Genomic DNA, 46317 nt, shown 5'->3' with positions numbered 1-46317 from the left:
AACGACTTAAAGCCTTCGGCGACTTCTTCCTAGGTGGAGGCTGACCGCCTCCACCTAGGAAGAAGTGGTGTTGACACAGTTCGCTTTACACTCCCAGATTTTGGAAGGGGTTTAAAAAATTGCCTGCTGTTTTTCTCCTCAACACTTTGCGAAAAGCAAAATCTTGCATGTCGAAAAATAGCAGGCAATTTTTTTAAACATCTTCCGTAATTGCTCCCTGTCCTGGTGCAAACCTATCCAAAGCCAATCCTCTTCCAGTCCTGGAGCAAATTATTGCATGACAATCTTCTTCCCTTGGTGATATTTTCCCTGATACGAGCCACAACACCTGCCAAATCTTTTGTAGCAGCTGATTTCCTTTCTGATTGTTAGCCTGACATCTGCCAGATCGTTTGCATCAGCTGATTTCCTTTCTGATTGCTAGCCCACCACCTGCCAGACCGTTTGCAGCAGCTGATTCCCTTTCTGATTGTTAGCCTGCCATCTGCCAGATCGTTTGCAGCAACTGATTTCCTTTCTGATTGTTAGCCCACCACTTGCCAGACCGTTTGCAGCAGCTGATTTCCTTCCTGATTGTTAACCTGCCATCTGCCAAACCGTTTGCATCAACTGATATCTTTTCTGAATTGCTAGCCCACTATCTGCCAGATCGTTTGCAGCAACTGATTTCCTTTCTGATTGTTAGCCTGCCACGTGCCAGATCGTTTTGCAGCAACTGATTCCCTTTCTGATTGTTAGCCTGCCATTTGCCAGATCGTTTGCAGCAGCTGATTTCCTTTCTGATTGTTAGCCCACCACTTGCCAGACCGTTTGCAGCAGCTGATTTCATTTCTGATTGTTAGCCTGCCAGCTTCCAGACGGCTTCCATCAGCTGATATCTTTTGTGATTGATTAGCCTACTACCATCTGCCAGATCGTTTGCAGCCGCTGATTTCCTTCCTGATTGTTAGCCTGCCATCTTCCAAGCTGTTTGAAGCAGCCAAATTCCTTCTGATAACAAGCCCCAGCATTTGCCAGACCGTTTGAACTAAGGGAATACTGTAACAAATTCATGTGATTTTTCATGAAAAACTCTGTTTTTGACGTTGTAAAGGAGTGTAATAAATTAATTCTATTAAAATAGTAGTATTAATAATATTATTACGTTACATTTGAATCGTTAAGACAATAACTTAAGATTTTATCAGCAGATTTCTATGAACTCAACTTTACTTTTTAATATCTCTAATCAGGAGATCGGGGCAGGAATGGTAAACGTTCTTCGTCATCGGTTCCGTTGTTGTTGATCCTCTTCTAATTACCGAAACTCTTCCTGTTGGTTAGCCGCTCTTGCATAAGCGTTGCAGATCTTTTTTACATGTGGCCTTTTGGCAGGGTTCGGTGCGACTAAATTTTAGATTAAAGTAAAAAGCAATTCATGACCTCATTTAATAAAATACCACATATGACATCGATTTTTAACAGTATAGTGCTGTACTTGCTGGTGGCCACTTCCACTTCCTCTCTTGCGCAGCAGCCTGTTCATATAGATACAGCCTCCGTTACAAGGCATGGCCCGGAAAACGGATCACTGCTAATTATTGGCGGCAACGTAGGCAATACTCCGGCGGTATGGAACAAGTTTGTGGAACTTGCCGGGGGAAAGGATAAAGCAAAGATCGTGGTGGTGACTGCCGCCGTGGGCGATTCTGCTGCCTTCGATCAAAAAGATATCAACGAGATTAAGAAAATCACTGGGATTAAAAGTGTTACGCTGCTGCACACGGGAAGTTTAGCTGAAGCCAACTCTGAGCGTTTTATCAAACCTATACAGGAAGCCACAGGCGTATACTTCCTGGGCGGACGCCAGTGGAGGATTGCAGATGCTTACCTGAATACGCTGACGCACCAGGCATTTTTTGATGTACTTAAACGTGGCGGCGTGATCGCGGGAAGTTCTGCAGGAGCAACAATTCAAGGGTCTTTTTTATGGAGAGGGGATACCAGCGGGGCAGATGTGCTTGTCGGGGACCACTTGCAGGGACTGGGTTTCCTGAAGAATGCAGCGATCGATCAGCATTTGCTGAAACGCAACAGGCAGTTCGACCTGGTGGATTTTATACGTTTTTCTCCGAAACTGATCGGTATCGGACTGGATGAGGCAACGGCAATTGTGGTGCAGAAAGATACGCTGCAGGTTGTAGGTAAATCTTATGTCGCCATTTATGATCACGATACTATAGTGAAGAAGAATATACCTTTTGTATTGCTTCAGAGCGGACAAAGCTATGACCTGAAAAACAGGAAGATCATTAATCCGGTAAGGGCGGCGCGTGCTACCAACTAATACCGGTATAGATATGAAATTATTAAATTGATATGTTTAAAGATCAAATTAACTCCGAAAATAAGATATGGAAAGGATATGAAAAGATACTTTTCAGGCTTTCCTTTATTTATTTTTTTCTGCAGGTATTTCCGCTCGACTGGAAATACTACCGCCATTTGTTTAGTATCAACTGGTTCCATATCAGCTTTGCAGAGCTTTTTCAGGTCGCAAAATATACACCTCAGTTTGTGTCTGCGGGTTATGATCCGCAGGACTGGGGATTGGCCAGCTTTGCCGACTGGGGTTTTATTTTCATCCTTGCGGCAGTGGGCACAGTGATCTGGTCGCTGCTTGATAAAAAGAGCACAAACTACGACCGCTTCTATGCCTGGCTGAGGATACTGGTGCGCTACCGTTTGGGGATCGCTGTGATCGCCTATGGCTTTTTAAAATTATTTGCGATTCAGGCTCCCTATCCGTCATTGAGTAGTCTGAATACGCCTTATGGCGATTTCACGACATGGAAGTTGTTTTCACTGAGCCTGGGCATTGTGCCCGGCTACCAGGCCTTTCTTGGGGCGGTTGAGTTGATTGCGGGAATCCTGCTGCTGTTCAGGCGTACAACAGTCATTGGGGCTACAATTATTATCTTTTTTATCGGTAATGTATTTATGTCTAACCTCGCTTACGAGGGTGGGGAAGTGGTGTACAGCTTTTACCTGGTTACCCTGGCCTTGTTCCTGATCGTTTATGATTTACAAAGAATTATCAGCCTGATCATTTTACATATTCCAGTAGCACCTGCAAAACCAGCTATTATCTGGACAAATCAGCTGAAGACTGCACGGCTGGTGCTTAAATCCGTACTGATCCTTGTATTTGTAGTGATCTATGGGTTTAGTGCACATGGTTCTGCGGTTAAAGGAGGATATCATTTTACACATCTTCCGGGTATCAAAGCATTAAGAGGGTTATACACGGTCGAGTCGTTCAAACTGAATGGGCTGGACAGGCCATATTCACTGACAGATTCTCTGCGCTGGCAGGATGTGGTGTTTGAGAAATGGGCAACGCTCAGTATCAGGATCAACCGTAACGGGCAGGTATTAAATGATAATGTGGAAAGTATACCTGCAGGCAATTCGCAGAGTTCGTTTGAGCCGGCAGGCACAAGAGGCAGGGTATATTACAATTTTAAAGCCGACACGGTGAGTCATACTTTAAGTCTCAGCAATATCGCTGCACATGAAAAAACTTCGGCGCAAAATGATTCCCCGGTACCAAAAAATGCGACTTCAGCTATAACTCCGGGATCAGCGGCAAAGGGACAGCTGACGTATCAGCTGCAGCCGGATTCTACAGTTGTTATCAGCGGAACCCTAAATGGCGACCGGATCGAGGCTGTGCTGGAAAAGGACCCTAAAAAGTATCTGCTAAAAGCAGCGGAAAAAGGACGGTCCAAAGGTTTGAAATTATAAAGATAAATTTAAAGATATGTCTGTTAGCAATACCATCTCTGAATCCGGAGCAGCGCAGTTTACTGAAGACCCGAGAGCTGTTCACCATGACGAAAGCCGGAAGCGCCAGGACAATACCGCTGGCTACTCTGCAAGCGAATTAACTGCGGCGGCACAGCCTCCGCTGGTATGGAAGCCTTATCAAAAGATTGCTTTCCGTATCGCTTTTATCTTTTTCATCCTGATGACCATCCCGGAAAGCCCTTCATGGTATACGCAGTGGTTTCAGTTCGACTGGACGAGCCTGCACTACCGTGATCTGTATGATATCGCACGTTATCAGCCTTCGTTTATCCGGGGCGCAGGGTTTTACGGATATGCAGAATGGTTGGTGCTGCTTGCGGTTTCTATCGGCGGCGGACTGATGTGGACTGTGCTTGATAAAAAGAGGACGGAATATAACGTATTGTACTACTGGCTAACTGTGATCGTTCGTTACCGCGCGGCCATCGGGATCATCGGCTTTGCCTTTACCAAGGTGCTGCCCGTGCAGATGCCATATCCTTCTACGGGAATTTTAAACACAAACTTTGGTGATCTTACCGCACAAAAGATTTACTGGTTATCTATCAGTATCGTACCCTGGTACCAGGTATTTGCCGGCGTGGTAGAGCTAACCGCTGGAGTGCTGCTGTTCTTCAGGAAAACGGCTGTGCTCGGTGCGATCATTCTTTTTGGTGCCCTGGGCGATATCGTATATGTGAACTTTGCCTATGACGGCGGGGTGCATGTGTACAGCAGTTATTTCGTGCTCTTTGCAGCCTTTATTATCGCCAAGGAGATCCCTAAAATTTACAATCTCTTCATCCTGGAACGCTATACCGTTCCCGTTAATTTTAATCTTCAGTTCACAGCGCCCTGGCTTAAAACAACAAGGATCGTATTGAAAGCAGGGGTGATCTTCCTTTTCCTGTTTGTATTTTTTTATATCCAGCTGAATAACTTTTTGTATGATCCTTACAAGCAGCCAGCCGCAAAGGGAGTATCAAAATTAAGAGGATATTATCAGGTTGCTGAGTTTAAGCTCAATAATCAGGTGATCCCTTATTCTCCGCAGGACTCGCTGGCCTGGCAGGACGTAACCTTCGAAAACTGGACTACACTGACCTTTAAGCAAAACCGGCCTGTGCCGCTGGATCTTTCCAATGGCGGGGGATCGCCAATGAGGGATATCAACCGCACTTTCGAAATCGCGGGTGTGGGCGGTGGCAGAAGGGTATTCTATTATGAAGCCGATACGGTCAACCATGTGCTGTATCTGCAGGATAAATACAGGGATCTTTCTGCATTGCGTGCCGGCGGGAAAAAGAAAAAGCATGCAAAACATGATGCGGATAAAACACAAAAGAACTTCCTTACCGATGCACAGGAATATGCCCAGGTAGATCCCGCGGGACTGACCGGCAGAAGGCTGAAAGGGATCAGCGCAGAGCGGGCACTGGAATCCGGCAGAAAAAGAATGGTACTTCATTACAGCACTACGGATGGAAAAGAGGTGATCTTAAACGGTATCAACGAAAATAAAGATTCTGTTTCCGTGATTTTACACCGGGTGGATAGAAAATATGCCTTAAAACCTAGTACCTTGAGTGCAGGAAAATATTAAATGGATTTAAAAAATACAGCATACGATGCCATAGTTGTGGGCTCCGGGCCCAATGGCCTGGCTGCGGCGATCACCATGCAGCAGCAGGGCTTAAGTGTCCTGCTGATCGAAGGCAAGGATACGATCGGCGGGGGACTGCGGACGGCAGAACTGACGCTGCCGGGATTTCATCACGATATCTGCTCGGCGATCCACCCGATGGCAATCGCATCACCCTTTTTCGCTTCGCTGCCGCTGCGGCAGCATGGCCTGGAGTTTATCCAGCCCGGACTTCCGGCGGCACATCCTTTTGATGATGGAACCGCGGCTTTTTTATCCAGATCGCTGGAAGAAACAGCGGAAGCCCTGGGGCCCGACCTTCAGGCCTATTTTGACCTGATCGGCCCGCTGGTGCGCGACTGGGAGAAGCTGGTCGGCAATATCCTCTCGCCGCTGAAATTTCCGGAACATCCATTGTTACTGGCCGGATTCGGGTTCAAAGCACTGCAGTCGGCCGAAATGATTTCCAAAAGGTTCTCCACTGAAAAGGCCAGAGGGCTCTGGGCAGGGATGACCGCACATTCGATCCAGCCGCTGAGTAATCTGGCTACAGCAGCAATCGGGATGGTCTTATCTGCGGTTGGCCATGTTCATGGCTGGCCGGTTCCCAAAGGAGGATCACAAAACGTTGCCGATGCCCTGGCCGCGCATTTTGTTTCCCTTGGTGGAGAAATCCAGACGGGATGGATGCTGAAATCGCTGGACGAGTTACCGAAAGCTAAATCTGTACTCCTGGATCTTACGCCAAAGCAATTGCTGAAGCTGGCACCGGATAAATTTTCTGCTTTGTATAAGTGGCAGCTTGGCCGTTACAGATATGGTATGGGCGTTTTTAAGGTCGACTGGGCCTTATCTTCCCCAATACCTTTTACAGCAGAAGAATGCCGCAGGGCGGGAACGGTACATCTTGGGAATACCTTTGGCGAAACTGCCCGTACAGAACAGCAGACAGCGCGAAATATCCATGCAGAAAAACCATTTGTTCTGCTTGCGCAATCAAGTGTGTTTGATGACAGCCGCGCTCCAGAGGGCAAACATACCGCCTGGGCGTACTGCCATGTGCCCAATGGCTCTGTAAAGGATATGACCGAAGCGATAGAAAAGCAGGTGGAGCGTTTTGCTCCCGGTTTCAGGGACACGATCCTCGCGAAGCATACGATGAACACTGCTGAGATCGAAAGCTACAATCCCAATTATATTGGCGGTGATATCAACGGCGGCATCATCGATCTTGGCCAGTTATATACCCGCCCCGCGCTGAGGATCTCCCCATACCGGACATCCGCAAAGGGCATTTACATCTGTTCTTCATCCACTCCTCCGGGCGGAGGCGTTCATGGCATGTGCGGTTATTATGCTGCAAAGCAGGCACTGTCTGATATTTTTAATCTTAAAACCCCTAACCTTAATTCTAATGACAGCTAAAACTACCCGTTTTACATTACATGAAGACTGGACCGTAGTTATTCTCGGTTCCCTGGTCATCCTTTCTGCTCTTTTCTTTTATGTGGTGCCCGTTCCGGTTTACAAATGGAGCAGCCCGGCAGAGCTGACCAGCAATGTCCTCAACGCGCGTAATCTGGCGGTGCTGCTCATCCAACTGGTTTTTGTGCTCATCATAGGAAGTATCGGTGCGCTGATCACCGGCAAAGAAGTGAAGAATTTCCTTATTGGCTTTCCCGCGGTATATCTTTTAACTATCCTCGCACTGATCATTGCCGGGAATACTTTTATCAAATCTATCAATCTCGAAGCCGTGATTTTCAGCCTCGTGATCGGCCTGCTCATCGGTAATTTTTTCAAGCTGCCGCAGTGGTTCCGCGATACCTTGTCGACCGAGCTTTTTGTGAAAATCGGACTGGTGCTCCTGGGGACAACGGTTATTTTTTCAGATATCCTTAAAGCAGGTTCCCTTGGTTTAATCCAGGCGCTGGTAGTGGTGCTTTCGGTTTGGTATTTCGCCTTCTGGCTGTGCAAGAAACTGAAGGTAGATGAAGAGCTGACCATGATGATCTCCAGCGCAGTTTCCATCTGCGGGGTGTCTGCTGCGATTGCTACTTCGGGAGCGATCAAGGGAGATCCTAAAAAACTTTCCTATGTAATTTCGATGGTACTCATTACGGCAATACCGATGATGATCTTTATGCCCTACATCGCTGCGTTTTTCCATTTTCCGCAACAGGTAACTGGTGCATGGCTGGGCGGAAGTATTGATACCACCGGGGCTGTGGTGGCTTCAGGAACGCTCGTTGGGGAGGAAGCACTGAAGATCAGTACCATTGTGAAGTTTTCGCAGAATGTGCTGCTGGGGATTGCCGCTTTTGCAATCAGTATCTACTGGTCTTACAATAAGACTGCTAAGGGAGCAGAGTCGACTGAGAAACCAACCTTAAAAGTGATCTGGGACAGGTTCCCTAAGTTTGTGCTTGCTTTCATCGGGGCTTCGCTGCTGTTCTCTTTCTTTTTATCACCAGAACTTGCTTCATCCGTAAAGGACAGTCTTAAAAACCTGCAGAATGCCTGGTTTACACTGGCTTTCACCAGTATCGGACTGGAGACTAATTTCAAGGATCTGTTTAAGAACGAAAATAAGAAACCGTTGTATGCTTTTTTGATTGCGCAGCTGTTTAATGTATTTGTGACGCTTGCTATTGCCTGGTTTTTATTTGGTAATGCAGCCGCGATTTGATGAACTTTAACAATGAATAACCGGGCACTCATTAATCGTTACGTGATCACCCTGCTGTTTTTTGTCATTTCAGCAGTGGTGATCGTCGTCACTTCTTTAAAAAGAACAAAGGCAAGTTATCCTGAGAAATTTGGGATTGGCCGTGCTGCAAGTGCGGCTGAGATCAGCGCGCTTGATATTGATGTCCGCCCAGACGGCAAAGGTTTACCTGTAGGCTCCGGGGATATCGCAGCCGGTAAGCTCATCTACAATACCAAGTGCCTGGCCTGTCACGGCGACGGAAAAAAGACGGAAGTTAAGCTTCCCGGAGAACCTTTGTTTGTTGATTATGCTGAATTTAAGAATAATACTGCCGGACAAAAAGCTGATCAATCACCCAAAACAATCGGGACATACTGGCCGTATGCCACTACGATCTTCGATTATGTCAGAAGAGCAATGCCATATAACGCACCCGGATCGCTGAGCAATCAGGAGGTGTACCATCTTACCGCTTATCTTTTATACCGTAACCATATCATTTCTTCAGGTACTGTAATCACTGAAAAATCATTACCGAAGATTGTGATGCCGGCGAAAGAGAAATATGTTGAGGACGATCGCGAAGGCGGGACAGCGTTAAAATAAGATGTGCCTGTAGTTTCAGCTAACAGGAGATGAGATTGAGCAGGCTTCTGCTGAAAAGGCTTAAAATAAATGTATAGCGATGAAGGAAGAGAATTCAGAAAATAAGTTATTTACCGACCGCAAGATCAGTCGCAGGTTATTGCTGGGCGGAGCAGCAACTGCTGCCGTGGTGCTTGTACAAACTTCTGTGGGCAAAATGGTGCAGGCTGCTGTTCCGGAATCGGTTGTTCCTCCATTGCTTACCGATTCCACGTCATTGACTGCTGCAGATTTAATTGCTGATCCTACCAGGATACCGGGCAGAGGCCCAAGTGTTTCGGGAATGCCTTCTTCTTTTGAAAATCCTCAGCGTATACCTTCGCTTACCTCTTCCCGGACACCGCTGCAGGATCTTTACGGGACAATTACGCCATCTGCATTGCATTTTGAGCGGCATCATGGTGGCATTCCTGTGATCGATCCTCAGAAATATGAACTGGTGATTCATGGAATGGTGGACAAACCCCTGGTTTTCAGCTTGGCAGATCTGAAAAGATTTCCTTCGGTTACCCGTACCTGTTTTATCGAATGTTCGGGGAACTTCCGCTCCGGGAAAGAAGAGATGAGCCCGCAGGAAATCTGTGGTTTAACCAGTCAGAGCGAATGGACAGGAGTGATGCTGTCTACCTTATTCAGGGAAGTGGGTGTCCGCGAAAAAGCCAGCTGGTTTCTTGCCGAGGGCGGCGATGCTGCGGTAATGACCAGAAGTATACCGGTGAGCAAGGGCTGGGACGATGCCATGATCGCCTATGCGCAAAATGGCGAGGCCGTACGGCCCGAACAGGGTTATCCTGCACGGTTACTATTGCCGGGATGGGAAGGGAATACATCTGTGAAATGGCTGCGGAGAATTGAGTTGTCAGATCAGCCGTATATGACGCGTGAGGAGACCTCAAAATATACAGAAACCGTCAAAGGCGGTAAGATCCGCCAGTTTAGCTTTGTGATGGATGCACGGTCAATCATCACGTTTCCATCTTTTCCCGTACAGCTGGAAAGAGGTTACGTTGAGATCAGGGGCATCGCCTGGACTGGCAGGGGGAAGATCGTAAAAGTTGAGATCAGTGTGGATGCAGGAAGATCCTGGGCGCCTGCTGAACTACAAGGCCCGGTTCTGGATAAAGCACATACGGCTTTCCGCTACCTATGGAAATGGGAAGGCCGCGAAACCGAAATCATGAGCCGCGCAGTGGATGAAACCGGATATGTACAACCCTCTTACCAGGAGTTATCCGCTGCACGTGAAAGCAAAGGAGGGTACCACTTTAACCCAATTACCAAATGGCGGGTTGAAAGAAGTGGTAAGGTTCTGCTTGGCGCTTAATGGAATAATTACTCAAACTCCTGCTGCTCAAACACTCCACCTGCAGGAGCAATAAACTCGTTTTCGCTCTTGGCAATTACAATGGTAGCAACACCATTTCCAATGATATTAGTGATTGCACGCGCTTCGCTCATAAACTTATCTACACCCAATAAAAACGCCAGACCTTCAATAGGAATCTTATGTATTGCAGTCAGCGTAGAGGCAAGAATAATAAAGCCGCTGCCCGTAACACCAGCCGCACCTTTAGAGGTAATCATCAGAATCCCGATGATTCTCGCCATTTCAGCTAATGAAAGATGCACATTGTACAGTTGCGCTAAAAAGATCACCGCCATGCTCAAATAGATCGAAGTACCATCAAGGTTAAAAGAATAACCCGTAGGCACTACTAATCCAACAACGGACTTGCTGCAACCCATTTTCTCCAGTTTCAACATCAGCGTCGGCAATGCCGATTCAGAAGATGAAGTTCCCAGAACAAGCAGCAGTTCTTCTTTGATATATTTCAGAAACTTGAAAATACTCAATTTATAATAACGGAGAATAGCCCCCAGGATCAGGAATACAAAAAGGAACATCGTCAGATAAACCGTTCCCATTAGTTTTGCCAGCGGGATCAGCGTCTCCAGTCCAAACTTGCCTATGGTATAAGCCATACCTCCGAAAGCGCCAAGAGGAGCCAGGTACATCACGTACTTCAATCCTTTGAATACCAGCTTTGACAGCACACTCAGTTTAACCACAGCAGTTTCGCGATGTTTAGAGAAGTTCAGAACGATACCTACAATAATCGCTACCAATAATACCTGCAGCGTAAAGTTCGAAAGAAAAAACTGTCCCCAGTCGAAGCCTGCTGCGCCCTGCGCATGCGTATATTTTGAAGGATCCTGTTCCTGCAAACCTGTCTTGCTGATCTTACCAGGCTGAATGATCACAGCTACTACAATCCCTATGGCAAGCGCAAAAGTCGTCAGCACTTCAAAATAAACCAATGATTTCAGGCCAATGCGCCCAACCTTTTTTAAGTCGCCCATGCCACTGATGCCCAATACGATCGTCAGGAAGATGATCGGGCCAATGAACAATTTGATAATGTCTACGAAGGTCTTGCCCACGATTTCCATTTTTACTGCTGCTGCAGGGGCGTAGTGGCCTAATAAAATACCTGCGATAATAGCTATCAGTACCCAGAAAGTGAGGTTCCTAAAAATGATCTTCATGCGTTAACGTTAATTAGATGGGTAATAATAACGATTTTTTTAAATTAAAGAGGGCAAAGAGCGTTGTAACTGACCATAAATCCTGTAATAAACCTGATAGTTTTAGGTTAACTCCTGGAAGGAATGAAAATTTTCAATGATATAATATTTTATTGTTGTTGGAGATGAAATATTAGCTTTGAATTATGAACCGCTTAGACCGCCTGTCTGCCATTCTCATTCAGCTGCAATCCCGCAGGACTGTCAGGGCACAGGATATTGCCGACCGCTTCGATATCAGCCTGCGTACCGTTTACAGAGATATACGGTCGCTAGAACAGGGAGGGATTCCAATTATTGGAGAAGCAGGTATAGGTTACTCCATCATGGAGGGCTACAGGCTTCCGCCAGTGATGTTCAGCCGGGAAGAAGCCACCGCGTTCATCACTGCAGAAAAGCTGGTCACTAACCTGACAGATGCCAAAAACGGAAATTCATACAGTCTTGCCCTGGATAAGATCAGGGCGGTGCTGAAAACGAGCGACAAGGATTACCTCGAAAATATTGATCATCGGATCGAGGTTGTAACTAATAACCGCGGACCTGAGATCAGCCTGCAGCAAAACCGCCTGCAGATTATACTTAATGCCATCGCAGAAAAGAAGTTGATGCGGCTGGACTACTTCGCGTATTACCGTCAGGAACATACGCAAAGAATGATCGAACCCGCAGGTGTCTTTTACCTCGAAAACCATTGGCACCTCATTGCCTGGTGCCGGCTGCGAAAACGTTATCGGGATTTCCGTTTCGACAGGATCAGGGATATCAGCATTACTGAAGAACATTATGATGATGTCCATCCTTCGATTAAGCAATATCTCAGTGAGCAGTTTAAGGATATGAAACTGCATGATGTTACCATTCTGGTGGATAAAGAAGCTTCGCTGCATCTGGGCGAACAGAAATATTATCAGGGATATGTTTCGGAAAAAGAAAGCGACAAAGGCATAGAAATGCAGTTTTTGAGTACACATCTGGAAGGTTTCGCAAGATGGTATATGAGTTTCGCCGACTATGCGGTTATCCTCAAACCCGAGGCCTTGCAGCAACGCGTCAAATCTTTATTTGCAGCGATTTCTAAAAACATCAATAGCTACTGACATATAGCTGTCACCAGGCCTTGGTTTCTTTGCGCTATAAACCAAAGAAAAAACAATTATGTCAACTCCAAAAGAATTTCTGAAAGAACTTACAGAAGAATCTGTAGTTACCCGTAAAATGCTGGAACGCGTTCCCGAAGACAAATATGACTGGCAGCCGCATCAGAAAAGTATGTCGGTTAAACAGCTTGCCGGACATGTGGCCGAACTTCCTTCCTGGGTCAGTATGGCATTCACTACAGATGAACTTGATTTCCAGGGAAACGAATACACGCCACCTGCATTAGAAAACAACCATGACCTGCTTGGCTTGTTCGATCAATCTTTAGCAGGGGCGAAGGAGAAACTGGAAATTGCAAAAGAAGAAGATCTGACACCAACCTGGCTGTTGAAAAATGGCGATCAGGTACTGATGTCGCTCACTAAAGGCGGGCTGGTCCGCCATGCTTTAAGCCAGACCATCCATCACCGTGCGCAACTGGGCGTTTATCTGCGATTACTGGATATTCCGATTCCGGGCACTTACGGACCAAGCGCAGACGAGCCAAACTTTAGTTAACGTTTTCAAAATTGAATTTCATCCGGCGGAGCAAAGCACTAATTATCCCGCCGGATTTATCTATTTATATTTCTCGCGGGACAATTTTTCTTTAACTTAGCGGCATGTCAAGCGAAGAATTAGAAGCATATTTTGCAGGGATTGAATTACCAGAGAAAGTAGAGCTGGTACAGGGAGTAGTGATCGAAGATATTCCGCTTTTTCTTGAGTCGCACTTCAGCTATTTAAAGCGTAATGGCACGCTCAAATCGGCAGATGTTTTTCTCATGCGCCTCAATCAGCTGCATGACAAAATTGAAGAACTTAAAACACAGGAGTAGCAGCTTCCTTCCGCCCGGATATAAAGGATAATCTGCATAAAGCCCATCCGCAGGTAAAGGAATTTCTAATTTGGATTAAAAGGAATAAATTTCGAGTGCGCGCTGATCTTCAGTTCAATGATATGCCTCAGTATATCCGCGATCTCCAGCTGTACCAATACAGCTTCGCGCCCAAGCGGATGCGTAATCAGGTCAACCGGAGTCATATACTTCAGGTCGATCTGTTCCCTGGTAAGACCAAACTCTACCAGTTCAGAAGCAGAGATTTTGTAAAACCTCAGTAACTTCCTGAAGAGCATCAGTGTGATCTCCGTCTGTTCAGTTTCCACGTTGAGATAGGAGCGTGGAGTTGTTCCCAGTTCCCTGGCTAATTCTTCGATAGACAATCCAGCAGTCTCACGAAGCACTTTTATGTTATAAATAAGCTTTCTCATAATACCAGATAACAATTAATAAAAGTAATATCTAATTTATCATTTTATTCTATAATAACTGCATTGTTGTTAGAATAAATTATACAATTCAATTATAGATTATGATTTATAGCTTTTACCTCTAACATGTGCCCGTTAACCAAGGTGATACGCGCATTGGTCAAGTATATCCTTCTGCCAAAAAATATATTTTTACTTTACATAGGAGATAGTCAGGTAATTACAAACTCTATATTAAACAAAACAACATGGACAGATCAGAATTTTCAGAAGCTGTTGATGCATATTTAGGCCAGACAGCGAACTCCTGGCAGGAATTTATTGTCGAAGATTATTACGAAAGTTATAGTCATTGTTTCGATATCCTGGACCTCCTGGATGAAGCCCAGATCAAAGAGATCAGCGACCGGGTGTTCAAGGCGATCATGAAAAGGATCAGGGAATCTGACGGGAACTAAAAAAATACTTTCCGCTTGGGACATTGTGATCAATACATATACTGTATGGATATAGGCTATGAACACACCCAATCAAAAAGAATTTTTACGACTTGTTGAACTTTATCTGGACGGAAATGCAACTGCTAAACAGGCTGCTACGGTAGAACAGTATTTTGACCTGTTTTCATCTGAACCAGATATTTTGGACAGCATTGATAAGCTGGAGGTCAGGGTTATCCACGACCGCCTCAAATCTGCAATCGACACAAGAATTGACCAGGAAGATAAATTTCACTCCGTTGTACCCTGGAAATACCTTTCTGTAGCAGCCAGTATATTGCTGGCAGCTACGATAGGGATCTATTTTTATCATTCCCGGCAGCCACAGTTAAAACAGTTTAGTCAACAGAAGATGGTAGCCGATGTGGCCCCGGGCGGGAATAACGCTATTCTGACCTTGTCTGATGGGCAAAAGATCTCCCTCAATGACGCCCGTACAGGCAGCATCGCCAATCAGTATGGTACCAGTATCAGCAAAAGCAAGGAAGGTCACCTGATCTATAATTCTTCTGCTTCTGCAAAAAATACGGTGGCATACAATAGTGTGGAAACCCCAAAAGGCGGACAGTACCAGTTACTGCTTGCAGACGGCACAAAGGTCTGGCTCAACGCCGCTTCATCTCTCAGGTATCCATTAGCTTTCGACGGTAAGGATCGTCAGGTAGAACTCAGCGGAGAAGCTTATTTTGAAGTTGCCCATAACAAATCAAAACCTTTCAGGGTACTCAGCAATCATCAGGTTGTAGAAGTGCTTGGGACGCATTTCGATATCAATTCCTATGCAGACGAACCTGCAACCAAAACAAGCCTGATCGAGGGCAGTGTAAGGGTAACCAGTCTCGGCTCAAAAGCGAAAATCGTCATCAGGCCGGGCCAGCAGTCTGTTCTCAATTCAGCGCTTCCTTCATCGGATATAACGGTCAAAAATATTGACATCGATGAAGCTGTTGCCTGGAAAAACGGATACTTTATGTTTGATGAAGAATCACTGGAAAGCATACTCAGGAAAATCGCCAGATGGTATGATGTAGATATTCAATACAAAGGAATGGATGCTAAGAATAAACTGTTCTTTAGCGGCACGCTCTCCAGGTATAGTAATGTTTCTAAAGTGCTGAAGAAATTAGAACTGACAGAATCGGTTCATTTTAAAATAGAAGGCAGAACTATCTACGTGATGCCCTAGAGGAATCTCTTCAATAGATAGTACCTAAATAACGTCTCGTTTTTTTATATGGAATAGTTGACAGGGTCAATTGTTCCATATATGTATGTTAAATAATTGATCATTCCTTGTTATATTGATTGTAGATGCTTAAATCTCCGTTACCGATCATTTCCTCTTATCTGTGTTACCTCCCTAAACAAGAAAGACTATGATTTATAAATTATCCACCTATAGTACTTATACAGATGTAAAGCTGGTTTCCCTGCTTGTAGAGGGTGACAGGTTAGCTTTTGATGAAATCTATGAAAGATACTGGAAGAGGCTTTACAACGACACCTATAAGCGCTTAAAAAGCATCGAGAAGATCGAAGAGATTGTCCAAGATGTATTTTCAAATCTGTGGACTTCCAGGGGCAAAAGAAATATACAGAATATCTATCCTTATCTGCTTACCGCAGTGCGTTACCAGGTATTTATGTTATATAAAAAAGGGAAATCTACACCGGAGTTTGAAGAACCTTTAGAGCATATGATCTTGTCCAGCCTGCAGGCAGATTCGCTCTTTAATGAGAAAGAACTGAAAGGCATCATTACGTTTTGGATGGCACTCCAGCCGGATAAGCGCAGGGCGATCTTTCAGATGAAATATGTAGATGAAAAATCTACCCGCGAGATCAGCGAAGTTCTGGGGATTTCTCAGAAAACTGTGCAGAACCAGTTGCTGACTTCTTTTTCGAGTTTACGGGATTTCCTGAGCAAAGCAATGATTATTCTCAGTTTCTGCCCGCTGAAATAAAATGCGGTTTCGAAAAAAATATTTAGACATGTTTTTACTGATAAAATTAAAATATTTTTAATCACTTGGTAAAACCATTTATATATGTCTTTTTTGAGGTTTTTGAATCGGAATTGAATGTGTCTCACTACTTTTACTAAATTGTGGGATAGGAATGGATAAAAATAATTTCTATTTTGCATAGGAGATTGTATCAAAACATACGACTTATAATGAAACATCTTATATGAAAAAGACAGAATTTTCAGATGCTGTGGATGCATATTTGGCAGATACAGCAAACCCATTGCAAGAATTTGTGATAGAAGACTATTGCTATACCTGCAGGCATAATTATGACATCGAGGAGATGTATAATGATGCAGTTGAAAAAGGGATCGGCGACAGGGTATTTCAGCTGGTCGCGAAGATGTGGGATAAGTATAAGTAATTCTACAAAGTATTCCTGCTTGCATAAAATGATTGTGAGCAGGAATTTTTTTTGTGTAGAGTGCTAGCGTATTCATCCCGATAATAAAGTCTTTGGTCAAGGAAATGGCGTTTTCTTGAGTTAAAATATTTGCGAACTGAAAAAATTATTCCTAATTGGTGTAGGAGATTTGTCTTTCATTACATACATATGTATAAAAGGCTATTTATCTAAACAAACCAACCTATGGAAAAATTAGAATTTTCAGAAGCTGTAGATGCCTACCTTGCATATACAGCAACTTCCTGGCAAGAGTTTATTGTCGAGGATTATTACGACAGTTTCAGATATGGGGATAATATTCTGGATTTCTTTCAGGAAGCAAAAGTCAAAGAGATAAAGGAACGGCTCTATGCGTCTATTATCAGTCGGATAAGTGAAATTGAATAATGTTGGTTATTCCTTCAGTAATGTATTATATTCTTATTTTTTGAAAATGATTCTATACTGCTCGGGAGAAATATCCATTATGATTTTGAATGTTTTTGAGAAGTGATAGGGGTCAGTGTATCCAACCTGCAGTGCCACTTCATAAATTCTCAAATCGGTATGATGAAGTAATCTGCAAGCCTCCTGGATCTTCAACTGTATGAAGTAGTCGATTGGAGAGTATCCCGTTTCCTTCTTAAAAATATTTGAAAACTGAGATGTAGAATAGGAGAACTGATCAGCCAGCTCAGCCAGTGCAAACTTTTCTGCAATATTATCCCTCAACAGCTTAATCACATTGTTAGACAGCTTTTTAGTTTCTTTAGATGTTTCCTCAGAACTATAAAGCAGTATGGCTAAGATGCGTTGGACAGTCATGTTGGCGTACAATATCCTGTCTATGCTGTAACCGTTTTCGAGCATTGTAATCAGATCCTCAAATAACCTTCGTATCTCTACCAGTTCTTTGGCATATACCGGTCTATTATAGTTATTTATTATGGCTTTCTTGCAAAAACCAGATATAAAAGCTCCTCCAATTTTGAACCAATAGATACTCCAGGGATCTATAATGTCTGCCTCATACTCATGCGGTTCATCCGGGAACAATATAAAATATTGACCGGGCAAAATGGTATGTTTTTCAGAGCTTACGGTAAAGCTGCCCCGCCCTTTGGTGCATAGCATAACAACCATTTCCGGGCAGCCATTTTTTCGGTTTGTATAATGTTTATCAGCCGCTGGATAATGGCCCAACTCTTTAATATACAGATTAGTCAGTAATGGGTTAGCAGCTGCTGTCTGGCGGATTACTTTCGGTGGTATCACTAATAGTTTTCGTCCTTCTCCCTTCCAGTAATGTTCTGGATCAATATCATTTTTCCCGTAGCTCATGAGTAGGCATTTGTTGTTGAAATTTTTAAAGAATCGTAAAATAATACATGTAATTGATAAGCATTTCCATTGTCAATACTTTTTTTGAGCGCGATATTTACTTTTAATATTACTTAACCAAATATTATCAATAGTTCAATTATGCTTCATATCACAAAGTCAGAGGATATATTAACAGGCAGGCTTGAGCTGTGTTATACCGGTGCGGTTTATGACGTGATGAGGAATATGGGATATCCAGACCAGTTATTGCCCAATCACATCAGGCCAATGAACCTGCAACATAAAATTGCAGGGCCTGTCTTTACTGTAACGGGGGCAATTGATCAGAGTCTTGATAAAGATACCTCGTTGCTGAAGTGGTGCGAAATGTTGTCTGTTGCACCTGCAGGACATGTATTGATCTGCCAGCCCAATGATGATACCTTGGCTCATATGGGCGAATTATCTGCTGAAACTCTTACCTATAAAGGGATTAAAGGATATATTGTTGATGGAGGCTGCAGAGACAGTTCTTTCATCGAAAGCATTGGCTTTCCTGTATTCTGTACCTATTTTACACCTCGTGATGTTGTTGCTACCTGGTCTGCAACTGAAATGGGAGCAAGTATCATGATCGGTGGTGTTTATATACGAACAGGGGATTTTGTTCTGGCGGACCGCGACGGAATTATTATTATTCCCAAAGCAAAAGCTGAGGAAGTGGTTACAAAAACAGAAGAGATTATGCGAACCGAAAATCTGGTGCGCAAAGCAATATTATCCGGAACGGATCCGGTAGATGCTTATCTGAAATTTAAGAAATTCTGATAGATGGATAAACTGATCAAAATACATTCACTGGATAACGTTATGATTGTCACGGCGGACATCCAGGCAGGGGAACACCTGCATATCCGCAGGACTGAATATTATTTTGATAAGCCTGTCGGAATTGGTCATAAGGTTGCTGCTCAATTTATTGAATCCGGTGGAAAAATCATCAAATACGGTGTTCCAATTGGCTCGGCAACTGAAGATATTCAGATGGGCGGGCACGTGCACCTGCATAACATGAAAAGTGATTATATTCCTACTTATACCTATGAAAAACAGTACCCTGGGGATGCCAACCCCAGCCTAACCAACCAATCAATCAACCAGGTCTTGTAGCGAGACCTGGTTTTAACCGTCCAAATTCAGAAACATGTCGCACATGCAATGGCAGGGCTATCTCAGAAAAGATGGTCGTAAAGGTATTCGAAATTATATCACCGTGGTCTACCTTGTAGAGTGCGCACACCATGTAGCCCGTGAGATCACTTCAAGGTTCAAAGAACATCCTGTGCAGTTGATTGGATTTGCCGGATGTTATCCCAATGCATATGCAGACAGGGTAATGAATTCATTATGCACCCATCCAAATGTAGGTGCTGTGCTTCTGATTTCATTGGGATGTGAAAGCTTTGACCGTAAAAAGCTGGAAGAAAATATCAGGCAGTCAGGGCGGCCTGTAAATTCAATTGTTATTCAGGAGGCAGGCGGAACACGCAAGGCCATTAATGACGGTGTCCGCTGGGTAGACTGGTGTTCGGGAATCATTGGAAATACAATGATGGTGCCAATGACAGTCAATGACCTCGTTGTAGGTACAGTATGCGGAGGCAGTGATGCCACAAGTGGCATTACTGCAAATCCAGCTGTAGGGCTGGCATTCAATAAGCTGGTTGCCAACAAAGGGATTGCAATTTTTGAAGAAACAGGTGAAATGATTGGGCTTGAAGAGGTGATGAGCAGCCGGGCGGTTAACCCTCAGCTTGCAATAGAATTAAAAAAGTCTGTAGAAAAAGCTGCCAGATATTATTCTGCAATGGGCCATGGCAGTTTTGCGCCCGGCAATGCCGATGGAGGTTTAACTACGATTGAAGAAAAATCAATGGGCGCCTATTGTAAAAGCGGGGATTGCCAAATCAGCGGATTAATTAAACCTGGTGACCGACCCGTGCAACCTGGTTTATATCTGATGGATGTAGTTCCTGATGGGGAGCCGAAATTTGGCTTTCCAAATATCAATGACACTGTCGAAATCGTTGAGATGATTTCCAGCGGATGCCATATTATACTTTTTACTACGGGTAGGGGGTCAGTTGTTGGTTCTGCGATTTCCCCGGTGATTAAGATCTGTGCTAATCCGCAAACATATAGGCGAATGGAAGAAGATATGGATATCAATGCAGGCGGTATACTAACAGGAGAGACCACCCTCAGGGATACAGGCGAGAAAATTTTTGAAGGAATTCTTGCTGTTGCTTCCGGGATACCAACCTGCTCTGAGGGATTGGGACACCAAGAGTTTATGCTCAGCTATAAAACATTTACACCGCTTGGGCCAGGCTGTTTGCCAGTATAAAAACAATATCAAAATTAATTCATAAAAATTCATGGAAAAAGTAAGTTCAGGCCAGATCTCCCCGCCCGCGACAACCAGCGCATTTCTTTCCGGAACCTCTCTGGTGATCAGTCTATTCTTCTTGTGGTCGATCACGGCCAATCTGCTGCCGATCTTGATACCACACCTTAAAAAGGCCTGCCATTTAAGCGTATTTCAATCATCCCTGATAGATTCTGCTTATTGGATTGCATATTTCGTCATCGCTATACCTGCAGGAATATTTATGAAGCGTTTTGGTTATAAAAGAGCCATCATAACAGGATTGCTTCTGGCTGCAACGGGCGCTTTTCTTTTCTATCCGGCAGCCGAATCGAGATCATTTGCGTTTTTTCTTTTTGCACTGTTTATCATCGCAGCAGGAATGACTTTTCTCGAAACCTCGGCCAATCCTTTCATGACGATATTGGGCGATCCTGCTTCGGCTGCTCAAAGGCTTAATTTTGCCCAAGCTTTTAATGGGCTTGGCGCTTTTATTTCTTCCATGTTTATCAGTAAGCTGATCATCGGGAAGAATATGAAATCACAGTCTGATCTTGACCTGCTTTCGCCTGTTGCTATTGATAACTATTATACCATGCTCTTTCATAAAGTAAAGCTTCCTTATCTGCTGATCGGGCTGGTACTGGTGATTGTAGCGGTTCTGTTTTTACTGACCAGATTTGTTCAGGACGATACCGGCGTTCAGAAAAATGCACAAAATCCTGAGGCCCCTGTAGAGATAATTGACGAAAAGATCAGGATCAGTTTGCATCCACGACTGATTTCCGGGATCATTACGCAATTCTTTTATGTGGGGGCCCAGGTTTGTGTGTCCAGTTTTTTTATTCTTTATGCTACTTCCGTAGCTGGTCTGAATGAATATGAAGCAACCAACTATCTGGGTTTACTGCTTCTTGGCTTTATGTTAGGCCGTTACTTTGGCTCATTTATTATGAGATATATCAAGCCCGCAAAACTTCTTTTGATGTATGGATCAGTGAATATACTGTTGATGCTATACATCGTATCAGTAGGAGGGAAAGATGCTTTATTTGCATTTATCGGGGTCGAATTCTTTATGTCAATCATGTACCCAACAATCTTTTCTTTATCAATCAGGAATTTGGGAAGAAATACTCCAATGGGTTCATCGTACATGGTTATGGCGATCATCGGCGGTGCAGTGTTTCCACCATTGCTGGGATATTTGTCTGATGCTACCGGGAGTATCCAAACAGCATACCTGGTCCCTTTACTTTGCTTCATACCTGTGATTTTCTTCGGATGGAAGCAAACATAAAAAAAGGAACTGCCGGTAAACCAACAATCCCTTTTTTCTTCCTGGGCAGGTGCTTGTTTTTTATGAAATATTTTGCTTATCCGACATGGTTCACCTGGAAGGTCCCAAATGCCGTAGTGCCGGTACCAGTCACCATTAATCCTCGTATAACAATGGTTATTGTTTTATAACGGTTGTTGGTTGCATTAAAATTGAGCGTAGATTGCACTACGTTTGTTGCTGCGTCCCTAATCTCAAAAGTGTAAGTCGTCGAGGAGGTTTTTGCTGCATATTTTTTTAATTCTGAGATCCCTTTATAGGCCAGGCCTGTAACCTCATTTGTTGTAGCCAACCTCACGTTAATATTTAAAGGTGTACTATTTGGAGACAAATTTACAAACCGGATATAAACAGAGCTATCTGGTTTCAGTACCGCGTTGTTAATCACCGGAATCGATTTTTCAACTCTAAACACTGTATCAATGGTCGGGGAAAGACCTGCAATGTATAAAGTGCTGATCGGTTGCAGATCAACAGTCCTGCTAAATAGCACCTTTGTTGTGTCTGTCGAACTCACTACTGTTATGGGCGTGCTGCCGGTAAAGGCACCGTAAATTGCGTTGCCGCCAAAGGCAACGTCAGAGGCTTTTGCATAAGCAAATCCATTTCCGGCGCCAGCATTCACTTTAATGGACCCAGCGTTCAAAGCAGCATTGATTACAGTGATATTTGCCGTTCCCTTGATGGTGTAGTTCTCTTTTTCACAGGACGCAATCAAAAATAGCAAGGCCACGGGAATGATGAATAGTAATGTTTTTTTCATATTTTTTCTTGGTTTTGGTTTCGTGTTCACTCAGGAACAGTTAGGATATGTTTGTACCATTATAGTATAAACAAGCCGGCTTTTCTCCCATTAAAACCTGAAATTATTATTTGAACTAAAAGGGTGTCAGTAGTATACCATATTAAAGTAGCTTTGGACTGCATAACCACTTTTCCTCTATATTCGCAGTATGGAAAATCAATTGTTTCAAAAGCTGATTCAAATCCGGCAAGATTTGCACCAACATCCTGAACTGGGTTTTAAGGAATTTCGGACGTCGTCACTCGTACAAAGACATTTAGAGGGACTGCATATACCTTTTGAGATGGTAGCTGAGACGGGCGTGCTTGCTACACTAAGCAAAGGAACCGGCCCTATAGTTGTGCTCAGAGCTGATATGGATGCATTACCAATAAAGGAGGATACCGGTTTATCCTTTAGCTCTGTCTATGAAAATAAGATGCATGCCTGTGGCCATGATCTTCACACGACGATGCTTTTGGGTGCTGCATACCTGTTGCAGCAGCGTGACTTTAACGGAACAGTGAAGTTCTTGTTTCAGCCCTCGGAAGAGGGAAATTTACGCAGCCCGGAATCGGGAAAGTCCGGCGGGCAGATTATTGCAGAAAGCGGCAAACTCAAAAATGCGAAAGCGGTAATCGGTCTCCATGTTAATCCATTGATGAGACTTGGCACCCTGGGTTTCACTCATGGGGAAGCACTTTCAAATGTTTGTAATTTCATTATCACTGTTAAAGGTGTCTCCGGTCATGCAGGAGCTTTGGAACATGTGATTGATCCTGTGCTGATCAGCAGCCAATTGATTGTTTCAGCTCAATCCATTATTTCACATACTGCGCCCACCCAGCCTGCAGTCCTTGCGTTTACCACAACAGAAATTGTTGGCGAGCCAGCTTATAATATCATTCCTGAAACAGTTATCCTAAAAGGAAGTTTGCGGGTATTAAACTTAGAGACTTACAATACCATTGTGGAGAGGCTTAAGGCTTTGCTTACTGGTATGGAGATTTCCTATGCCTGTAAAATCGATCTGGAATTTACTGCTTATTATCCGAGCCTGTTAAACGACTCAAAAATTGATGCAGAATTAGGGACAGTAAAGGAGGAAATCTTTGGTGCTAACATTATCCAGCAGGGCGGGCAGCTGATTGCTGAAGACTTTGCGTTTTATTCGAGACAGGTTTCTTCTGTATTTTACTTTTTAGGAGCTGCGGTAGAGGAGCAGGAAACATACTTTCTTCATCATCCTAAAGTGATGTTTAATGAGAACTGTATCCCTAAAGGATCTACCTTTCTTTCGGAATCAGCGGTGAGATTGATGTCTTAACCAAAGGAGGCGGGACATCCATCCCGCCTTACCCTCATGCTCATCATTCAAAAAAACAATATATAATCAACCATTCGTGGTTAATGTCTTAGATCTCCATTAGAATTACACCTGCAAGTGCAATCAGTGTGAGCATAATATTTACTTTAAAATGTTTGTGCCATCCCAGGCGGCCAAATAGTCCACCGCAAGCACATGGGTGCCGGTCATAAATATGAAATACCGCACCACCCACATACAATGTGAATAAAGCCATCAAAAACATTGATGAGTACATTCCGATCAGTCGTGTCTCAGGAATCAGCAGCAGCACAATCAAAGCGATCTCGCTTATAGGAAGTGCGAACAATAAAATCTTTCCCAACCAACGCGGGAATACCTGGATCATCAGTGCATGATTGAACTGCTTCAGATCAAATAATTTGGAGAAAGATGCATAGGCCCATAATAAAATTAGAAGTCCCGTAATTAAGATGATAAAAGGATGCGGATTCATAGTGTTGTTTATTTAAGAGGTTAGATCCATTTAAAATTTTCTCTGATTCTATACTACCAAGTTAAGGGAGAAAGGTCAAAAAAAAAGGGACAGATGACCCAATCGAATGGCCTTCTGTCCCTAATGGGGGCTGTTTTTACCTGCTTAAGATTACATCCTTCGTGTCCGGTTTCTAATGCGGTTGAGCGTTTTACGTGAGATGCCGAGGTATGCGGCGATACTTTCTACTGATGCTTTCCTGAAGATTGCAGGACAGTCTTTCATCAGGTGGAGATAGTGTTCTTCAGGAGAGTAGGCCGCAAATTCCAGAATTCTCTTTTCACTCATTTTTTGGTACTCATGCATCACTTTTCGGATATATTCATTTGACTCTGGATACAGCCGGGTAATCTCGCTTACATGCTCATAGGATATCGAGAGCAGTACACTGGGTTCCAGCAATTCGATATACGTTTCCGACGGTACCTGGTTAAAGAAACTATTTAAGGAGATCATCAACTGACCTTCGTTCCAAAACCAAAAGGGCACCTTTTTCTCTTCTCTGAAAATCACACCCATGGCGGCACCTTTTTCAATGAACCAGGCCCTGTTGGATATCTGGCCAGGTTTCAGGATGACCTGACTTTTTGCATAATATTCCCTCTTAATCATCTCATTGAGTTTTTCCTTTAACTCAGGACGTAAAGGATATTTTCCAGCTAACAACTTGAACAATTCCTCATTTTCCATTTCATACGATAGTTTAAATGTGATACGAACAATTAATTATAGGCTGATTTGCATGAGCATGGCCTTGCCTTACTCCAAATCATGATAAAATAAATCAATATTTTATTTGTTATGTGGGGGGCATCACAACGTAATTCATAGGCTATTAAATAATTAATGATCAACAAAATACGAAAAATATCATTTACTTAAATTATTCCTGGCGCAAAATATACTAACATTTTATTGTCAACTTATGCCTGTATCTTATCATTAATATTAATTTATTGCTTCAAACCCTCTAATTATGCAAAATATAGGATTTCTGACCTTTTTAGATGGAAATATTTATCTTAACAATTACATCTATAACTGAAGGGAATTTTGGGGCAATCTAAACTTGACCGGTCATATAATTGATTTCGTAACCTTTGACGCTAACAGGTCCGCCCTAAATAACTAGTAAACAATAGTCTGAGTGCCACTATGAAGTTTTGAGGTTTTATTCTTCCATGCAAATGTTCCTGTTAATCCTTCTGGCAATTTAATTTCCGCTCTGACCCCGGATTCACCTGTGCGCTGAAGCTTTACAGCAATCTGTCCAGATGGATGTGGCATGGTACATTCTGCCTGGGTTAGCTCCCCCAGAAAAGGCCTGATCAGCACTCTTTCAAATCCCGGCGCATCAGAGGTGATCCCGCAAATCGTTGCCAGAAAATCATAGTTAGGACTTGCACTCCATGCATGGCAATCAGACCTTGTAGGTTCGGGTTTTTCTGCGAAAGTACTTAAACCAAGCTTCAGCATGTCGCGCCATGGAGTAAGCTCACTGTAATAAACATCAGCCAGCTCTGCTTTTCGCAATGCCTGGGTTAGATAAAAACGGTAAAAGAAAGTGACCTGGCCTATTGACTTGTCCTGCAGTAATTTCTGCATGATTCTGGGAACTTCATTTTGTGGTACCGCTCCACTAAGGACTGCCCAAATTCCGGCGTGCTGACTGTAAGTTTGCTGATCGGGCGTATCAGCTATTAATCCCTTCTCAGCATTAAAGCATGCCATGAACGTATTTTGATTCAATTCTGCAGCCAGTAACTTCATTTCGTCCGACTGGCTGACATGACCGAATGATTTGAAAAGATCGGCGGCCTGATTAAGAGTATATGCATATTGAAGCGTAATAATTGATGAATTACCATTATCAGCTCCGGGGGCCGTTCCCCAATCATTGAAATTGTCCCAGTCTATAAAATTCCACCAGGTAAGCGGCCCGAGCATCTTTTTATCCTTATCAATCCGCACACTGTACCACTCCGTGATCTCGTTGATAGCCGGCAAAAATTGTTTTACAAATGCATCGTCATGCCTGTACATCCAGTAGTCATGAATCATTGATATCCAAAATAGCGAAAACGTTGGAATGATTTGCAGACGGTTACTTGGATAGCGGCCCTGCGTTAAGCCTTCCGGTGTTCGGGAGTGGTAAAAATCAAGAATCGCTTTTCGCATCAGCCGGACGTCACCACTTATGTACAGCGAGATCAGCGCCTGTATCCGGCTATCGCCGGTGTATTGCAGCTGCTCATAGTATGGAGTATCATAATATTGCTCTCCCGCACACAACTGCGCTGTGCGCCATCCAACATTCCAAATTTCACGCAGCGTAGGGTCACTGCTGGAGAAGGATGCATTCATTTCCAGGGGGTAACCAGTTTTCATACAATAGATATCTCTGATCTCAAGGGGCTCATCCTTTGTAGTAATATCTAGCTGCAGATAACGGAAAGACCGGATCCACAAGGGCCGGAATTTCCTGTCATCGCCTCCGTCTGGTAAATATATATCGTAATTTCCTTTGATCTCTTTCTGATCAATGTCATTCCTGTTGCCTTTGACACCTTTCGCATCAAACAATGATTCCGCATAAGTGAGCCTGATTGTGGCTCCAGTTCCGTGCGCGGTAAGAATTTCCGGATATCCTGATATATTTACAGAATTATCAATAAGAATACTCACTGTTTGCTGCGCCGGGATTTTCAAAGCGCTCTTCCCCAGCAAAAAATCACTGTTCGCTTCCATGCCTGATGACCTTCGAAGAAAGGCAAACCTTGTCAATTGTTCCTCAAATAATGGTATGCTGCGTGGGGTCACTGTCCATTGATTGTCAGTACCGTAGCCAACAGGCTCTGGATGTGTGATTTCCAGGGCATTGTCCCATTTGCTATCATCATATGATAAATTCTCCCAACCCCAGGCATATTTTTTTCCATCAACCTGATCTCCAGGCCCAACTACCATGTATGCCTGTAAACGTTTCATGTTATCTTTTGAGCATGGAGAAAAGGCCTTGCTCATGCTTACTTTCCAATCCTTGCCCGTATTCACTATTTTTTCCGGATCACCATTGCCCTGCAGCATAAAAGCTGTTTGATTGGATATCTGACCAACAGCTGCCAATTCTCCCATATTCCAGACTAATGCGGCGATTGTGTTTGAACCTCTCTTTAAATATGATGAGATGTCTATAGACTCGTAATACCAATTGAAGAGATCTCCACGAGCGGGACCTGAGCATACCGGTTTTCCATTTACGAATAAGCGGTATCTATTGTCAGCACTTACGTGAACGATAAAATTTGCGGGAGCTGCAGATAAGTTAAATGTTCTGCGGAAATGGTACACACCATACTCCCTTTGCATGGCATTAGGGGAGGTGACCCAATATGCAGGCCATGAGCTTTTTAATAATTTAGGATTTACAGGTGTAGTTTGTCCTTTGGCTACACACATCCCAAGGATCATGCAGAGCATAAACACGTTAAATTTTAATTTCATAGCTCCTATGTTTAGGTATAGGTTAATGTTTTGGTTTACATATTTGGTTAAGCGTTACCTACAACTTATATGTGTAAATAGGCGCGGCTAATCTACATAAATATTTAACATTTAGCTATTTAGGTTTCAGTATTTTTTCTCGTTTTTCACTTGATCTTTTGATTTCTGCTACATAAATACATGTAATGAGCTTGTAAAAGCATTTAGCTTGATTAAGATTTTTTTGATGATTCATGCAGGAAAATTAAAATTCTTTTAGCCTCGCATTTGTTGCATGCACAATTGCCAGAAAACCTTTGAAATAGTCGTGTGCAAAAACCTTGGCGTTCTTGTTTCTTACAAATAAAATATCTTCCCCGATATGTATATTTTTAAAGGGGTGCTTGTTCCAAAATGCTTTTCGGTAGGCAAGCGTAGCACCAGTCAGCCAGTTTTTTTTTGCGTTGACATTTTTGGAGATGTAGAATTTGTTTTCCCTTACAGAAAAAAACTGAACGTGGCTTAATCCACAGATATCGACCTCTTTTTCTATGATGCTGTTGACCTGGTAGGAGATCCAGTTATTCGCATACCAGTCGTCATCATCCCAGTGCATGATTATACTTCCAGCGGCCTTTTCACAGGCGATATTTCTCTTTGTGCCAATGCATTGCTTCTCTTTGAGATAGAAGTACCTGATACTGTACAGATTGGGGATCATGCGTGCTATTGATTCATATCCATCATCGATGATCACCAATTCCTTGTAAGGATAATCCTGTTGTAAAAAGTATTTTATGGCTTTTGGAATAAAGTCCTCTCTATTGGCAGTTGGCATAATGCAGGTTACCAGCGGAAAACTCGTGTCAACCTCAGTAAAATTTTTTGGCCATGAAAATATGGGCATTAAGCTTGATCCGGCATCTAAATACATATATTCTTTTTTACTTAAGTTATGCTTGAAGTGTTGGTACAGCGAGGGACATTTGTTACAATTTGCTGGTAGAACAATTATGATTCTGGAATCCACAGATCTGTACATCTGTTCGCGTATTCAACTAAAATCTCATCAGCGTACTCTTTGATCAGTGAATCATATTCATTTGCCTGTGGCATGTCAAAATGGTTCAGGATGAGGTTCTGCAGGCTACCAACAATATGGTCGGCCCGGTACTCTTTCCAAACTTTTCTTTTTGATGCTATGGCAAAATCCTTTCTGATCTTTTCATTTTGGTATAAATACAACAGGGCGGAAGCAATGCTGTCTGCGCTGCGTTCTACAACCAGGCCTGTTTGATTGTTGTCCACCAGCTCTATTTGCGCATTGTCCTTACGGGGCAGGCTTACCGTGACTACCGGAATGCCGGCAGCCATTGCCTCGGCGATAACAAGGCCAAAGCTTTCTCCGATTCTGCTGGCTGCAAGGAAGATATCCAAAGCCTGATAGTACATTAATAATTGTTTGAGATCTAATGTATTTTCAAACACAATCAGTTTATCAGTGATGCCCAAATATCTTGCGTATTCCAGCATATTTGGAGTTGCTCCGACAAGTAAAAAACGAGCATTGCCGACCTGACTTGAAAATGCTGCGAATCCATCCAGTGTTATCAGATCAAACTTTGCATCGCTTGCCCTGCCAATCCTCCCGACGATAAAATAGTCTTCCATCTTGTTATTCATCTTGAAATCAAGCAGTTCGGATTCAGATGATAGTGTATTTGTTATCTGCGAAACGTCAACGGGATTAGCCAATGCTTTTCTTCTGGCAGCAAAGTTGTCTGCAAGATCCTGGTCCAATATCATTCTTCTGATGAGGATCATTTTGGATACATACATATCATAGTCTATGCAATCATATAATGGGGAACGGTCATGTAAGCCAAAAATATTTGTTTGAATGACCAGCCTGGGTTTATTTGCTTTTACAATTTCGAACAACTCAGGATTCAAAGAACCATCACCGTGCCAGTGGAACACGTCGGCCTCCTGTAAGAGTGCTTTCAGCGCATTCAAATCTCCCTTTAATACAATGACCTTAATGCCCAGGTTCTCAATTATTTCCGCTCTTGCTCCGCCAGTCCTGATACCCACAACAGTAACATCGAAATAATTTTTATCCAGAAACTTACTGTACAACTGGATTACGTTTTCTGTTCCTCCCAATCCCAATTCATTCCCTGCTTCAATTATTCTTATCTTATTCATCAGACGGTTTTTTGGTTCTCTTACATCAGCAAATTAGGATAAGACATCCCGAAAACATAGGGGCAAATGTCCCAAACTCTGGAATTGGAGCCTACTTATTCTTTAGGAGCAACTGGGATATTGCCCTTAAACCACATACAGTAATGAGTAGATAAGTTATTTATAATTCTTCACACAAAACCAGAATGAGATTTAGAAACATTTTACTTGCTGCCACTTTGGTACTCGGCAGTATCCATACTATTTACGCCCAGGTCGCAGAACTTCCCTTTGAATTTAGAGGCAAGCATTTATTCGTAAAAGCACAGACAGGTACCAGCGATACACTTAATTTTATTTTTGATACCGGTGCCACCGGTGCGATGATCGACTCTGCTACGGCAGAAAGAGCTGGCATCAGTAAAGAAAGCAGGCTACCAGCTTCGGTGGCAGGTTCCGGGGGTAGTCAAAGCTATATCATGGCTTTGAACCAAAGTATTAAAGTCGGAAACACGGAGTTTAAACATATCAATCTCACGATGGTCAATTTTGCTTCCTTATCATCTGGCTTAGGTACAAAGCTCGATGGAATCATCGGATATGAAGTGATGAACCGCTATATCACAAAAATAGATTTTGACCGCAAGAAGATATCTCTCTATGATCAAAATCAACCGGCTGATACGACCGGTTATACCGCGATTCCCTTCGAATTTAATAAAAGCGTTATGATTCCAAGATTTCCTATATCCATCACTTTAGCTAATGGCGAGACTTTCAACGGAAAAGTAATGTTTGATACAGGCAACGCTTTTCCCTTACTAATCAGTACTCCCTTCAGCAAGTTTCACAATTTTGACAGTAAACTGGGTGAAACGAGCAGAACGATAGGAAGAGGGATGAATGCTGTCACACAAGATCAGGTAGCGGATATTAAATCTATGTCTTTTAATGGATTTAACTTCGGTCCGATGAGTGTCCGCCTGACATTAAATGAAAAGGCAGAGGCCAAAGATGGCTACCTGGGAATTCTCGGAATTGAGATCATTAAGCGTTTCAATGTGATTATGGATTACGGTCGTAAAAGAATTTATCTCAAGCCAAATGATTCTTTTGGTAATGTCTTTGAGCGGGAAATGGAGAAAAAGAGATTCAAAGCTGAAAATGCTGCCTTTTTGATGAAGAACAAACTTAAGCCCGGTATCAAAACTACCAGTTCTGGTTTGCAATATAGAATCATAAAGACTGGCAAGGGTTCAGTACCTAAATTATCTGACAGAGTGAGCCTGCATTTTAAAACCACATTAATTAACGGAAAGAAATTATGGAGCACTTATGATGATGGGAAGCCCTGGGTGCACCATCTGGATAAGGCATTGGAGGGTGTAAAAGAAGCTGCTCTGCTCATGCCTGCAGGATCAAAATGGGTTGTTTATATTCCTTCTGATCTGGCATGCGGTGATGATGGTGATGAGGATGTACCAGGCGGTGCGACATTGATTTATGAAATGGAGGTCCTGAAAGCGGAAAAGGATTGATTTTTAAACAGCCCAATAGCACATATGATTTGTATCATTGGGCTGTTTAGATTTACAATTGCCCCTTTAAGTAGACATATTTTTTCTGACCCTCACGATCGGGCTGTGCCCTTGAAGTCACGAGTGCGTTGAAAATATACTGCCTTACGTTCGCTGAAATATTTGTTGGGTTGGGCTTCCCATCCTGTACATAGATTGCACATAAGGACAAGCCATCGAAACAACTCGGTTTTACATTTACTCTATAATAACTCGATGAAATATTGATGTCCCCTCGTCCATCATATGCATACCAATCTCTTGCCATAAATGCGAATGCTTTTATCCATCAAAAAGCAAACAAAAAACTTTAATTTTTGCCTACTCTGTTCAGGTTTTCAGCATCGCCTCATTGCATGGTCGCTTTTTGATGCCTTCTAAATACCAAAAAAAATTGTGATCATGTACTAATTTACTCTATTAATAGTTTCTTGCTGAGGCCATCTGTCTCAGAAGAGTATCTTATGTGTAACCAAATGATTCTGTTCTATTTCGGCATATTCATAAACTTGACGTTTGTATTGTCCTGATGTGAAGTTGCGATAAATCCCTGGAAATAGTCATGCGCGAAGATCCTTGCGCCATTGCTTCTGACATATTCATTATCTTCCCCAACCTGTAAATCCTTAAAAGGATGTTGTTGCCAGTAGGATCTTCTATAGATCAAAGTTGCACCTGTTAGCCAGGGGGATTTGGAATTGTAGTTATGTGTCATCCAGTATTTGTTACTTGAAGGTGAAAAGAACTGTACCTGATTAATGCCAGAGATATCTGCGCCTGATTCTGTAAGTGCATTGACCTGGTGTGAAATCCAGTCCCCGGCATACCAATCATCATCATCCCAGTGCACAATATATTCTCCCGAAGCTTTTGAACAGGCAATGTTTCTCTTTTCCCCAACACTTTTCGCCGATCCCGAATAATAATATTTTATCCGGGGATCATCAGGAATTAATCTCCGAATAGATTTTACACCATCGTCGATAATAATCAGTTCGATATTGGGATAATCCTGCTTCTGGAAATTTTGAATTGCAGCAGGAATAAAGTCCTGGCGGTTGGCTGTAGGCATTATACAACTTACCAGAGGAGCGTTGACAGGATAAATGATTTTTTCTTTATCATGATAAATCTGAGGTCCCTCTATCATCGCTACCCATTTCGATTGTTCCAGTTTTTCTTTCGGATTTTCGTATAATCTTATACTTTTATTTTGTTCATGAATAATGCCCAGATAGCCTTTTACATAGCGGTGAGGATATATAACAGCACCCGGACTCTTTACGAAATGCAGATCTTCTCCAGCGTTCATTATTCGAAAGGGGTTCTGTTCCCAAAATGATTTCCAATATGCGAGAGTTGCACCGTATACCCAGGGATTATCATCATCCGTATCGTTAAATTCCCAACGTTCATTTGTTAGCGCAGAAAAGAAGTCGATGTTCCTCAATCCCGTGATCTCAACCCCGGGATGAGATACCAGCGCTTTTACCTGATTAGCTATCCAGTCTTCAGCATACCAGTCGTCGTCGTCCCAGTGTACAATAATGTGTCCCCTCGCTTCGCCACAGCACAGATTCCTCTTGTCTCCCAGTGCCATAAGCGTATTGGTATATTGATAGCGTATACGCGAATCTACCGGCACTAAGTCAGCACAGGAAGTCTTTCCCGTATCCAGAATAATCAGTTCAGTATTGGGGTAATTCTGATGCAGAAAATAATCTATGGCATAGGGAATGAACTGGTGCCTGTCTGCCGTGGGCATGATACAGGAAACAAGTGGCTGCTCCATGCCCGGATTATATAATAGGTGATTTTAGGTATAGATATTTCTTTGAACCATCAGGAAGGTCTGGCTCTGCAACAAGGTTAACCAATCCGTTGACAATATATTCCTGAATGTTTCTGGTTAGCGGGGATAACGGTGCAGTTCCAACTGCTGGTGAATCACCTATGTAATAGACATATATTGCACATATTCCAGTGCCATTGATACAAGACGGAGTATTCGTCACCCTTTTATAACTTGAAGCGAGTAGGGGATCTGCGCTGATATTAGTAAATGCATACCATGCTCTAGCCATAATCTACGCTGCTTTTGTCGATCAAAAAGCAGTCAAAAACTTTAGTTTACACCTACTCTGTTGAAGGGTTTTCGGTCTGGCCCTGATACTCTAATTTACCAATACCACAGAGCCGTATCGAGGTCAACTGTCCCTGAATATCAATTCATAACCTGCGTATGAAAATAAATGAAATTGTGACTTAGGACATGTTACCAGTTTGCTATACATTTAAGTTAATAGCCTATGGAATCACTGTACAAAGAAACATTCAGAAATAATCCGGTTGGATTGGTGGAAGGAGGATTATGGCCGTTCCCTGAACAATAATAATCGTGAATCGGAAGAAAACCAGGAATGCTGCGAACACTCCTGGCTATTGCGGTTTAGCGGAATTGATTTAAACACAACCAATTGACCCAGCAAAGAAAAAGAACCTAGCAGAAAATTTTCTTTGCGACTAAAACAAGCAAACAAATGTATGAAATTTTATACTAAACCCTCAGGGCGCCCTAAAGGTGGCCTGTATAAATTTTTATTGATCATGCGGCTGATAACCATTTTGATTCTTGCAGGAATGATGCAAGTAAGTGCGGGCACTTACGGGCAGAAACTTACATTAAATCAAAAAGGGATTACGCTGAGACAAGTTTTTAAAGAAATTAAACGACAGACGGGATATGATGTTCTCTGGCAAAAAGAGAAGTTAAATGGAGATCAGGTAATCGATGCTCATTTCAATGCTACTCCGATAGCTGAAGTAATGGTCACTTGCTTAAATAAACAGAATCTGGATTTCAAAATGCAGGACGAGAGTATTATTGTGCGTGCCAAAGATGTTCCAATTACTTTGACAGATCTGATTTCGAGACAGGATTCTATAGTTTACAAAGGAACAATCACCGATGAAAATGGGAAGGCTATGGCTGGAGCCACGGTAAGAGTGAAGGACAGTAGGAAGGTTACTTATACTACACCTAAAGGGACATTTGCAATCTACGGACCTAAGAAGGGAGGATCATTACTGGTTTCTTATATAGGATATTTAACTAAAGAAATTACACTAAGTGGAGTTGATCCTAATCAGGTTGGTGTTAAGATGGTGCCTGGTAGTAATAACCTAGGGGAAGTGAATGTAGTAAGTACAGGATATCAGGATTTACCTAAAGAACGAGCTACTGGATCATTTGAAGTGATCACTAAGGAGCAATTACAACATAGTACTGATCCGAATCTTTTGAGGCGGTTGGAGGGAATCACGACCAGCATGAATTTTAATAATCAACTTAGTGCGACGAACTCCAGTGATAACGTATCCACTAACGCACCATCGCCACTTGTTAATCTTACTATACGAGGGAAAACGACTTTGCCGAGCGCTATTAATGGAGAAACAGGAGTTCCTCTTGTAATTATAGATGGTATCGCTAGCCCCTATTCTATTGACTTTGTAAACCCTAACGAAGTTGAAAGCATAACTATATTAAAAGATGCAGCAGCAGCATCCATCTGGGGTTCGAGAGCAGCTAATGGAGTCATAGTTGTTAAAACTAAAAGAGGAAATTTCGAAAAACCGGTAAGTGTATCATTTAACACTAATACTAATATAACCAATAAATTTGACATCTTTTATAATAAAATGATGAGTGTTTCTGATTTTATAGATGCTCAAGCCATACGTTTTAGGCAAAATAATATTAATGTAACAAATCCCACAGTGGCAACGCTGCGATTACCACAAAAGAGAATCTCACCAGTTGATGAAATTTTGAGTAAACAAAAACGCGGAGAAACCACCCAAAGTCAAACTGATGCAGCTCTAGATGCATTACGAGGCAATGATATTAGAAGGGATTACTCGGAGTATTTTCTTAGAAACTCTTTGCGACAGAGTTATTCGATAGGTGTAGATGGTGGAAGTAAATACGTAGCATATCGGTTAGCTGGATCATATGACAAAATATCGAACAATACAAAAAAATCAACAGGAGATCGCATTGTCTTAAGTTATACAACCAGTATTCGACCTCTAAAAAAACTTGAATTACAAACCACTATCAATTATAGTTTACAACATACGAATAATCAAGCACCAAATAACAAAATTACAGGGGTAACAAATGAAGTCTTTTATCCCTATTCCGAATTAGTGGATGATGCTGGAAATCCTTTGAGCTTGGCAAGGATTTATCGACCTGCATGGGTGGATTTGTTTCAATCTACTTATGGAAACAAAGTTTTGAATCTCAATTATGTTCCCCTCGAAGACATTAATGAAGGTTATGCCAAAACAAGTTCTCAAAACATCAACTTAGGTATTAGTGCAAGATATAACATCAATTCAATTTTTTCTGCAAACGTAGCTTATAATTATAATAAGGGCAGAGATCAGGGAAATACTCTGTATAGACAAAATTCTTTTTACATGAGGGATTTGATAAATCTTTTTACAAGTCCAACGACTTTTGTAAGAAATCTTCCACTTGGCGGGCTTTTGAGAACCTATATGGGCGATCCACAAAATCAAACACTCCGTGGTCAATTAAATATAAATAAAATATGGAATGAGAAACATGTACTTTCAGGGATTTCAGGTATTGATATTAGTAAATATTTTTCAACAACAACCGCAAATGATTATTACGGCTACGATGAGGAATTTTTAAGTAACAACAATTATTTACCATTTAATACTTTTTTCTCAACTTTGTACACTAACTCAATAGGTGCAGTGTCCTCGAAGCTCCCTGTTCTACCCAATGCTTTCACCAGTATTCAGTCAAGAACAATTAGTGAATACGCAAACGCTGCTTATACATATGACCGAAAATATTCAATATCAGGAAGTTTACGAAAAGATGCATCTAGTGATTTTGGAATGGGTAGCAACAAAGGAGGCACTCCCTTCTGGTCGACTGGACTGAGTTGGAATATTAGCAATGAAGGCTTTTATCATCTGAATTTATTGCCTAAATTACAATTAAGGACAACCTATGGATATAATGGTAATGTGAATCCAGCTGTTAGCGCATACCCAATAATATTTTATAGTCAAATTCCTGGAGGAAATGGGTTGTATTACGCAGGTACACAGGCTGATGCCACAAATTTGCGACTGCGTCCTGAAAAAACAGGTATCTTGAACTTAGGACTGGATTTTGGATTTAGGAATAACAGAATATCTGGAAGTTTAGAGTATTATGATAAGAGAACTAAGGATTTACTATCTCCAGCTCCTGTAGATCCCACGACAGGATATAGCCAGCAAACACTTAATATCGGAAGTATTCATGGGTGGGGGATGGATTTGAATTTAAGTTCCATTAATTTACAATATGGTCGCTTTAGCTGGAGTAGTAATTTCTTACTTAGCTATAACAGGGTTAAAGTATCTAAGCTTTTTATTGCAAATGCCACCTCTGCTGGACAAGTCCTTTTAAGTAGTAGTTATAGGGAAGGATATGATCTTTCTTCGATGTTCGCATTTAAGTGGGCTGGACTAAATCCAATTACTGGTGATCCCCGTGGGATTGTAGATGGCCATGTAGTTGATATTTCCAGCAGTGCCGCTGGTAACAATGCATTAACTGAAATCCGAAATGCTCCGGTATCATCATTGCGATTCTTTGGTTCAGCTGTGCCAACTTATTATGGCTCTTTAAGAAATACAATAAGTTATGGTGAATTGTCCATGTCTTTCAACATTTTATATAAATTAGGATATTATTTCAGAAAACAGAATCCTCTTAATTATAGCTTGCTTTTTGGTAATACCCCAAGTCTGCAGAGAGAGGAGTATTCAAGAAGATGGCAAAAACCTGGTGATGAATTACTGACTAATGTGCCTTCATTGACCTTTCCAGTAAGCTCCCTTCGCGATGATTTTTATGCATTGTCTGAAATAAATGTCCTGAGAGGAGACCATTTGCGGTTGCAAGAAATAAATTTTTCATACGGTTTACATTCGCAGAAGTCATTACTGAAAAATCTTCGCATATATCTGAATATGAATAATTTCGGGGTTATTTGGAGAGCAAACAAATTAGGTATCGATCCTGATACCTATGATTACCCAAATCCGCGCACATATAGTTTTGGTTTAAGTGGTAACTTTTAATAATAATATAATGAAAATCAAATTTTTTAAAATATTACTAATGATACTATGGATAGGATCTAGTTCATGTGAAAAATATTTAGACATAAAACGAACTAACACTCAATCACCGATTTCTAACGCCAATGATTTGCAACTATTATTAGATAATGGATTGATGAATGCTGGATCTCCAAGCGATATGAATCTTTCGATGGATGATTTCTATGTGGATAGCTCAGCATATTTTTCAGATAATGTTTCAGGAGAAGACAGGGATTTTTACGGTTGGTCAGGCACAGCAATACGCAGTTCCGCTGGTTTGCAATGGCAGAATACCTACAACGTTATTTACAATGCTAATTTAATTGTTGAATATGCTGAAAAATTCATCAAAGATGGCCAATCTAATACTCAACTTCTAAATGAGGAGAGAGGTGCAGGTCTGTTCTACCGTGCTTGGGGGCATTGGCAGATTGCTCAACTTTTTGCAAAACCTTTTAGTTCTGCAAACGCCAACACGGAACTTGGAATACCTCTCAAACTTAATTCAGATATAAATGATAAAGTCTCGAGAGGTACATTGCAGCAAACTTATAATCAGATAGTGAATGATCTAAAGGAGGCTATTTCATTATTGCCAATTAAAGTGACAATATCTAGCCGACCATCTAAAGTAGCTGGATATGGGATGTTGGCGAGAGTTCTTCAATCCATGGAAGACTATGAACAAGCCCTTTCGAATGCAAATTCCGCTCTTCAAATTTATAATCAATTACTTGATTTCAATACATTGGATACTTTGTCGGTTGCCCCTTTTGCTATTTATAATAACGAGGTAATTTTCCATAACATCACTACAAATAGTTCCTTGCTCGAACCTGGTACAGATAGTGATCCGATCGCACAAATTAATCCCGAATTAACTGCCATGTATTCGTCTAATGATCTGAGAAAGAAACTATTTTTGAAGAGAAATACAAATGCATCAAAATCTTACCGATTTTCAGGAAATTATAATGAGTCAGCATCCTCCTTCTTATTCAATGGATTAGCGGTTGATGAATTATATCTAATACGTGCAGAAAGTTATGCTCGAAACGGAAATATAAGCTCAGCTATGGCTGATCTTAATATATTGTTACGAACACGTTGGGCGAGTGGAAAATATATTGACATGACAGCAACAAGTGCTGAAGATGCGCTTACCAAAATACTAGTGGAAAGACGAAAAGAGTTATTAATGAGAGGTTTGAGATGGACAGACTTACGTAGACTTAACAAAGATCCAAGGTTTGCGACAACTTTGAGAAGGACCTTAGCTGGAAGTATTTTTACTTTACCACCAAACGATTCAAGGTATGTTCTATTGATACCAAATACTGTTATCCAATTTGGAACAGTCCAAAATAGCCGCTAGATTAATCTAAATATAGCAGATATTGTAATGATAAGCTAAAAAGGGGGCAGTAATGCCCCCTTTTTAGCTGCGATATTAAAGGGTTTTTTTGTATAAATAGGGTTTTGCAGCTTGCGGTATTCCGTTTACTCCCAATGTACGAGATGTTACAATGTAATTTTGTACGTGCGGGGTTAAAGGTGCTCTTGGATTTGTTGTTGGACCTAATATGGTACCTGCATTATAATATGCATAGATAGCACAAATTGCACTAGTTCCATTACATTCAAATGGCACACCTTCCAAATAGTTGTAATTTCCAGCAGCTAAATCGGCGTTGCTACCAGTCGCCCCGTTGTATGAAAACCATCCTCTTGGCATAATAAATAACGCTTTTATAAATCAAAAAGCGATTAGAAAAACTTTAAGTTAAGCCTACTATATTACAGGGTTTTCGGCACATCCCTTTGCTTCACCTAATTTGAAAATAAATGCCTGGTGAAGAATTGCAATACTAATTTAGCACTATTAGAATTTGTTTAGTAGGGCATATGGCACAAAGAAAAAAATAGAATATTTAGGATATTATCAGCCATTGTTATACTATATATACATCAAACAAATATGTTATATGACATCTTCCCTGAAATTCATCATTATCTTAATAGTACTTTCAATACAATTATTGGCACAAGACCGTAGTAGAACATTTTCTAAATCTGTATCCCCTGTAAATAACCAATTGGATCTAGGTTTTGAATTAAAAAAAGAACAAATCTTAAATAAAAATGGTTTTCTGCGTTATTCCTTAATCAGTGGTTTTTTAGCACGCAAGAATGTGATACATGAAAGTTGTGGTAGAAATTATACTATACAAGTTGATACAACTTCGGGGATAAGAATTTTAAGTATGTGGAATTTATCAATTGTAGATATGTTTACGCATGGGTATTTATTTCCGACACAAGTGATTTTGAAGGTTAAAAATCCTTCGAAATTTGTATACGATTCACAAAAGGAAAGTGAAGTTGATTGGCTTAAAAAAAACGCTCACTGCTACCAATTAGTTATACCTGATGCAGGATTTGATATAATTTCTATTGCAGAAAGAGATATGGAATTTCTCCTTAATCTTAAAGTAACCAAGGAGGTAAGAAAAATGAATGTTATTACATTAATGAGCATCAATCGTCGAAGTAATAAACTGAAAAACTTTCCAAAAGTTGACAAGTCCCACATTCCCAGATCTGAGAATATTTCTTTAGAAGATTTAATTTATAAAGTAAATAGGTTGGCGATTGCTCCTGTTATCAATGGAACAAATTATAAAGGCAAAGTCAAAATAGATGCAAAACTGCTTTCTTGTAAAGATTACTCTCAGCTAAAAACATGCTTTAGTAATTGGGGCTTCGAAATAGTTGAGGATTATAGAGATATGGAAGTGATAGTAATAAGCGACAAAATTTGATATGAAAACAAAAATTAATCTGAATAAATGTAGTTTGTTAATAGCATTAATACTATCAACAAATATCTGCTCATTGGCGGTCGAGTTGAAACCTTTGACGGTTGGAGACACTTTGCCTAATTTCATGGTAAAAAGAATATATAATTCTGATGAAAAAAATCTGTGGACTAAAGAATTCAATAATAAATTGTTAATTGTTGACTTTTGGTCTACGTATTGCAGCGGATGTATTGCGGCATTTCCACGAATGGAACAACTTCAGAATAGATTTGGAGATAGAATAAAGATATTACCTGTCACATATGAAAAATTCGAGAAAATCGCTTCATTTTGGACAACAAATAAATATACAAAATCTCTCAAGCTTTCAACTGTCGTCGAAGATAAGCTTTTTAATACGTATTTTCCCCATGTCGGAGTTCCCCACGAAGTATGGATTTATCAAGGGAAAATTGTGGCTATTACTTCTACAGAATATGTTGATGTTCCAAATATAGAAAGAATTTTAAGAGGGGATAAGATTGATTGGGCGGTCAAATATGATTTTTTCAAGTATGATAAATCTCAAAAATTGTTTAATCTGAAAGGCAGCTATAATCCTAAAATTGGTCCAATTTCTTATGTTGGTATTAGTGATTATAAGCCGGGTGTCAATTCCATGGGATTTAGTGGTGGATATGGCATTGACAAGGATACTTCGGCGAAAACAATTAGAACATGGTTTTTGAATCAACCTATTCACGTAGCATATGTAATAAATTGGTTAAACATTTATCCATTAGGTAAATTGGTAAAGCCCTCAATGGGTGTCGACTCAAATCAAACAGTTTGGGAGGTGAGAGATCGATCAAAATATAGGCATAACTATTCAGAAAATCCTTATCCACAGGAATGGGTTACAAAAAATGCGATCTGCTTTGAGTCAATATATCCTGAAACAGGGCAAAACGATACAGCTCTTTACAAACGAACTATTTTAGATTTAGATAGATTACTCGGTTTAAATGTGCGCTGGGAGAAGCGCGAAGAAAATGTGTGGGTATTGAGATGTCTTAAGAATTCTAATAATTTTGGAAGTTATAAGGTAGATAAGGTCGGAATAACAGCAGATGGAATGGTTTCAATGTTAAACAACAAGGAGGATCATCCTTACGTCTTTGACGAAACTCCTATAGTGGAATCTGATTTTAAAGCTTCAGCCAATTTATGGATGCAAATAAATATTAAAGATCCTATGGACATTTCATCAATTAATGAAGTCATTGGTAAGTATGATTTGAAACTTTATATCGAAAAAAGATTAGTGGATAAATTAATTTTCACAGAAATAAAAGGTGGATTAGTTATTGATAAAGAACTTCAGCATTCAACTAAAGTGAAGAAATTGACACAATCTAACATGTCAAATAGTAGCGAAGATGAGAGTCTTAAATATCTGGAGAGCAACAAGTCACAAAAATCGGTTGTAGTGTTACCTTCTGGTATTCAATACTCAATTCTGAAACAGGGAAATGGTGTGCACATAAATCGTGATAGTCGGATTTTAATTAATTATACTGGAACACAGGTTAATGGAAAGATATTTGATAGCTCTTTGGAGCACGGTAGGCCTATAGAAATAGTTGTATCTAATCTAATCCCTGGATTACAAGAAGCATTATCGTTAATGTCAGTAGGGCAGAGGAATATTATATCTATCCCCGCTCAACTTGCCTATGGTAAACATACCGCGCAAGGAAAGATTCCACCCAATAGCACATTGATTTTTGATGTAGAAATCGTTAGTAAAATGTGATAACATTCAATTAAAAGTTACTCTTGATACACATCCGTCATAGTTCTGGTGTTTATTTTGCACCTATAATTTACAAAGCGCTAGATATAGTGGAAATAACAACTTTTATTTCCACTATGTTATTTAGTACAAACATTTATAACTGTTTTATTTATCGCCCAAATTGGGATGACAATAATAATTACAGAATAAGTGTCCTCAATTTATCGGGTAAATTTAATTACATTTTAAGCTAATATAGTTTTAAGATATATGTGTCTTTTGGCGTCTGTTGGGATCTGCGGCTGCGCAACCAAGGTGGCAAGTCCATTAGCAATATACTGTTTTATATTTAAACTCAAAATATCAGGATTCAGTGTTGGGCTCGTTCCTGTAAAATTAGCATAAATTGCGCAAATCTGGGTCCCATTTACACATGCAGGTTTATTGTCTGGACTTAATATTCTATAATTACCTGCCGAATATTGTGCGTCTGCATTAGTACTTCCGTTATAAACATACCAGGCTTTAGCCATAATTGAGGATGCTTTTATAAATCAAAAAGCTATCAAAAAACTTTAAGTTAAGGCCTGTTTGTCTTTAGGGTATAGGCTTTTCCCTTTATTCTGTTCTAACTTATTTTCACAATTGTTAGTAGCAGAGCTATTTATCATTTAAATCTGGGCGCATTCTCACTTCAATAGGTACGGGTGGAAATGTAGATGAAGGTTGGCCTTTACCAGAAGCCAGCGCTCGTATGATATAGAATAGTAATCCTGGCGTACCCTCGATATCAGGTCTTCGCTCAATATCTTCAGGAATTTCATCAGCAAATATCGCGCAAAGGTAAGGACCATCCACGCATTCAGGGGCTTTGTCAACAATTATATAGCTATCTGGATTACATATGTCAAGTTCATTATTGATCAATTTATACCACGGCATATATTTAGTTTATTGTAAATCCTACTCTATTCAGGGTTTTCGGCATTCCCGTTATATGGCACATCCATATATTTTATTGCATGTTTTTTATGTCTTTTATTCTCAAATGGTTTGAGAGTTGTGTTCTTAGCATGAAGAGTTGCGTAAAATCCATCAACATAATCATGCGCGTAAATCTTGGCTTGATTATTCCAGATATAATCATAATCTTCGCCAATATGCAAATCTTTAAAGGGATGTTTAACCCAAAATGACTTCCAATAAGCCATTGTTGCACCGGCCAACCAAGGACGCTCTTTATCTTCTCCGTCATATCTCCAATACTTCTGTACTAAGGGAGAATAGAAGGTGATCTGATTTAAACCACAGATGTCAGCACCAGAAGTCTCTAAAGCTCTTACTTGCCTTGTAATCCATTCTTGACCATACCAGTCATCATCATCCCAATGAACGATAATTTTTCCGGCTGCTCTTAGACAAGCATAATTCCTCTTCAAACCAATACTACCGAGAGGAGCTGTATAAAAATATTTTATTCTGTAATGATTTGGTAAAAGGTGCTTCACTGAGTTTTTTCCATCATCAACAATGATGAGTTCGGCATTGCGATAGCTCTGATTTAGAAAATAGTCTACCGCTAATGGAATATATAGCTCTCTATTTGCGGTTGGCATTATGCAAGAAACATGATAATCACTCATAACTTTTTTTGGTTTGTAGATTCTTTCCAGCCAACTGGATTCTTTTTGTGTTTTGGATTCTCTATAGGCTTAATACTAGTATTATTTGCATGTAAAACAGCGATAAATCCCTGTATATAGTTAATGGCAAATATTGTCCCTCCGGAATTCCATACAAAATCATAATCCTCACCAACTTGCAGATCTACGAAAGAATGCTTTTCCCAAAATGTTTTTTTATATGCCATCGTGGCGCCACATAACCAAGGTTTTTCCATATCCGTATCTTCATACATATATCTTTTGTTTAGTGAAGGAGAGTAAAACATGACCTGATTTAATCCAGTGATATCTGCACCCGAATTCAATTGGGCATCTACTTGACGAGTAATCCAATTGGAAGCATACCAGTCATCATCATCCCAATGCAAGATAATTTCACCATTAGCTTTTTGACAGGCAACATTTCTTTTAATGCCAATAGTTCCAATTGGTTCTGTATAGAAATAATGGATTTTTGGGTTAGAGGGAATCAAATCAAAAGCTGATTCGTTGCCATCATCCATTATAATTAACTCAGCATTTTTATAGTCCTGCTGAAGAAAATAGTCTATCGCTAAAGGCAGGAATCGTTGTCTATTTGCCGTTGGCATAATGCAAGAAACAAGCGGTGAAGTTGTCATACTAATCTGATTTTTGTTTAAGATAAAATTATAAAAATTCAAAAGGATTGTTAGCGACATTTGTCCCATAGTGAATAAGTGGTCATTTGACTCATAACTTATTAAATTATGGTGAGAATTTTATTTCTATGTATCTTGAATAGATAAATGTAATAACCCTATGCACTATTATTTAACAGAAAATGGAAAAGAAAAAAGAAATCGACATAATCATTTTAAGTTATGCTCATAATAAGCAGCTTAAAGATATCACGGATAATTGTATCAGTTCCTTGTTAAATTCTGAAGATCCAACCAAAATAAAATTTAATATTATTTTAGTTGAATCTGAAATTTCATTGAAGCCATATCAATATGATGGAACAGCTACGATATATCCAGATGTAGAATTTGGATATAATCGTTATATGAATCTCGGTATAGATTTGACCTCGTCTCCTCATATCTGTATATGTAATAATGATTTGATATTTCACAATGGATGGGCCTCCAGTATGTTAAATGCCTTTGAAAAATATAAATTAGAAAGTGGTTCGCCTGCTTGCAGCCTCTATCACCCTCAGGCAGGTTATGTTTTGGACGGTAGTGTTCATGTTGGATACCGCGTAAGAGCTGAAGTTGCCGGGTGGTGTTTGTTTTTTAAACGTAGTATCTTGCAGAAGATGGGTAAACTGGATGAAAATTTCAGATTCTGGTGCGCGGACAATGATTATGGAAATATATTATGGTTCTTACAATTAAAACATGCATTAGTTACATCATCAGTGGTAGATCATTTGGAGAGTAAAACACTGTTGAGTCAGCCTTTAGATAAACAACAAGAGCTAACATACGGTGAGATAGCTTATTGGGAAAAAAAATGGAATTATAGAATGGGGGTAGGATGGGTAATTAGTGATTGATTGCAAGCATTGAGTAGTTAGCCGGCAGGAGAACAAGTTCTTTGTTTTTTAAGCCGGTAGTGTAAATTGAACTGTAAGTAGTTGGTCAACCATTTTGTAGATGCAGTTTTATTCTATCTTCAAACATAATGTATAGCTGAGAGATAATGTCATGTTCCAATTAGGTATGTGATTTATATAGATCGTTTCAATCACTTTACGTTAAATGTAGTGAAGGCCACCGGCCTTCACTACATTTAACGTGTTGGGAACAATGAATGACGAAATAAAGACCCGGCTTAATTGGATGCAGCTTTATCTTGATATAGGTAACGCTGGAATTGTTTGTAGGAAGTGTGGGATCTCACGTCCTACCCTTCGAAAATGGCTTAATTGTTATAAGGAGTTAGGAATAGAGGGCCTAAATGAACTTAGCAAACGTCCTAGGAAAAAAAACAAAAGTTTCTTCCGAAGACGAACAAAGAATAATTGATCTTAGAGATAATCGGAGTGGACTTGCTACATTTGAGTAGACACAGAGTTAAGAGGATTACTTATCTTAACAGAAATTATGTCACAACAGAGAAAAGCATACCCGAAGGAGTT

Annotated in this window: 42 protein-coding genes; 27 read left to right on the top strand and 15 right to left on the bottom strand. The window is 41.1% G+C overall.

Going from position 1 to position 46317, the window contains the following annotated elements; translation table 11 throughout:
• Positions 1-891 precede the first annotated feature (891 nt).
• Complete coding sequence (locus FN831_RS27830; RefSeq protein ID WP_185960611.1) at positions 892-1065, bottom strand: hypothetical protein; 174 nt, start codon at positions 1063-1065, stop codon at positions 892-894.
• Between the two features lie 379 nt (positions 1066-1444).
• Between FN831_RS27830 and FN831_RS26120 the strand changes: the two genes are divergently transcribed.
• The 7 genes from FN831_RS26120 to soxC all read left to right on the top strand — a co-directional run bounded on the left by FN831_RS26120 (position 1445) and on the right by soxC (position 10149).
• On the top strand, positions 1445-2326 hold the full coding sequence (locus FN831_RS26120; RefSeq protein ID WP_142531167.1) for a cyanophycinase: 882 nt from the start codon (positions 1445-1447) through the stop codon (positions 2324-2326).
• Between the two features lie 32 nt (positions 2327-2358).
• Entirely contained in the window at positions 2359-3786 is a 1428-nt protein-coding gene (locus tag FN831_RS26115) for a DoxX family protein (protein WP_142531166.1), read from the top strand.
• A 16-nt stretch (positions 3787-3802) separates the two neighbouring features.
• Complete coding sequence (locus tag FN831_RS26110; RefSeq protein WP_246101767.1) at positions 3803-5431, top strand: hypothetical protein; 1629 nt, start codon at positions 3803-3805, stop codon at positions 5429-5431.
• Positions 5432-6895 (top strand): phytoene desaturase family protein, encoded by a 1464-nt coding sequence (locus FN831_RS26105; protein WP_142531165.1) that lies wholly within the window; start codon positions 5432-5434, stop codon positions 6893-6895. It begins immediately after the preceding gene.
• Positions 6885-8159 (top strand): YeiH family protein, encoded by a 1275-nt coding sequence (locus tag FN831_RS26100; protein ID WP_142531164.1) that lies wholly within the window; start codon positions 6885-6887, stop codon positions 8157-8159. The genes FN831_RS26105 and FN831_RS26100 overlap by 11 nt, the downstream gene beginning before the upstream one ends.
• 12 nt (positions 8160-8171) lie before the next feature.
• Positions 8172-8786, top strand: coding sequence for a c-type cytochrome (locus FN831_RS26095; RefSeq protein WP_142531163.1), 615 nt, complete (start codon positions 8172-8174; stop codon positions 8784-8786).
• Positions 8787-8865: 79 nt separating this feature from the next.
• Complete coding sequence (gene soxC, locus FN831_RS26090; RefSeq protein ID WP_142531162.1) at positions 8866-10149, top strand: sulfite dehydrogenase; 1284 nt, start codon at positions 8866-8868, stop codon at positions 10147-10149.
• A gap of 8 nt (positions 10150-10157) precedes the next feature.
• On the opposite strand, the gene FN831_RS26085 is transcribed toward soxC, so the two are convergent.
• On the bottom strand, positions 10158-11372 hold the full coding sequence (locus tag FN831_RS26085; RefSeq protein WP_142531161.1) for a cation:dicarboxylate symporter family transporter: 1215 nt from the start codon (positions 11370-11372) through the stop codon (positions 10158-10160).
• A gap of 185 nt (positions 11373-11557) precedes the next feature.
• Between FN831_RS26085 and FN831_RS26080 the strand changes: the two genes are divergently transcribed.
• The 3 genes from FN831_RS26080 to FN831_RS26070 all read left to right on the top strand — a co-directional run bounded on the left by FN831_RS26080 (position 11558) and on the right by FN831_RS26070 (position 13390).
• Entirely contained in the window at positions 11558-12511 is a 954-nt protein-coding gene (locus FN831_RS26080) for a helix-turn-helix transcriptional regulator (RefSeq protein ID WP_142531160.1), read from the top strand.
• 58 nt (positions 12512-12569) lie between these two features.
• The gene (locus FN831_RS26075; RefSeq protein ID WP_142531159.1) at positions 12570-13070 is read left to right on the top strand and encodes a DinB family protein; all 501 of its coding nucleotides are present in this window, start codon (positions 12570-12572) and stop codon (positions 13068-13070) included.
• Between the two features lie 104 nt (positions 13071-13174).
• On the top strand, positions 13175-13390 hold the full coding sequence (locus FN831_RS26070; RefSeq protein ID WP_142531158.1) for a DUF6965 family protein: 216 nt from the start codon (positions 13175-13177) through the stop codon (positions 13388-13390).
• Between the two features lie 65 nt (positions 13391-13455).
• Here FN831_RS26070 and FN831_RS26065 read toward each other — a convergent pair whose 3' ends face one another.
• Positions 13456-13824, bottom strand: coding sequence for a helix-turn-helix transcriptional regulator (locus FN831_RS26065; protein ID WP_142531157.1), 369 nt, complete (start codon positions 13822-13824; stop codon positions 13456-13458).
• Between the two features lie 248 nt (positions 13825-14072).
• Here FN831_RS26065 and FN831_RS26060 point away from each other — a divergent pair, with 248 nt between their 5' ends.
• The 5 genes from FN831_RS26060 (at position 14073) to FN831_RS26040 (ending at position 17147) form a co-directional block, all read left to right on the top strand.
• Positions 14073-14282, top strand: a complete 210-nt coding sequence (locus FN831_RS26060; RefSeq protein ID WP_142531156.1) for a hypothetical protein — start codon at positions 14073-14075, stop codon at positions 14280-14282.
• Between the two features lie 58 nt (positions 14283-14340).
• The gene (locus FN831_RS26055; RefSeq protein ID WP_142531155.1) at positions 14341-15510 is read left to right on the top strand and encodes a FecR family protein; all 1170 of its coding nucleotides are present in this window, start codon (positions 14341-14343) and stop codon (positions 15508-15510) included.
• 190 nt (positions 15511-15700) lie between these two features.
• Positions 15701-16288 carry an RNA polymerase sigma factor gene (locus tag FN831_RS26050; protein ID WP_142531154.1) on the top strand — a complete coding sequence of 196 codons (588 nt, stop codon included), beginning with the start codon at positions 15701-15703 and terminating at the stop codon, positions 16286-16288.
• A 226-nt stretch (positions 16289-16514) separates the two neighbouring features.
• Positions 16515-16718 (top strand): hypothetical protein, encoded by a 204-nt coding sequence (locus FN831_RS26045; protein WP_142531153.1) that lies wholly within the window; start codon positions 16515-16517, stop codon positions 16716-16718.
• Positions 16719-16943: 225 nt separating this feature from the next.
• Positions 16944-17147, top strand: coding sequence for a hypothetical protein (locus FN831_RS26040; protein ID WP_142531152.1), 204 nt, complete (start codon positions 16944-16946; stop codon positions 17145-17147).
• 33 nt (positions 17148-17180) lie between these two features.
• Here FN831_RS26040 and FN831_RS26035 read toward each other — a convergent pair whose 3' ends face one another.
• The gene (locus tag FN831_RS26035; RefSeq protein ID WP_142531151.1) at positions 17181-18080 is read right to left on the bottom strand and encodes an AraC family transcriptional regulator; all 900 of its coding nucleotides are present in this window, start codon (positions 18078-18080) and stop codon (positions 17181-17183) included.
• A 141-nt stretch (positions 18081-18221) separates the two neighbouring features.
• On the opposite strand from FN831_RS26035, the gene FN831_RS26030 reads away from it, so the two are divergent.
• The 4 genes from FN831_RS26030 to fucP are packed head-to-tail and all read left to right on the top strand — an operon-like array spanning position 18222 to position 21790.
• Positions 18222-18890 (top strand): RraA family protein, encoded by a 669-nt coding sequence (locus FN831_RS26030; protein ID WP_142531150.1) that lies wholly within the window; start codon positions 18222-18224, stop codon positions 18888-18890.
• A gap of 3 nt (positions 18891-18893) precedes the next feature.
• A complete protein-coding gene (locus tag FN831_RS26025) occupies positions 18894-19232 on the top strand; it encodes a UxaA family hydrolase (protein ID WP_142531149.1) in 339 nt (112 codons plus the stop codon).
• Positions 19233-19266: 34 nt separating this feature from the next.
• Positions 19267-20469 (top strand): UxaA family hydrolase, encoded by a 1203-nt coding sequence (locus tag FN831_RS26020; RefSeq protein ID WP_142531148.1) that lies wholly within the window; start codon positions 19267-19269, stop codon positions 20467-20469.
• A 31-nt stretch (positions 20470-20500) separates the two neighbouring features.
• A complete protein-coding gene (gene fucP, locus FN831_RS26015; protein ID WP_142531147.1) occupies positions 20501-21790 on the top strand; it encodes an L-fucose:H+ symporter permease in 1290 nt (429 codons plus the stop codon).
• Between the two features lie 76 nt (positions 21791-21866).
• Here the strand turns inward: fucP and FN831_RS26010 are convergent, their stop codons facing one another.
• The gene (locus tag FN831_RS26010) at positions 21867-22592 is read right to left on the bottom strand and encodes a DUF4397 domain-containing protein (protein ID WP_142531146.1); all 726 of its coding nucleotides are present in this window, start codon (positions 22590-22592) and stop codon (positions 21867-21869) included.
• Positions 22593-22782: 190 nt separating this feature from the next.
• Here FN831_RS26010 and FN831_RS26005 point away from each other — a divergent pair, with 190 nt between their 5' ends.
• Positions 22783-23940, top strand: a complete 1158-nt coding sequence (locus tag FN831_RS26005; protein WP_142531145.1) for a M20 metallopeptidase family protein — start codon at positions 22783-22785, stop codon at positions 23938-23940.
• 88 nt (positions 23941-24028) lie between these two features.
• Here FN831_RS26005 and FN831_RS26000 read toward each other — a convergent pair whose 3' ends face one another.
• The 5 genes from FN831_RS26000 to FN831_RS25980 form a co-directional block, all read right to left on the bottom strand.
• Entirely contained in the window at positions 24029-24436 is a 408-nt protein-coding gene (locus FN831_RS26000; protein WP_142531144.1) for a MauE/DoxX family redox-associated membrane protein, read from the bottom strand.
• Between the two features lie 150 nt (positions 24437-24586).
• Positions 24587-25165, bottom strand: a complete 579-nt coding sequence (locus FN831_RS25995) for a Crp/Fnr family transcriptional regulator (protein WP_142531143.1) — start codon at positions 25163-25165, stop codon at positions 24587-24589.
• Between the two features lie 438 nt (positions 25166-25603).
• Entirely contained in the window at positions 25604-27979 is a 2376-nt protein-coding gene (locus FN831_RS25990; protein WP_142531142.1) for an alpha-L-rhamnosidase-related protein, read from the bottom strand.
• 244 nt (positions 27980-28223) lie between these two features.
• A complete protein-coding gene (locus tag FN831_RS25985) occupies positions 28224-28892 on the bottom strand; it encodes a glycosyltransferase family 2 protein (protein ID WP_185960610.1) in 669 nt (222 codons plus the stop codon).
• Between the two features lie 77 nt (positions 28893-28969).
• On the bottom strand, positions 28970-30166 hold the full coding sequence (locus tag FN831_RS25980) for a glycosyltransferase family 4 protein (protein ID WP_142531140.1): 1197 nt from the start codon (positions 30164-30166) through the stop codon (positions 28970-28972).
• A gap of 185 nt (positions 30167-30351) precedes the next feature.
• Here FN831_RS25980 and FN831_RS25975 point away from each other — a divergent pair, with 185 nt between their 5' ends.
• A complete protein-coding gene (locus tag FN831_RS25975) occupies positions 30352-31683 on the top strand; it encodes an aspartyl protease family protein (protein WP_142531139.1) in 1332 nt (443 codons plus the stop codon).
• Between the two features lie 526 nt (positions 31684-32209).
• Here the strand turns inward: FN831_RS25975 and FN831_RS25970 are convergent.
• Entirely contained in the window at positions 32210-33514 is a 1305-nt protein-coding gene (locus FN831_RS25970) for a glycosyltransferase family 2 protein (protein WP_142531138.1), read from the bottom strand.
• Positions 33515-34266: 752 nt separating this feature from the next.
• Here FN831_RS25970 and FN831_RS25965 point away from each other — a divergent pair.
• The 4 genes from FN831_RS25965 (at position 34267) to FN831_RS25950 (ending at position 42543) form a co-directional block, all read left to right on the top strand.
• On the top strand, positions 34267-37902 hold the full coding sequence (locus FN831_RS25965) for a SusC/RagA family TonB-linked outer membrane protein (RefSeq protein WP_142531137.1): 3636 nt from the start codon (positions 34267-34269) through the stop codon (positions 37900-37902).
• A gap of 10 nt (positions 37903-37912) precedes the next feature.
• The gene (locus FN831_RS25960) at positions 37913-39301 is read left to right on the top strand and encodes a RagB/SusD family nutrient uptake outer membrane protein (RefSeq protein WP_142531136.1); all 1389 of its coding nucleotides are present in this window, start codon (positions 37913-37915) and stop codon (positions 39299-39301) included.
• 610 nt (positions 39302-39911) lie between these two features.
• The gene (locus FN831_RS25955; protein ID WP_142531135.1) at positions 39912-40748 is read left to right on the top strand and encodes a hypothetical protein; all 837 of its coding nucleotides are present in this window, start codon (positions 39912-39914) and stop codon (positions 40746-40748) included.
• 1 nt (position 40749) lies between these two features.
• Positions 40750-42543: an FKBP-type peptidyl-prolyl cis-trans isomerase gene (locus FN831_RS25950; protein ID WP_142531134.1), complete on the top strand. Its 1794-nt coding sequence runs from the start codon at positions 40750-40752 to the stop codon at positions 42541-42543.
• 227 nt (positions 42544-42770) lie between these two features.
• On the opposite strand, the gene FN831_RS25945 is transcribed toward FN831_RS25950, so the two are convergent.
• From FN831_RS25945 to FN831_RS25930, 4 genes are all read right to left on the bottom strand, one after another.
• Positions 42771-43058 (bottom strand): hypothetical protein, encoded by a 288-nt coding sequence (locus FN831_RS25945; protein WP_142531133.1) that lies wholly within the window; start codon positions 43056-43058, stop codon positions 42771-42773.
• A gap of 127 nt (positions 43059-43185) precedes the next feature.
• Positions 43186-43467 carry a hypothetical protein gene (locus FN831_RS25940; protein WP_142531132.1) on the bottom strand — a complete coding sequence of 94 codons (282 nt, stop codon included), beginning with the start codon at positions 43465-43467 and terminating at the stop codon, positions 43186-43188.
• Positions 43468-43493: 26 nt separating this feature from the next.
• On the bottom strand, positions 43494-44168 hold the full coding sequence (locus FN831_RS25935) for a glycosyltransferase family 2 protein (RefSeq protein WP_142531131.1): 675 nt from the start codon (positions 44166-44168) through the stop codon (positions 43494-43496).
• The gene (locus tag FN831_RS25930) at positions 44165-44830 is read right to left on the bottom strand and encodes a glycosyltransferase family 2 protein (RefSeq protein WP_185960609.1); all 666 of its coding nucleotides are present in this window, start codon (positions 44828-44830) and stop codon (positions 44165-44167) included. The genes FN831_RS25935 and FN831_RS25930 overlap by 4 nt, the downstream gene beginning before the upstream one ends.
• Positions 44831-45012: 182 nt before the next feature.
• Between FN831_RS25930 and FN831_RS25925 the strand changes: the two genes are divergently transcribed.
• Together FN831_RS25925 and FN831_RS25920 are read left to right on the top strand one after the other, a co-directional pair.
• A complete protein-coding gene (locus tag FN831_RS25925; protein WP_142531129.1) occupies positions 45013-45732 on the top strand; it encodes a glycosyltransferase family 2 protein in 720 nt (239 codons plus the stop codon).
• 253 nt (positions 45733-45985) lie between these two features.
• On the top strand, positions 45986-46204 hold the full coding sequence (locus FN831_RS25920; protein WP_142531128.1) for a helix-turn-helix domain-containing protein: 219 nt from the start codon (positions 45986-45988) through the stop codon (positions 46202-46204).
• Positions 46205-46317 lie beyond the last annotated feature (113 nt).

This window comes from Pedobacter westerhofensis, assembly GCF_900182595.1.
GTDB classification, from domain to species: Bacteria; Bacteroidota; Bacteroidia; order Sphingobacteriales; family Sphingobacteriaceae; genus Pedobacter; species Pedobacter westerhofensis.
Note: the sequence above shows the minus strand (reverse complement) of the source record. Positions and strands in the feature narration are given on the sequence as shown.

Bases quoted from the DNA above. Each gene is read 5' to 3' on its own strand.
- FN831_RS26020 (WP_142531148.1), top strand. From the start codon at position 19,267: ATGTCGCACATGCAATGGCAGGGCTATCTCAGAAAAGATGGTCGTAAA.
- FN831_RS25980 (WP_142531140.1), bottom strand. From the start codon at position 30,166: ATGAATAAGATAAGAATAATTGAAGCAGGGAATGAATTGGGATTGGGA.
- FN831_RS26010 (WP_142531146.1), bottom strand. From the start codon at position 22,592: ATGAAAAAAACATTACTATTCATCATTCCCGTGGCCTTGCTATTTTTG.
- FN831_RS26025 (WP_142531149.1), top strand. From the start codon at position 18,894: ATGGATAAACTGATCAAAATACATTCACTGGATAACGTTATGATTGTC.
- FN831_RS25965 (WP_142531137.1), top strand. From the start codon at position 34,267: ATGAAATTTTATACTAAACCCTCAGGGCGCCCTAAAGGTGGCCTGTAT.
- FN831_RS26115 (WP_142531166.1), top strand. From the start codon at position 2,359: ATGTTTAAAGATCAAATTAACTCCGAAAATAAGATATGGAAAGGATAT.
- FN831_RS25955 (WP_142531135.1), top strand. From the start codon at position 39,912: ATGACATCTTCCCTGAAATTCATCATTATCTTAATAGTACTTTCAATA.
- FN831_RS26060 (WP_142531156.1), top strand. From the start codon at position 14,073: ATGGACAGATCAGAATTTTCAGAAGCTGTTGATGCATATTTAGGCCAG.
- FN831_RS26095 (WP_142531163.1), top strand. From the start codon at position 8,172: ATGAATAACCGGGCACTCATTAATCGTTACGTGATCACCCTGCTGTTT.
- FN831_RS25970 (WP_142531138.1), bottom strand. From the start codon at position 33,514: ATGGAGCAGCCACTTGTTTCCTGTATCATGCCCACGGCAGACAGGCAC.
- FN831_RS25960 (WP_142531136.1), top strand. From the start codon at position 37,913: ATGAAAATCAAATTTTTTAAAATATTACTAATGATACTATGGATAGGA.
- FN831_RS26000 (WP_142531144.1), bottom strand. From the start codon at position 24,436: ATGAATCCGCATCCTTTTATCATCTTAATTACGGGACTTCTAATTTTA.
- FN831_RS25945 (WP_142531133.1), bottom strand. From the start codon at position 43,058: ATGGCTAAAGCCTGGTATGTTTATAACGGAAGTACTAATGCAGACGCA.
- FN831_RS26050 (WP_142531154.1), top strand. From the start codon at position 15,701: ATGATTTATAAATTATCCACCTATAGTACTTATACAGATGTAAAGCTG.
- FN831_RS26075 (WP_142531159.1), top strand. From the start codon at position 12,570: ATGTCAACTCCAAAAGAATTTCTGAAAGAACTTACAGAAGAATCTGTA.
- FN831_RS26110 (WP_246101767.1), top strand. From the start codon at position 3,803: ATGTCTGTTAGCAATACCATCTCTGAATCCGGAGCAGCGCAGTTTACT.
- FN831_RS25950 (WP_142531134.1), top strand. From the start codon at position 40,750: ATGAAAACAAAAATTAATCTGAATAAATGTAGTTTGTTAATAGCATTA.
- FN831_RS26065 (WP_142531157.1), bottom strand. From the start codon at position 13,824: ATGAGAAAGCTTATTTATAACATAAAAGTGCTTCGTGAGACTGCTGGA.
- FN831_RS26070 (WP_142531158.1), top strand. From the start codon at position 13,175: ATGTCAAGCGAAGAATTAGAAGCATATTTTGCAGGGATTGAATTACCA.
- FN831_RS26040 (WP_142531152.1), top strand. From the start codon at position 16,944: ATGGAAAAATTAGAATTTTCAGAAGCTGTAGATGCCTACCTTGCATAT.
- FN831_RS26085 (WP_142531161.1), bottom strand. From the start codon at position 11,372: ATGAAGATCATTTTTAGGAACCTCACTTTCTGGGTACTGATAGCTATT.
- FN831_RS26035 (WP_142531151.1), bottom strand. From the start codon at position 18,080: ATGAGCTACGGGAAAAATGATATTGATCCAGAACATTACTGGAAGGGA.
- FN831_RS26080 (WP_142531160.1), top strand. From the start codon at position 11,558: ATGAACCGCTTAGACCGCCTGTCTGCCATTCTCATTCAGCTGCAATCC.
- FN831_RS26105 (WP_142531165.1), top strand. From the start codon at position 5,432: ATGGATTTAAAAAATACAGCATACGATGCCATAGTTGTGGGCTCCGGG.
- fucP (WP_142531147.1), top strand. From the start codon at position 20,501: ATGGAAAAAGTAAGTTCAGGCCAGATCTCCCCGCCCGCGACAACCAGC.
- FN831_RS26030 (WP_142531150.1), top strand. From the start codon at position 18,222: ATGCTTCATATCACAAAGTCAGAGGATATATTAACAGGCAGGCTTGAG.
- FN831_RS26120 (WP_142531167.1), top strand. From the start codon at position 1,445: ATGACATCGATTTTTAACAGTATAGTGCTGTACTTGCTGGTGGCCACT.
- FN831_RS25990 (WP_142531142.1), bottom strand. From the start codon at position 27,979: ATGAAATTAAAATTTAACGTGTTTATGCTCTGCATGATCCTTGGGATG.
- FN831_RS25940 (WP_142531132.1), bottom strand. From the start codon at position 43,467: ATGCCGTGGTATAAATTGATCAATAATGAACTTGACATATGTAATCCA.
- FN831_RS25985 (WP_185960610.1), bottom strand. From the start codon at position 28,892: ATGTATTTAGATGCCGGATCAAGCTTAATGCCCATATTTTCATGGCCA.
- FN831_RS26005 (WP_142531145.1), top strand. From the start codon at position 22,783: ATGGAAAATCAATTGTTTCAAAAGCTGATTCAAATCCGGCAAGATTTG.
- FN831_RS25935 (WP_142531131.1), bottom strand. From the start codon at position 44,168: ATGAGTGATTATCATGTTTCTTGCATAATGCCAACCGCAAATAGAGAG.
- FN831_RS27830 (WP_185960611.1), bottom strand. From the start codon at position 1,065: ATGAAAAATCACATGAATTTGTTACAGTATTCCCTTAGTTCAAACGGT.
- FN831_RS26100 (WP_142531164.1), top strand. From the start codon at position 6,885: ATGACAGCTAAAACTACCCGTTTTACATTACATGAAGACTGGACCGTA.
- FN831_RS25930 (WP_185960609.1), bottom strand. From the start codon at position 44,830: ATGACAACTTCACCGCTTGTTTCTTGCATTATGCCAACGGCAAATAGA.
- FN831_RS25975 (WP_142531139.1), top strand. From the start codon at position 30,352: ATGAGATTTAGAAACATTTTACTTGCTGCCACTTTGGTACTCGGCAGT.
- FN831_RS25995 (WP_142531143.1), bottom strand. From the start codon at position 25,165: ATGGAAAATGAGGAATTGTTCAAGTTGTTAGCTGGAAAATATCCTTTA.
- FN831_RS25925 (WP_142531129.1), top strand. From the start codon at position 45,013: ATGGAAAAGAAAAAAGAAATCGACATAATCATTTTAAGTTATGCTCAT.
- soxC (WP_142531162.1), top strand. From the start codon at position 8,866: ATGAAGGAAGAGAATTCAGAAAATAAGTTATTTACCGACCGCAAGATC.
- FN831_RS26045 (WP_142531153.1), top strand. From the start codon at position 16,515: ATGAAAAAGACAGAATTTTCAGATGCTGTGGATGCATATTTGGCAGAT.
- FN831_RS25920 (WP_142531128.1), top strand. From the start codon at position 45,986: ATGAATGACGAAATAAAGACCCGGCTTAATTGGATGCAGCTTTATCTT.
- FN831_RS26055 (WP_142531155.1), top strand. From the start codon at position 14,341: ATGAACACACCCAATCAAAAAGAATTTTTACGACTTGTTGAACTTTAT.